The sequence below is a fragment of the Pseudomonadota bacterium genome (assembly GCA_026388315.1).
Lineage (GTDB): Bacteria > Desulfobacterota > Syntrophorhabdia > Syntrophorhabdales > Syntrophorhabdaceae > MWEV01.
Genome location: JAPLKA010000024.1, coordinates 1 through 57,671, shown reverse-complemented (window position 1 = coordinate 57,671; position 57,671 = coordinate 1). Strand labels below are relative to the sequence as shown.

Here is a 57,671-nt window from a genome sequence, read left to right as displayed (position 1 = left end):
CAAAAAGGAAAGATCGCCGTCGTCGAGCCATTCTATGAAGGAACGATGAGCCATGATATTGTGTCTTCCCTCCAAGGGAAATCAATAAATATGTTGTCAGTTGGCGTGCCCAGAAAATTTCTGATAAATTATGGATTGGCTTCTGAACAAGATGTTGCTTGCGGATTAGATGTTGCAGGCATCAAGACAAGGTTAGAGGGTTTTTTTAATGCTAAAATGTGACGTATTAGCATCGGACGGCAAAAACTGTTCGCTTGATGTTGCAATAGATCAATTAGAGAACAGGACAGTGCTTCTTACTGGTGCATCAGGTCTCATCGGGACGCATTTCCTTTACGCTTTGCACTATCTTCAGACAGTATTGTGCGTAAACGTAAAAGTAATTGCGATTGTGAACAGAGGTATCCCTGAACACCTTACCAGCCTATCAAATGCCAATGCGATCCAATTTATCCAGGGTAATTTGGCAAAGGAAGCCTTCGTTTGCAACCTTCCACCAGCCGACCTGATCGTTCATGCAGCAACCTATGGTCAACCCGGTATGTTCATGGATTATCCGGAGATAACCATAAAACTAAACACATACGTTACCTCCGTTTTATTGGAAAAAATGCTCAAAAAAAACGGGAATTTTTTATTCATCAGCAGCAGTGAAGTGTATAGCGGTTTAACGACTACGCCGTTTTCAGAAACGCAAATGGGATCGACAACGCCTGATCATCCGCGAGCATGCTATATAGAGGCAAAACGATGCGGAGAAGCTGTGGTTAATGTGTATCGCAATAAAGGTTGTTCTGCCACATCCGCAAGATTGAGTCTGGCGTACGGACCTGGGACAAGGCGTGGAGATAGGCGAGTCATCAATAATTTTGTAGAAAAAGCCCTTTTACAAAAAGAGATCGCATTATTGGACAATGGGGGAGCCAAGCGCACGTATTGCTACGTGTCGGATGCAGTTAATATGATGTTGCGCATACTTTTGGAGGGAAAAGAATCTGTGTACAATGTCGGAGGGGTTTCGAGTGTGACAATTGCTGATCTTGCCCGGCTTGTGGGAAAAATCGTCAATGTGAATGTGATTTTCCCTCATCACGGAGGCGGCGGTGACTCATGTGCTCCAGAAGTTGTGCAACTGGACATCGCCAGATATACTTCTGAATTTGGAGAGAGAGAATTTGTAGGATTAGAAACAGGTGTGAAAAACATTATCGAATGGCAAAAAAATCTATACAGTGTGGAGTGATTATCGTACATGATTAATGTCCATAATATCTTGCCGGAAGATGTTGAACAAATCATTGGTGAGCCGCTGCCGAACTTTTTGCAGAATCGCTGTCGGACGGCTCTCTTACAGTACCAATCTCTTACTCCTGAAGAGCGTGACGGTTACATTCTGAATGTCGTTCGAGATTTATTGCACCTTGACATGCCCTCAGCAGGGAAAGACCGGCTCAGCGACTGGGAGCGAGGTTGGCAGGAAAACCTTGATTTGGTCATGCGTGATCCTAAACGCTTGGCATTAATACCGAAATACTACGGCAAGCACACATTCTCGCGTTGGAAACAACAAATTATTCGTCCCATCTCGCAAAATTTTGATTATCACATCCTTGCGTTGTTTGTTGATTGGGCGTTGTATTCCTACGGAAGAAATGCGAAAGCTATCTATGAATTTGGATGCGGTCCAGCCTATCATCTGCTTCGCGCGCGCGTGATTAACTCCACGGCACGTTTGATCGGTCTTGATTGGACGAACACATCCCAGAATATTATTCAATGTGTTGCGGATGCTGGAATTGAAACGAACATCGAAGGACGACAGTTCAATTTCTTTGAGCCGGATGAATCTTTAGAGGTTCAATTGGGAAGCTGCATCTATACCGTCGCAGCACTTGAGCAGCTTGGTGATCAATTCGAACCATTTCTTCAATTCTTGATTCGAAAACGACCCGATATATGCTTACATTTTGAACCGATCGAAGAGCTCCTCGACATACATTCGCTGATAGATGGCCTGTCGATCCTCTATTTTCGGAAAAGGAACTATCTTTATGGATTTCTCACACGCTTACGCGAGCTTGAAGCGCAAGGAAGCATTACCATTATTCGACAACAACGAATCTACACGGGTTCATACTACATCGAAGGGCACTCGTTAGTGGTCTGGAAACCCAACAAATAGCCGTGCGAAGGACGATAGCTATGAAAACGAAAACGACAGTAAGTCACAACACAATAACATTCGGCGAGAACAAAGATGTGGACAACCGCAAAGAGTTGAATACGCTTCTTAGATCGTGTCCGATTCCGGAAAAAGAATTTCTATCGAATCTTGGTCTCTTTTTGACGCCTCAAACTCTGTCAAGAATTCTCTTCATGGATTTTTTATATCGACGGGCACTTGAAGTGCAAGGGATTTTGGTAGAGTTCGGATGCAGGTGGGGACAAAATCTTGTGCTATGGACTTCATTTCGTGGGATCTACGAACCATTCAATCGGTTGCGCAAGGTTGTTGGATTTGATACGTTTGAAGGTTTTCTTCCAGCTTCAGAAGCGGACGGAAAGCATCCGGCGGTAGTACCGCATAACTATGGAGTTACTCCAAACTACGCAAATTATTTGGATACAGTTCTCATACAACAAGAAATGGAAAGTCCACTTTCATATATGAAGAAATTTGAACTCGTAAAAGGTGATGTCCGTGCTACTGTGCCTGACTACTTCGTGCAAAACCCTGAGTCAATTATCTCACTCGCATATTTCGATATGGATCTTTATGAACCAACATTATCCTGCTTGCATGCAATCCGTGATCGTATCACCCGCGGAACAGTGCTTGGCTTCGACGAGCTGAATGAACATGCGTTTCCGGGTGAGACACTTGCGGTCAAGGAGGTGTTGGGACTTCGGAATTATGCAATTAAAAGATATCCGAATTATGTACGTGGTTCATATATAATTATTGATTAAGAATGACGAATAAACCTATACATAGGGGAGGTCATACATGAAACAATCACGCATACTTGTGACGGGCGGGGCAGGCTACAAAGGCATCGTACTTGTTACGAAGCTCTTGGAGCGTGGCCATAAGGTAACTATCCTTGATAATTTTATGTTCGGTTATGGCTCCATTTTGCATATTGTTTCTCATCCGAACCTAACGATTATGCCGATGGATATTCGAAATCTCAATCATGAGGCTGTCAAAGGGTACGATACGATCTATCATTTGGCTGGAATTAGTGGTATGCCTGCTTGTGCTGCCAACCCCAATTCTGCCGAGATGATTAACATTGATGCCTCGCGTCGCTTGGTAACATTGCTGTCTGATGAGCAGCTTCTAATATATGCCTCTACCACCTCATTTTATGGCGCTTCAGGGACAGAATGTGATGAAAATACTCCGGTGCAGCCAGTGAGCATTTATGGTCGTACGAAATATGAAGCAGAACGTAGCATCATGCAGAGAAAAAATTCAATTGCGCTTCGATTTGCGACTGTTTTTGGCCTTAGCCCCAAAATGCGGGACGACTTGATGGTCAATGACTTTTGCTACAAAGCAGTACATGATCGGTCTGTGGTGCTCTTTGCTGCACAATCAAAAAGAACTTTTGTGCATATCGAGGATGCAATCAACGGATATCTCTTTGCGTTGGATCATGCAGACAAAATGAAAGGGCAAGTTTTCAATGTAGGCGACGAACAATTGAACTTTTCCAAAGCGGACATTGCAAAAGCAATAAATCAATATATTGCTCATGAGATTATAGACTCTTCATTACCGGATATTGATGTACGCAATTTTCTCGTTTCATTCAAGAAAATCCGCGATCTCGGCTTTAAGGCTCAAAAAACACTTGACGAAGGGATTCGTGAATTAGTGAAGTTGTATAAATTCTATACGATCTATTCACCGTATCGAGTTATTTAAGTAGGCACCAGCAAAATATCGTCGACTGAAACGAATTGCTTCGTTATATGGCACATATCTGATAGGAGAAAAATGGATATTAATATCGTCTATGCACATTTGAGAGCTGATGACACCCAGTCTCTTCGCCGCGGTTCTGTGACGGTAATATGGTCGGCGAAACCAATTATTGGGTGCGATATCTACGTTTATTGGGACGCCTTTAGTTATACCGGCATAATTCCAGGTTTTAGCGTGCTTCTTTTAGGGGAACCCATCATTGTGTTACCTGGACAGTTTCATGAGGCCGTGTGGAAGGAGTTCGACCACATAGTAACCTATTATGAAGCACTCGCGTCTGAAGAGAAAAACATTTCTTACATCCTCACCCCCCGGTTGGGTTGGGCTCATTATCCGGCTGCCATCGAAAACAAGGATGAACGGGAGGTCGTATATCCATTGCGGGATAGGCAGCAAGCGATCTGTATGATTGCAGGGTATAAACAGTCGGCGGTTGAAGGAGAGCTTTATTCCAAGCGGTTGGAAATTGCACGCTGGTTTGGTGAACACTCTCAGCTTGCGTTCGATGTGTATGGATATCCTCCATTTCCCTTGCCCAACTATCGCGGAGCACTGATGGATGGATCAAGTTTTACCAAAGAATCAAAATATCGGACATTGGCAAAGTATAAATTTGCAGTTGCATTCGAAAATATTAATCATCCAGAATATTCGCGCGGGTATGTTTCTGAAAAAATGCTCGATTGCTTTGAGACCAGAACCGTACCTATCTATCTCGGTTGCACAAATATCGAAGACTACATTCCTTCTTCGTGTTTTATTGATATGCGATCGTTCTCGACTTACCAAGACCTTAGCAATTATTTAATGTTGATGAGTGAATCGGAGTATCTTCAATACATTGCAAACATAGATACATGGGTAGAAGCGGGAAACCTCAGCAAGTACTCTTGCCAGGGGCTTTATGATCATATAGTGGAAATCTTTGCACGACGCACACATTGCCCTGTACCCTCAGACTATATTAAAGCAAAGGAATGGATTTCTCTTCCCGTTGCCGAGGCCCGCGAAAAGCTTGGGATGGAAACACAAGCGCTTTCACGATGGACATGGGCTGACATGGCAACAAAATGTGTTGAGGCAACCCCGCTGTTATCCATTATGATCATCAGTTACAACGGGATCGATCATATTAAGGCCTGTGTAGAATCCATTAAAAGGAATACTCCCGAAAGTCACGAAATTGTGGTTGTCGATAATGCAAAAAATGATGGATCCTTGGATTATGTTAAAACGGTTCCCGGTACTGTCGTAATAGCAAACCCCACGAATATAGGCTACTCGCCTGCCCGGGCACAAGCGATGTCGCTGGTAAGGGGGAAATATATTGCTTCCTTGGACGATGATGCGATAGTCACAAAAGGCTGGGCGAGTAAATTTATAAAGCACGCGGAAAATCATCCTGAGGTGGGGATTATCGGGCCGAGATCGAATTATGTTTCCGGGCCTCAGATCGTTAACAATGCTTCTTACCATAATATCGTCGAATTGGAGACATTTGCCGAAGCGTGGTCCAGTCAGAATCATGACCACGTGACACAAACAATTCGCCTGATCGGTTTTTGTATGTTCATCTCCAGAAAAGTGATCGATAAAATTGGTTGCATAGACCCCAATTTTGGCAAGCTGTTTGGATTTGATGATGATGATTATTCACTCCGCACCCAGGTTGCGGGATTTAAGCTTTTGATTGCAGATGATATCTTTATTCATCATACCGGCGGCCCTCAGGGAAGAGGAGATAATCAATATAACGAATTAATGTTGGGTGCATGGGAGATGTTTAAGGAAAAGTGGGGTATTAAGAAAGATCTCCCCTACGGTTCTCCTTATGACATTGCAGAAATATTATCCCGGAAATTCGATAAGAGCAAACACTATTCGCCTCTGTATGAACGTTCAATCTTAGAAAAATATGTGCCCAGGTCTATATTGTCCCATGACGACAACCGCGAGTTATCACTTGCCAAACTGGCCGCAGTACCGCTCACTGCATCTGAGATCACGGTTCTCGGCGCCATCGAGCCCATCGGCGGCTGGTTCACAACGGCGGAAGTCCTCTCGCTCCATCGGCTGATCAAACTGTTGCCGAACTCGGCAAAGATTCTGGAAATCGGGTCGTATCGGGGGAGGTCGACCAACGCCATCGGCTACGCCATGCGCGATACCGGCATGGAGCTTTATTGCCTCGATGTCTGGCGGGATTTTATGGAGCAGGGTATCCGGCAACTGGATGCCACTGCAGACCTTCTGCCACACAGCGATTTCGCAATATTCGAAGACTTTCTGCGCAATGTGGAGCAATTTGGCGATAAAATCAGGATTCTGCGAGGCTCGACGGCACAGTTTGCCGGCATCCTGCCTGAGCTATTTTTCGATCTAATCTTTGTCGACGGAGCCCATGATTACGAGAATGTCCGGCGCGACATTACCGCTGCGCTAAAATGTATCAAGCCTGGCGGCATCATCTGCGGGCATGACTATCACACCGGTGGGGTGGACGTGATCCGGGCGGTCCACGAGTTGATATTTTCAGGCACGCCCCCGGTTGAGCATGGGGTAATCGGAGGTACCAGCATTTGGTTTGCCCGCTATGAGAGGCGGGAACCTGTCCGTCCAGCTCAGGTCGTGACCAACAAAATCGACAATGACTGCAGGGATGCCAATGTAGCGACGAAAAAAGGACAACTCGCTACGAATCATGAGCAGATCAAAACCAAAAAGATCAAAACCACAATGGTTCCAGGGCTGACATCAATAATCATCCCGGTATCTGAATTCAACGATAATACAAGGCGATGCCTTGAGTCAATCCGTGCTCATGTTACTGAACCACATGAAATTATCCTCGCCACAATCGGTTCGTTAAAAACGCCTGCGTGGCTGAACAAATTTATTGCCATAAATACTCATTGCAAGATAATAGGCACTGCAAAAAACGCCAACTATGCCGCCAGTTGCAACATGGCATTGGAAAAAGCCACCGGGCAATATGTCCTGATTCTCGACGGAAACACGGTCATGCTTAAAGGGTCCCTTAAGAAAATGCGTGAGTGCATGGATGCACGCCCGGAGTACGGGATAACCGTCCCCATGTCAAATCGTGCAATCGGCATCCAGCAGATTCCCAAGACTCAGCAAATGTCTTTCAAGGATTTTGAGGAATACGCGAGGGCTTTTGGCGACCGCAACCGGCATCGTTATATCGTAACCTCTGAAATTGACTGTATATATGCGCTTACCAAAAGAGAGCTAATTGATACCATTGGTCTTTTCAACGAACAAATAGAAGCCCCCTATTTTGTAATCAACGATTTTCGTATGCGGGCGCTTGTTGAAGGACAGCAGGCTGTGATTGCAGGCAATAGCTGCATGTATCTTGGCCGGGGCGATATAAGAAGGAAAGGGTCAAATGAAGTCTTTCATGAACAATGGGATATATTTAACCCTCATAGCGCAACAGGGAAAAAACTTTCACCTTTTGTCGCCATGAAAAACGCCCGTGATTTTAACAGCAAGGGCCTCCTCGATGAATCGGTGCAGGCCATTATGGAAGGGATAAAATACGCACCTGAAGAGGAGGAACTTTATTATTGTCTTGCTGAAATCTTGTTAGAGGAAAAACAATACGAAGAATCTATAGAAGCTATACGGTCGTTGCCGGAAGCAGGAAGGAGCAAGGCAAGGGCATTGGAGATACTCGGGTATTGTAGTTACTATACAGGCCGCATGGAAGAAGCTGAAAACTATGCTGATCGTGTACTTTCCTTTTCAAATGATTCAGCGAGGGCTCTTAATCTCAAGGGTTTAATGGCGCTTAAACGGGAAGATCGAAAGAAAGCCGAAGTTTTGTTTCGACAGGCAATAGCTGCGGATCCTTGTTTCGCAGGCTCCTATGTGAATATGGGAACAATAAAATGGCACAACAACGAACACAGGGAAGCATTGGACCTCATTGAAAAGGGCTTTATTCTTTCACCGGAAACCGGGGACTTCTCAACAACATACAATTCCGCCATCGCCTCTTTAAATGAGTTTTCAAGGGCGGAAAGGGTATTTATGGAAGCCTGTGGGCTCTTTCCTGAGAATAAAAGACTCTCGTTTCTTTTCATCGGTATTCTTTTGCAGCAGGAAAAATACACTGAGGCAATGGAAGAAATAGAAAATGCACTGGTAACCTTTGGTATTGATGATGAAATACTCTCTGCTGCACTCTCCGTGCGAGAAAACATCGGTTCTCTCATCATTAACGCTTCGAGCAGGAAAACCGGTACTCTTTCGGTGTGCATGATCGCAAGAAACGAAGAAAAGTACATAGCGCGCTGCCTTGTAAGCCTCATACCCGTCGCTGATGAGATCATCGTCGTTGATACGGGATCCACAGACAGAACAAAGGACATCGCGAGGGTTTTCGGGGCAAAGGTCTATGATCTTCCGTGGACTGATGATTTTTCCACATCAAGGAATCATTCATTATCATTTGCAAAGGGTCAATGGATCCTCGTCCATGACGCGGACGAAGTCATATCATCCCGTGATTACGATAAACTGAAGGATATTATCGGGCAGAAAACACCCCAACTCGTAGCGTATACACTAACGACCAGAAACTATACGAATAACTCGTCCGTTGAAGGCTGGAACCAGAACAGCGGTGAGTACCCTGACGAAGAAGAGGCTGCCGGCTGGCACCCCTCGATAAAAACCAGACTATTTCGCAATGATAGCAGAATACGATTCCAGAATCAGGTCCACGAATTCGTGGAGCCTTCATTAGCACAAGCCGGGATTGAAATCAGACACTGCACCATCCCCATACACCATTACGGTAAGCTTGATCAGGAAAGATCTTCGTCAAGGGCCGAGATGTACTTTGAATTGGGCAGAAAAAAGATGATGTCTTTTCAGGATACAAAGGCGCTACGGGAGCTTGCCATACAGGCAGGTGAGCTCGGAAAATATACGGCAGCCATTGGACTCTGGGAGATGTATATCAAGTTTAAACCTGATGACCATACTGCATATTTTAATATGACAACCCTTTATCTTGAGACAGGAGAATTCGAAAAGGCCCTTGCTGCGGCAAGGATTGCGAGGGACATAAATCCACAGTCAAAAGAGGCCCTGCTCGGTTTTGCGACATCCTCCATCTGTTGGGGAGATATTATGGAAGCAACTGACGTCCTGGAGAATCTACACAAAAAAGAACCCGGGTATCTGACGGCCATAGGGGCATTGGCTGCTGCATACTGCATTGGCGAAAAAACAGGTAAGGGCATTGCGCTGCTCAAAGAGATGCAGGCAAAGCGGTATGACTGCAGCATTGCACTCCATTCCCTTTCTAAAAAACTGATTAAGGCAGAGAGGAGCGAATATGCAAAACTCCTCCTGAAAAGCGTGGTTGCCTCCGGGTACAACACACTCAAGGATTCCGTTGTTCTTTTAGAGGAGCTGAATGCTCAAACTGAAAACGTGATATAGTTTCTAATCGAACGTCAGTTTTGGCCATGGTATTGTTTGGTTGAGGGGTACTTCTTTCGTGTTTATCTGACTATGCCGGCGAGCCTCGAAGACCTGCGGCAATATTGAGATTAATATTGATGATAAGATCAAGTTTCTCAGGTGACGGGTTACTCATCACTTCAATAATCCGTTTATCAATGATAAGACTAAGCTTCAAAATATCTGCCCTTAATTGTGCCGGCATGGGGTTATCTTTTCTTGCAAGCTCATCCTGGAAAATGGTCCAGATCTTCTGGTTGAATGTCAGGGCCTCATCGAACCTTTTAAAATGGCCTCCTCCGTTCCACTGCTCCTGGCATGACTTGAGCAGGAGGGCTGCCTTCGTGAGGACCGATGCCTCCAGATCCCGGCCCGACAGGGTTGCCTTCTGTGTTTCTTTGTAAGCGTTAAGCCCTGCCCCTGGCATGTTCCATGGCCTCCTCTTCGTACCTGATTAACTTCTTTGCCAATTTGAGCGCCGGATAGTATGCACCGTTTAAAATATGCCCGCTTATCTGCCCGAGCACTACTGCCGTGCTCGGCGCTGCTTCTGTGACATCCTTTACCAGTGCCCGGTAAGTTTCGTGTTTCCCGGCAAGATCGTTTTTGTCGATATACATAAGCTGGATCATAAAGTATATCCGCTTACAAGGGGTTACCGCATCCTTCTCGCGGAGTATGTCCCTTTCACGTAAAAGCGGTACATTGTTTTCAACAATCAATTCACACTTTGTATTACCGTTTGTTATGACTGCTCCATCGATAATTACACGTTCCTGCGGTTTTAAATATATTTTCAGCGCCATAGTAGTCCCGTTTATTCGTTAAATATGCTCCATGTATCTCCGATAGGAAAAAAGGGAGGGTCTTTGATCTTTGCCACGTTATTTACTTTCCCTGCTTTATCGGTAGGTATGTTTTCTGTCTTTTCCGGAACAGGGTGCTGCTTTTTTGGCACTGCCCTGGGATCAGTATACAAAGTTGTATTTATACTGCCTATTTTATCTATTGACATGATTACACCTCCTGATCATGCAATGGGAGGAGGGCCTTGCCCTCCTCCTTCTTTGTCTGTATTACCCGTTACTGGAACAATCTCAATACCGACTGCGCAGCCTGAGCTGACATGCTCAATGCCGATGTACTGATTGACTGTCTGGTCTGGAGCATGAGCATATTGGCTCCTTCTTCGTTGCTGTCTGCAAGGGTCAGTTTGTCTGCACCGGCCTGGAGGGTAGCCGCAATGCCCTTAATCCATTCATCCCTGGCGTTGACGATAGCCAGGTTACTGGACAGATCTGCAGATTGGATTCTCAATGTCACAAGGGCTGCATCCAGCTTGTCGGTATCTGTTTCGATATTGGCTTCCGTAGCCCAACTGCCAGTAGCGGTCTGGCTGAGAGACAAGCCCGATCTGGAACCATCAAAGGACGCCACAGTGAGTGAGTGGTTGTTGCCAAAATTAACAACCATATCGTTAGTACCACCGCCTGTACCTCCAAGGAGGTTTTTCCCTTTGTAAAATGCATCAGTCTTCAGATCATCGAGCTGGCTCATAAAGGTTGCATACTTTGCTACCTTTGCGTCAAGCTCGGCACCGCTGCCAATAGTTGATTCAGTCATCACGGCTGCGGCAGTCGCGCCGCCGAGGTCGATATCTGTGGCGACCATCGCAGCAACGGTGTCTTTCTTAATTGTGATAACGTTGCCGGATACCGTGGCGCTCATAGGATCAGTGCCTTCAGTTTTAGTGTTGATTGCAAAGGCAAGGTTGGTGGCCAATTCCGCCGCAGTGGTGCCGACATAAAACTTTGAATCGCCTACCGATTGTGAAGTGGAAGACAAAACTGCTGTAAATGTAGTACCACCGATCATTAAGGTGCTTGCTGCGGTTAGTCCGGTAATGCTACTGATTGTCAGAGTCTGGCTCATTGAAGACTGATTGATTGCGCCTTTTGCATCCTCAGCCAAAGCCTTTGCAGAGTTGATCAGCGTTGTTATGCCGCTAATCGCTGTGTCTGCCGCCTTAATGGTCTGGATTGACTCTGAAATAGCATCCTTAAAACCAAGAAGGTCGCTTGCACGGTTTGTATGAGAAAGGGCGGTAAAATAGTTTGTGGCGTTATCAAGCGCCGAGTTGACTTTCTTCCCTGTAGCCAGCCTGTTCTGTGTCATTTCCTGTAAAATGTTCGTTGACTGTAAGCTTAATAAGTTTTGTCTCATGCCTGTGGTTAAAGATACGTTACTCATGGTAGTTCTCCTTTTCTAGGAATTTTTTCTCCCGGCGATCTCGCCGGGGATTGTTACTTTTGTACCCACTCCTTTTATTCCTTTCACCTCCCTCGCAGGTACTGATTTAATACTTATCTTCATGAATGTATTATCGATTGATTGAGAAAAAACTTAAGGGGAAACATCTTTTATTTAGTATTTTTTTGGCATCGTGAAAGTTGTATTGCGCAAGCCTTAATCCTGCCGAAGGCGGAACATTGCGAAAGTATAAAAAGCATTTTTCCTGAAACTGTACGACTTACTTGTGAGGATGAGGCTATTTCAGATAATTGAGAATGCTTATTGACTGCATCTTGGCTAATACAGAGAGCATTGCCTGGTATGTATTGAGCAGCGCATTAAATTGTGTTGCAAGCTCCGTCATATCGGCATCCATAAGCTTTGACTGCGTTTCAGCAATTCTTGCATCCCTTAGTTTGTTATCTGCTATCAGATTATCTGCCTGAACACCGCTGAAGGCTACAACGGCGGCATTTTTTGTGGTAAGTTCCCGTGCTGATTGCAGGTTTTTCAGATTTTTTGAAACCCATTCCGTGTTGCCGGACTCAAAGGCATCTTTGTAATTCTTAAGTAATTCAAATGTGCTTAAGTCTTTAACTTCAAAGGTATCCGGCGTTCCGCCTGCCACAAGGTTTCCTGTTGTGCTGAAAAGCAATTTGATACGGTTGTTTGTTGTGTTTACAACACCTGCCCCGTCAATAAACATACCTGCATCATAGTCGCTGACATCGGCTGTCCCGTTGCTCAACGCAGAATCCACGTTATCAAAACCGAGGACGCCTGCAGCGGTTGCACCGGTATTTGACCAGTTGAAGTTGACAACATCTCCGGTGTTGTTGGTAATATTAAACTTTCTCGTTAATGCATCATAGGTGACAATATGCCCTGCCTGGACAGCGTTGAGTTTCGTTTGAATCTCCGTTGCAAGGGATGTCGCCGGGAATGTCTCCGAGTCGCCCGTGTATGTTCCGCTTGCGAGGGTTATGGCAACGCCATTTCTATAGAGCGTGTTGTTGGTTGCATCTATCGTGATGTCCGCCGTTGTTTCATCGGCACCGCCGGTATTAACTGTAACGCCTGCAGTCCAAGTAGCGCCTCCATCAAGGGAATAGCGGTAAACCGCCCTTGCGCCAAGGGCTCCGGTTGTAGCGCCTGCGGTTGTAGTCTCCACGAGAAATGATTTTCTACCCGTGTCGATATCGCTTGTCTCCGTCTTGCCCGAAGCAATAACAGAATCGATATTATCGAAACCAAGCACACTTCTCGCCGTAGCACCGGCGTCAGACCAGTTAAAGGTCACAGCAGCGTCCGTGTTATTGGTAATGACAAATTTACGGGTAGTCGAATCGAACCCTGCTGAGTAGGTGACACCAATTTTACTCTGAATCTCTTTTGCGAGACCTCCGCCTGTGTACACACCTGATGTGAGTGTAACTGCCGCCCCATTCAGGAATATCTTGTTATTCGTTGCATCGATAACATATGCAAATTTATCCGTATTGGAATAGATATCCCCTGTATAGGTATTTGCAACACGGCCAAAGGCAATCTTTGAGGTGTCGTAGAATGCCGTTCTCCCGGAAACACCATATTTTCCTGTCTGCGCCTTATCGATATATATCTTTGTTGCCTCCTCTGCCTGTTGAGAAACATTAAAACCAACTGAATAGTCATTATTCAACTGAAACGGGGGCACATCTGCCTGTTTCCCTCCAAAGATATAATTATTTCCAAGCTTCGTATTTCCTATAGTGATGAGGTGCTCTATGATACCCTCAACCTCAACACCGGCAGCCCTTTTCAGATCGTCATCCATCGTGCCGTATGCATTTGCTTCTTTGTAGAGAATGTCCAGTTGGTTCCCGATGCTTTCATATGAAGTGCCGTACATTGACCCAAGCGTCTTCGATTGCTCCATATTTTTGTTAAACTGACCGTAGATACTGACATTCGCATCCAATTCGATGTTTTTTGAAAAGCTCAGGGCATCATCTGAAGGTACATTAACCTTTTTTTGTGTGGAAATCTTTCTTTCTATATCGTCAAGCATTTTCTGGACATTACTAATGCTTGACTGAAACAGTTGGTATCTCAAACTGTCCGTAATTCTCATGTGCCAATCCCCAGTACGCTCTGGAAAAGCTCATCCGCAACATTGATAAGGCGGGCTGCTGCCTGATATGCATATTGAAATTTGATAAGGTTCGACATCTCCTCGTCAATGGAAACACCGGAAATGCTGTCCCGCTGCTTTTCTACCATAGTCATAACGTTTTGATGGTATGCAGAGAGGTCTTTTGCGTTTTTCGTCAGGTTACCGATCTCGCTTACTATGGATGAAGAAAATTCAACATACGTCCTATCCTGGCCGCCGATCGTAACCGTACTGTCGCCGAGTTCTGCGATAGCCAATGCAATATCGTTGCCGGACGGGTTGCCTGCCGACGAAGTTACGGCAATGTTTCTTACATCAGACTTTACTTCGTCACTGATATCCATATTTATTGCATAATCATCATCCACAGTCTTGAAAAATGAGATGCCGGTTGTACCGTTCATGTTATAGCCTGTCTCGTGGACACTATTGATTTCTGTCATGATAGATTTTGCCAGGTCGTCCGTATCTCCCAGGAAACCGTCGAGGTAGGTGTCTCTGAGATCAAAAAGACCTTTTAATGTGCCGCTCTTGATTTCATCTGTAATATCAAGGGATGTGCCAGAGCCTCCATTCCAGACAACTGTGGAAAATCCACCTTGTTTTTCTGCTGTAAGCTGGTAAGCCGTTATCCTATCCACAAGAACTTTGCCGCCTGTGGTCATCACTGTCAGTCCTCCGTTGCCGTCCCTGAAGGATGTAATGTCCAGTTTCGCCGAAAGCTCCCGGAATAGTTGTAATTGATTGTTTGCAAAACTCGAATTTTCGTTTGTACCGCTCTCATAAATTTTATTGTTCAGTTCTGCAATAGAATTGAGCATCTGGTTAATCTCTGTAACGTCCTGCCCGATATTTTGGTCGATTTCGATTTGCATATTTTTAAGTTCTTCGCTTATGTTGCTGATTGTCCTTCCGAGGTTTATAGCCTTTGTTGCCACATCCGTCCTTGCAATAACGCTCAACGGGTCGGCTGATAATTCGTGCCACCCGTTGAAAAATGCAACGATATTGGAGGTAAGCTTTGAATTGTTTTCATCAAGCACGCCTTCAATCCGCTCAAAATATTTTTCAAAGGTTTTCTGCTCTTCGAGGGCATTATTTTCCTTAGCAACAGACATCTCAAGGTACCTATTATAGTGCTGCATGATGGACTGCACCCTAACCCCTGTCCCGACAAGCCCGGCATCCGAGATTACTGCGCCGGCTTCATTAAACACCGCTTCCTGTCTGGCATATCCTGTTGTATTCACGTTTGAAATATTGTTAGACACGACCTGCATCGCCGTCTGCTGCGCATACATCGCATTTTTAGCAATATTCAGTATGGAAGATATGCTCATCTCTATATCTCTCGAGAAGGAAAGAGGGAAATCCGCCTTTTTTTGTTCATATAGGCGGCCTTGTTGATGAACCCAAGGATATTCTCAATGGAACCTCTTACGTGGTCCATCGAAAAAGATAAAAGCTTCATGTTTTTTTCAAGAGCCACATTGATTTCTTTCATTACCGGCCTTGTCTTCCGGGAGAGAAAAACCCATTTTTCATCGTTGAATATAGTCTCCGGATCCGTCATTTCCTGTATAAACCTTTCTTTTTCGCTTTCAAGATATTCTATTTTCCTGATAATCTCCTCTTTTCTGTTGTTTCCTCTTATGATACCTTCGAGCGAAAAAGAGATAATGGCATCCCTTTCATCACTGAGCGCCTTTATAAAATCTTTCAAGGCCTGTAACTCTTTAGTTGCTATTTCAATGACAACATGTTCCATTTTCATAGCCTATGTTTACAAAATCGCGTCAAGAATGCTACTTTTCAAAATGCTCCTTGCCACAAGTTCACCTTTCACGTTATAAGTTTCGGCTTTAATAGCCTCTTTTATCTGGTCTACCTTTTCCTGTCTTATTACCGGTATTGCTTTGACCTTCTCCGTGAGTTTTTCTATAGTCTGCTTTTTGCTTGAGAGTTCAACCCTGTCAGTGATATTCTTGTTGCCTCTCAGATCAGACACTGATTCCTTCAAGGGCTTATTATCAACTGATTTAAGAAGGGTATCGGGGACATTGTTTTGCTTGTTGCTTGTTATCTTCATGGAATACCTCCTTTTTACTTAGCAATATTATCGCATTATTTTTCTAAAACTTTAGTATTTTTTTCCATGTGCTTTGTAAGCATTTCCTTTATCCCTATCCCCTTCTTTGCAATATAGTCGCCTACCTTCTCATAGAGAAGAGACGTGTAGGTCTGTTCCGTGCTGCCCTTTTTAGAGCTGTTTGTAGTTTTTTCGAGTTCTTTCAGCATTGTAAATATTAAATATGATTCAAACTCCTGCGCTGCTTTTTCAATATTTGGTTCCTTGGCACGGGACTCCCCGTTTATACTACGCAAGCTGGATCTGCTAAACGAAGGGTCTTGCGCCACTGTCGGTAAATTCATTTTTATTCCGTCACTCATAAACAAACCCATTTTTGGTTTTGAATTTTAGATTTTAAACTGTGGACTGTGAGTTGCGCACCGTGAACTTTTTTCATATTATCTCCAGCTCTGCAAATAAAGCTCCTGCTGCTTTAATTGTCTGAAGTATCACTATCACATCCCTTGTTGAAACACCGACGGCATTCAGCACATTGACCAGCTCCTTTATGGTAACATCCCCCTGCATCAACTTAAAGCGGCCCTTCTCTTCTTCCACTTTAATCTGTGTGTCCGGCGTAACAACAGTCTGTGCACCTACTGGAGCAAAAGGCAGGGGCTGACTTACCTGCTGGTCCTCCTTGACCATAACACTGATATTGCCATGGGATATCACAACCGTAGAAATCCTTACATTCTCTCCAATCACAATAGTTCCAGTTTTTTCATCAACAACGATCTTTGCCAGCATATCCGGTTTTACTTCGATGTTTTCGATAGCTGAAAGGAATTTTACGGGATCAGCCTTCAGGTTGTCCGGGATTTGCACGTTGACCGTTCCGCCATCCTCCGCAGATGAGATACCTCCGTATATTGAATTGATTCGTTCCTCTATTCTCCTCGCAGTTGTAAAGTCGGGTACTTTAAGCGAAATCATGATTGATTGTGCCTTGACGTATTCATAACCGATCTCTTTTTCTATTGTAACGCCATTAGGGACCCTTCCCACAGTGGGATGATTTTTTTGCATAGTTGCGCCCGTACCTGCAACAGAAAACCCGCCCACAACCAGCGGTCCCTGTGCTACAGCATACACCTCTCCATCGGCACCCTTAAGAGGTGTCATAATAAGAACACCTCCTGTCAGACCATTTGAATCACCAATTGAGGACACCGTTGCGTCAATCTTACTTCCTATTTTACTGAACGGTGGCAGATCAGCCGTGACCATTACCGCCGCAACATTTTTAACCTTGATTGCAAGGGGATCAACCCTTAACCCCATTTTTTCAAGCATATTGGCAAGCGATTGAGTAGTAAAAATTGTATTTACTTTATCTCCGGTTCCATTTAAGCCGATGACAAGACCATAGCCTACAAGCTGGTTTGCTCTGACGCCATCTATATGGCATAGCTCCTTTATCCGCGTAGCGTCCGCATGAGGAGCGAAGAGCGGAGTGCAGAGAGCGATGAAGGCTAAGCAGTATGCGGCAGGCAGCAGGCGTTGATGAAACCGTTTTGAGTTTTGAGTTTTGAGTTTTGAGTTTTCTATGCTGTCTTCTGTCTTCTGTCTTCTGACTTCTTTCATTACTCTCTGCTCCATACTCATTGCTCTCTTAGAACGGCCAAACAATATCAAATATCCTGGCAAGCCAGCCAGGTGATTGTTTTTCGCCTACAACACCAATCCCTGTCATAATGACTTTTGCATCGGCCACCTGGGTTGAGAAAACAGAATTATCGGCTGCGATATCTTTGGGTCTTACTATTCCCTGGAACAGCATCTCTTTTCTCTCGTTATTGACTGAAATCTCCCTTTTTCCTTCAACAGCAAGATTCCCGTTCGGCATAACTTCGACAACCTTTGCCGCAAGTGTGGCAGCAAAAGTACCATTTCTCGTGGTTTCACCTTCGCCTTTGAAGTCGTTCTTGACCGTTGCGTTAACCATGCTTGCCGGGTTTATGCTTGAAGGATATTTGTTTGTTTCCAGGCCAAAAAAATTCGGTACGCCGAGGTTTACGTTAGCGCCCGTCCTCTTTAAATCGGTCGTTGCTGCTTCATTCGCCTTGGTTGCCTCTGCAACCTTTATCGTTATTACGTCGCCCACCCTGGCTGCCCTGTTGTCTGAAAAAAAGTTGTTTGTATTCCTTTCTCCGGGCCAGACTGTTCCTGTATTATTATTCTTACGTACCTGTTGTTGCGGGATATGCTTGAAGGTGTTATCTATGTTGAAGGGTTCGTTCCTGATCCGGCTTGTATACTCTGTTGTATTGCATCCGCACAATAGCGTCACAATCAATAAACAAGATGTTGAAAATAACCGTTTAACAATTCTGAAACGTGGATGCCGCAATCCGGTGACAAATGCCATCGTTCCGTGCTTAAGCGTTAAGTTTATCATAACCTTTTGCCTCCGTTACATGTCAACATTCACAACACCGCTTCCTGTCACTTTACCCAGAATCTCTTTTTGAGAAGTCATATTTTTGACTCTTATGGTATCGCCGATTCTTCCTTTCTCTTCGGCCCTACCTTTGGTTTGTACAGAAAGTCTTTTGCTTTGCGCCACAACGTTTATAATCTCATTTTTTTTGATAACATAATTGTCCTCGATCATGTCATTTGTAAAGACTGCACCTGCATTCACATCTTTTTTAATAACCTTTCCAATAACATCCTCTATCTCCGATGGATAGTTTCCTTTATTTTCGTTCAAGAATACTTCTTTTTTCGCAATATCTCTGGCGGTAACGATGTCGCCTTTCTTTAGATTTTGTTTTAAGGCATAGAGTCTTTTTTTGTTTAGAGCCTTGAAAGACACATAAACATTCCTCCTAAGCCCTCGTTTATCTTCAATTTCTACTGTGCAGAGCCCATCTCCATTCGAATCCGGCACCTTTGCAAAATTAATATGGCTTACCTTCGCCTTATCCTTCAGTACCTCAGGGTAATTATTAAACTTTATATAAACATCTCCCTTTTCACTATAGAACTGTTTTATAAAATTGGTTAATTTCACCTCGACTGTAGATTGGTCTGCTGCAAAAACAGCGAAAGCAGTGAATAGTGAATAGTGAATAGTGAATAGTAATATATATAGAACAAATCTTGTTCTCATGCTTTCCTGTTTTCCACTTTTCACATTTAGCTTTTCACTTTTCATGGTATTACCTTCTCACGTTATTTGCCATCTGAAGCATTTCGTCCGCCGCCTGGATTGCTTTTGAGTTCACTTCATAAGCCCTCTGACCGACAATCAGGTTTATCATTTCCTGCATTACATTCACATTTGACATTTCAAGAAAACCCTGAAGCAGCGTGCCAAGACCGTTTTCACCGGGCTTGCCAGTGTTAGGAGCGCCGCTCGCATCCGTTTCCATATAAAGATTTTTCCCCGTTGACTTCAACCCTGCCGGGTTTGGAAATGAGGCTAATTGCATTGTGCCAATCTGCTGCGGCGAAGACTGATTTGGCAGTTTTGCAGAAACTATCCCGTCGGTTCCTGTTGACACAGAAATCGCATTATTCGGTATGGTAATGGTTGGTTCAATCGAGTATCCTTCGGAGGTAACGATCTTTCCATCTGAATCCCTTTTTAGTGAACCTGACCTCGTATAAGCCTTTTCTCCTGAGGGCATAATAACCGTTAAGAATCCAGTCCCTTCAATTGCCAGATCGAGCTCATTCTGCGTTTCTTGAAAATCACCCTGCATAAATACCTTTTGAACGGCCGCCAACATTGCACCATGCCCGACTTGGATACCTGTCGGTATCTGGCCACCCCCTTCAGTCTTTGTGCCTTGCAACCTCAGCGTTTGATACATGAGGTCCTGAAAGTCTGCCCTACTTTTTTTGAAGCCGGTTGTATTAACATTCGCAATGTTGTTAGCGATAACATCAAGGTTTGCCTGTTGTACAACCATTCCTGTTCCAGCAGTCCACAGCGCTCTTATCATGACTTACCTCCTACCTTCCTATATTAATCAGTTTGCCAATCATGTCACTAAAAAACTGATCAACCTTGCTGTACGATTCATAGGTACGCAAGGTGGACATCATTTCTATCATTTCTCGCATTACATCAACATTTGAGGCTTCATAGTATCCTTGTTTTACGGAATATTTTTCCGGGATTGCTTCAGCATTATTCGGATTTGTGTTGACAAATAAGCTTCTCCCGTAGTTTTTCAAGCCCTTTTTTTCTTCAAAAGAAACGACCTTTATTTTGCCTGTAAGACTCTTGTCAACATAAATTGTACCGTCACTTTCTATTTTAACGTCTTTTCCGTCTAAGGTTATCTCTCCACCATCTCCCATAACAGAGTAGCCATCAAGCGTGACAAGTTTCTTTTCGCTGTTTAATGTAAATTGACCATTTATTGTGTACATATTCTGACCATTCACCGAAACAACAAAAAAACCATCCCCTTCGATGCCAAGATCCAGTCTGTTGCCGGTTTCTATGAGAGGGGCATCAGCAAAATTGATGTATGAATCAAGAGCGTTAATATGTGCAGCTGCTGCCGGATTGTCATTTCGCTGAGCAGTCTCGTCCCTTGACGTATTTAATAGTGGTCTGGATGACTTGTACCCCGGTGTTAACGCATTGGCGATATTATTCGTCACCATCTCCATTCGTCTTTCAGTTACATATTTTCCTGCCAGTGTTCTATATATCCCCTTCAACATAATGACCTCATATCTTATATACAAGCAATAAATGTGCCATTACGGGCTTTCTAATTGACCGACAGTATTATTTGTGTCCTGATTGAAACAGATGAACATAAGTAAAGGTTACTGATGGGAAAAATTTTCCAGGGTAGGTATTTTTTTCACACTACGATATCAACACTACGATGTTCGTTCATATCTTCTGATTTTTCATTTTTTGGCGGCGCTACAGGTTTCTTCGGCGTATGCTGATGACCCTCATGTTTTTGTTCTCCCGCGACTTGCCTTTTCAACTGGACCTGTTCTCTCGAAATAGATAACTTTTTATCTATTCCCTTGATTTGAGAAAGAAGGTTCACATCGAATAATTCATTCATATATAACTCCTGACAGCAACCGATATACCATAACCGTGCAAAACGTAAAGCACCCTAATTAAGGTTTATTTTTTCAATCCCTTTCCGTTCAGAATTGGTAAAAACCTTTTCCAGCTCAAGGAGGATTAAAAGTCTGTCTTCCAGTTTGCCAACACCTTCGATGTAATCAGACTCAACACCTCCAATAATCGATGGGGGTGGTTCAATAGTATTTCTGGGTATCCTTAGAACCTCTGATACGGAATCTACAACAAAACCAAGTACGATCCCATCCAGTTCTATCACAATAATCCTTGTCGCCTTGTCATATGCTTTACTCTCAAAGCCAAGCTTTTTTCTCAAATCAATAATGGGAATGATTTTTCCCCTCAGATTGATAACCCCTTCAGTAAAGCTGGGCGTATTCGGTATTTTTGTTATGTTCATCATCCTGTTGATTTCCTGAACTTTCAAAATATCAACACCAAACTCGTCATTTTCCAGCTTAAAGGTAACAAGTTGTAATATTGCATCGTCATTCATGTGGCACCTCCTCTTACTTTATATTTTCGGCAATTTTCTCTACAACTTAAATTTTTTCGTAAATAATACCAATTCGGATTCAAAGATAGCACCCAGAGGGTCCCCGGGCGACGAGGAGGAGGCGACGGAGGCGCGGGGCACCAGCTTGCGGGTCGCAGTACGTCGAGAGACACCCATTTCATGGGTACCCGGACGATGGCAACGAAGAGGGGTACCCGTGTCCAAACACGGGTCTATGAATGAAGGCGAATTGGTATAAACAAATAACGACACAACTTCACGCCCGTTTACTGTTGCAATGCTACGGGTTGGCCTTCATATTTTTCTTCCTTTTTCTTGTGGATTTTATTCATATAACTACTGTTTATCATTGCCGGTATATCGAGAATCAAAATAACCTTACCATCACCGCTTATCGTAGCGCCACATATCCCATTTATGTTTCCCATGAATTCACCAAGGGGCTTTATTACTATCTCCTCTTGTCCTATCACCGAACTAACCTTAACGCCTACGATTTTCTCGCCTATTTTGCAGATTACAAGGTATCCGCCGTCACTGCCATTGACACCAATCGACATAACCTTTGACACATCCACGATAGGAATAATGGTATCTCTCAACATCAATACCTCGTTTTTATTTACAGACTTGATGGATTCTTTCTTCAATTTTACCAGCTCTATAACATTGCTCAGGGGGATTGCATACAATTCTTTTCCTATCTCAACCATCAATGCCCCCATGATAGCAAGAGTTAGTGGAAGTTTAATCGTAAGTTTTGTCCATTTACCCTGTTTAGAATCAATGTAAGCCTGACCGTTCATCTTTTCTATGTTCGTCTTTACTACGTCCATTCCAACGCCTCTCCCCGAAACACTGCTCAACTTTTTGGCAGTACTGAGACCGGGAATAAACACCAAATTCATAATTTCTTTTTCTGTCAAATCCTTCAATTCAGATTCATTCATAAAACCTTTCTCGACAACCTTTTCTTTAAGCGCCTCGAGGTTGATACCTTTTCCATCATCCTTTATGTCTATAATAACGTGGTTACCTTCGTTATAAGCACTAATCGATAACAGCCCCTTTTCCGGTTTACCCTTTTTATTGCGTTCTTCCGGTGTTTCAATGCCGTGATCTACAGAGTTCCTGATGATATGCGTCAAAGGATCGTGCAGCAATTCTATCAAAGACCTATCAAGCTCTGTTTCTTCTCCGGTTATTTTTAAGTCGATCTCCTTTGTAAATGTATTACACAAATCCCTTACAAGTCGCGGAACTTTATTAAATAGTTTGCTCATGGGAACAAGCCGTGCCTTCATTATTGAGAGCTGGAGTTCGTTTGTAATAACTTCAAGGTAATTTGTTACATCTTCAAGATTATCAAGCGTGCTATTCGTGCTTGAGTCCCTTTTTGCCATATTATTGACCATTATGAGCCTGTTTCTTCCAAGCACAAGTTCACCTACGAGATTCATAAGCTCATCAAGCTTCTTAACATCTATCCTTACTGTTTGATCATCTTTGCGCACCTTCTGATTCGACAGGATATTGTCTAATTGCTTGTCGGTAATGAGTTTCTCTTCAACAACAATTTCACCTAATTTCTTGTTTTTATCTTCTTTCTGTTTATCAAGGACATTTTCGAGTTCCTTTTTTGTGATAATCTTCTCTTCAATAAGGATTTCTCCAAGCATCTTTTTTTCAACTTTGCTCAAGATTTCCAGTTTATTCAAGATTACACTGGTATCCTGTTTTTCTGCACCATGTTCCTTTATTTCTTCTATCATTGTCCTCATCAGGTCCATCGCTTCAAGCAGGGTATCAGCTATCTCCTTATCAATAATTATTTCTCCCTTTCTTATCATACCAAGCAAGTCTTCAGCCCTATGGGCAAGATTTGATAAAGCACTAAACCCCAGGAAGCTCGAAGTCCCTTTTATTGTATGGACCGCCCTGAAAATACTGTTGATAGTCTCCTCATTCTGGTTCTGTTCAATCTCGACAACATCCTGGATTGCATTTTCAACCAGCTCACCCGATTCAACGATAAAATCGTTGATTATCTCCTGCATTTCGTCGTCTTGCAAAAATTCATTTCCCATCGCTTATTCCACCCCCATCAAAAGACTTTGAACTTTATATAAAAGTATATTCGGCTGGATAGGTTTATTTAAGAATAGATTGACACCGGCTTCCAGTGCCTGTCTTTTCAACTCGTCATCTTTTGTCGTAGTCAGCATGATAATTGGCGTATCCATGTAATAGTAATTGCTCCTCAGGTTTTTCGCAAATTCTATACCGTCCATGTTCGGCATATTGAGGTCTACAATGATGATATCCGCTTGAACATGGCTCAATTTTTCCATAGCGTCTATTCCATCTTCTGCTTCTGCAATGATATAATCCTGTTTTTTTAACACATAGGTTAACAATTTTCGTATCGTCGGTGAGTCATCAATAATTAATATTGTTTTCATAATGTTATCCTTTTTGATAAGTAGTTGTCCCGGGAAAAACCAAGGGTTTAAATGCCCTTGAAAGGTTATGGAGAGACTCAGCGTGGCCGATGGTAAGGAATCCCGGCAATTTCAGACACTCATACATGTTATCAATGACCTTTTTCTTCATCTTGTCATCAAAATAGATAAGAACATTCCTGCAAAAGATGACGTCCATATGCTTGTACGTCCGGTATGCATTCGCATCCATCAGATTCATAAAATCGAATTTGACGTATTTCTTCACAATGTCTTTCAGCTTGAAAACCCCCCCCTCTTCGACAAAATATTTTTTGCGTATGGCTTCATCTATATTCCTCACGCTGTATGAACCAAATACCGCTTTCCTGGCAGATTCCAGGACTTTAGGGCTTATATCCGTCGCAACGACCGTAAATGAGATGTTCCTCTTCAGCTTTTCCATCATATCAAGGAGAATAATGACCAGCGTATAGGCCTCTTCTCCTGTAGAGGAGGCAGCGCTCCAAATCCTTAACTGGGTACCTGCGCCCTTACCGTTGAAGTAATGTTTCTGCATTATCATTTTGAACGCATCAAGCTGGGGAGGATTCCTGAAAAAGCTTGTTTCATTTGTGGTTACCGCATCGAAGAGACTGAGCATTTCCGACTTCGACTTTTCACCTCCGTATTTCAGGAAATAATAGTAATCTTCATAGGTGCTGAAACCGTGCTCACTCAGTCTGTTCGTCAGCCTGCTCTCCATCAGGTAGGTCTTATTCTCGGCAAAGAATATGCCTGTCTTTTCATATATAAAGTCTCTCAATAAGATGAAACTCTCTTTTGTCAGCATCTTACCTCTCTTTCTAAAATCCCTCGAGTCTGCCTATGACAAACTCTGCTGTAGATCTTACATCGTTGTCGTTGCTTTGAACAAAAGGATAGATATGTTCAAGCGCCCTCACATCATTCAAATCCGCTAAAGCCTTTATACAGGCAATTTTTATGATGCTGTTATCGTCTTTTAGCCCATTTACAAAAGTATCAAAGAGGGAACCATCTTCAAAGGTGCTTAAGGCTGATAAGGCATAGTACCTTGTCCACAATTCCTTGTCCGTATCGTGGAAAATCTCCTGTAAACGATCTCTGAATATGGTGAGTCTCTTTTCCCTTATCACCTTCAATGTTTCATGGGGAATATTTTCATCCGTTAACAACTTCACAAACATGGCCATATATCTCTCATCGTCAAGGAAATGCCCGATTACACTGATAACAGCCCTTCGAATCTTATCGTCCTTATCGGATAAGAGCTTTACAACAAAGGGAAAATTGTTATCGGCATCTCCAAATTTCGCCACCGCAAGATACAGTTTCTTATCATCATCGGAACCATTATTCACAAAGGTCCTGATGAGTTCCAATCCATTATCGAAATCGAGTCTCATGAGGGCTTTCAGTGCATGTATCCGTACATCAAGAAAGTCCTTCCGCACCGCTGTAATGACGTCATCTTTCATTACCTCCAATGACATTATTCCGATTACTGTAAGCGCATCAGCCCTTACATGGCCATCAGGATCCTTTATCGCCTCTTTGATTACGGAAAGACCACCCCCTTCTAAGAAAACGGGCAGATTTTTTATGATCTCCCGTTTCACGTCCATGGAAGTCGCAAGAAATATTTTCAACAGCAGAGCCTCGGCAATTTTCACCCCTGCAATTTTACAGCTCTCAATCACGGGCATTGCATAGCCCTCATTCTGTTCCACATAGTATGCAATACGGTCTTTCCATACATCGCTCAAATGGGCAAAAACATTTAAGACTTCAGTGTATTCTTCGTCGTCAGGGTTCATGGAACTCAAAACATAAAGAATCGCGTCGCAGGCTTCTGTCCGCCTGAAATGCGCCAAAAGCCGTATGAGACTTACCGGTTTCCCCGTGTCATTCCTAACACTGTTGAAGAGGTGTTCGAATACTTCTTCGCCCATCCTTTCTTTCATGTTCTCGAATGTCTCATCATCGACCTTATCCAGAATAATATCAACAAAAGCACCTCTCTTTTCAGGCTCCCATCTTTTCAGAATATCGAATATTTCATTTTTTATTTTTTTGTCGTTAAACCCCATAAGCTCCTCGCAGGCTGCCAATGAGACCTCTTCGCTCCCGTCTTTAAATATGGCAAGCAATGGCTTAATCGCCCTTTCATTGCCGGTTTTCCCCAAGGCTTCTGTAGCAGAAAATGCTATCCAGTCATCATCATGTAATGCCTCCAGAAGTGCATCTACTGCAATTTCGTCATTAAAACTCCCGAGAGCAATACATACGGTGTTTCTTACATTAGGGCTTTCATCGTGAATCTTTTTTATTAATTGAGGTAATGTACTTTTCTCCTTGAGTGTCCCGAGGATTTCCGCTGCATATACCCTTACATCTTCGCTCTCATGATCAAGGAGGGCAGCTACTGCTTCAATGTTGTGATGTCCAACCTTTTTCAAAACCTCCCATGCGGACATCCGTGCCTGGGTAACGTTGCCATCCAGGAGAGGGATAACCTGTTCGATGACTGTTTTGTCAGGGAAAGCAACCAGGGTTTCTATGGCCTTTTCTTTGTCAAAGCTGTCCCCCTCCTTCAATGCCTTGATAAGGCGTGCCATCTTCCCTTTACTTATCTGTCCGTTTTCTTGTTTTTTCATAGGCCCGTTCCTCACAAGTTTTTGATTATTGCCTCAGATATCTTATCAAGGGGCAGTACGGCATCCGCCATATTTGCGTTTACCACCGCCCTGGGCATCCCATATACAACGCATGTATCTTCGTCCTGCGCAATAACGTAGCCATTTTTTGATTTTATTTCCTTTATTCCGACCAGCCCGTCATTCCCCATGCCTGTTAATATGACACAAAACGACTCTGCACCATATACCTGTGCAGTAGAACTAAAAAGAAGGTCCACAGAAGGTCTATAAATATATTTTGCATCATTAACAAACTCTACAACTACTTCATTATTTCTTCTCTTGATACTCATGTGAGAATCACCAGGCGCAATCAAGGCAGCTCCAATCTTTAGGACTTCCCCATTTTCTGCCTCTTTTACTTCAATTTGAGAGATATTGTTTAACCTCTGTGCAAAGGATTTTGTAAATAGCTTGGGCATGTGTTGTGCAATCACTATGGGTACTGGAAAATCACTTGGAATACTTGAGAGAATATGCTCTATTGCAGGTGGACCACCTGTTGACGCGCCAATAGCGAGAACGCTATGCTTAATCCTATTTGGACTATTCATTGTGACTGGTTTTCTAAGAAGAGTGATCCTTCTCAGCAAATACATTGTTTTTTTCTTTGCCACTGTTTTTACTTTATTAATTAATTCGTTTTCATTTCTTGATATCCTTATAGAAAAATTTGAAAAATCCTTTGCTATAAAGTCCGAAGCACCAATATTCAGGGCTTCAAGGGTAACCTCGGCACCTTCCTTGGTAAGTGAGCTAAACATGATCACAGGAAGCGGGTTATTATTCATTATATGCCTTAGCGCTTCAATGCCGTTCATTACAGGCATTTCAATATCGAGCGTTACAACGTCTGGTTTCAATACTTCAATCCTCTCGATAGCCTCCTGTCCATTCTTTGCCGTGCCAATCACCTCAATTTCGCTATCGCTTTCGAGCATTTTCGTGATCATACTCCTCATGAAAGCCGAGTCGTCCACCACAAGAACTTTAATCTTCGCTGCCATTTTCAGTTCCTTTTAATAAATTGTTTGTACTTTTTAAGGCATTGTATATCATCTGGAATAACTCAATTTCTTCACTCGACGAGAATGCACGTCTGAATTGAGTTATCTTCTCTACAAAGTCCCTATGGGACATCATAAAATTGATAAAACTATCTATGTCATTTTTAAAATCAATCTGCCGTGACAGAAGGTTCCCGAGATACGTAGCTGCCACATTTCCCTTGTTTTCTTCAGCCATTTCGGGACAATGATGATACCTGACCCCGTCTGTTACGGATTTCGGTATATGCCAGATATCCAAAAGCATGGCACCTATAAAACCATGATCAAAAGAAAAAACCTCCCGCTCCGCATCGAGCCTTGACTTGTTCTCATTTTCCATTAAGGAGATTATTTCTCTCCATTCATCTTGAAAAAAGCGATAGATGACAATGATTCCAACATCATGCATTATCCCACTGATATAGACCTCGTTAGGATTTCCAAGAAAGGCTGATGAGCTTATAGTTTTTGACAGCACTCCGCATAACGTCGAATGGTTGAAAAATCCCTTTGCATCAAATATTTTGTCATCTTTATTTGCCAACGTGAGAAAAGGCATCTGTAGAACTATATGGGAAAGCTGTTCGCAACCTATCATTGCTATGGCATGTTCGATAGAAGAAATTTTTCTTAAACCACCTGTGTTGAAATAGGCGCTACCGGCTATCCTTAAAACCTCCCCGACCATAGATGGATCCATATGTTTTGCAATATCCGAAGCAGAGCTCATGGGGTCATCGATAATATTCAATATCTCCCCAACTATATTTGAAAAGGTAGGCAAAAGTTCAACCTTTTTTAATCTTTCCATTATTTTGCTGTCATAATCCATAGATTACCATCCAAAATATTATCGAATTATTCCGGTAGAACTTTAGCGTGAGAGTTGTTTTTTTGTGATCGATCTCAAATTTAGTATTGCCTGCGAGTGAATCTGGCTGACCCTTGCTTCAGTAATACCAATAGCTGCTGCAATTTCCTTCATATTCATATCTTCGTAATAGTAAAGGCTCAAAACCATTTTTTGCTTTTCTGGAAGTTTATCAATTTCTTTCGCAAGTATCCCCTCTATTTCATGAAATTCCGCATATACGCTCGGATCATTGGTTTCATCCACAACATATCCGATGATCTTTTCTCTGCCTTCGCCAACACTCTCGTATATTTCTTCAAGACTCAGAACTGAGAGATTCTTAAAATCTTTTATTAATGATAGGTAGTCTTCCAGACTGATGTTCAATTCTTGAGCTATTTCTTCTTCTTCAGGGTGCCTTCCAAGTCTGATTACGAGTTTCCTGATTACCTCCTCTATCTTTTTTGACTTAGACCGTGCATTTCTCGAAAACCAGTCCTTTGCCCTTAATTCATCTATCATTGCACCTCTTATCCTGAGATATGCAAATGTTTTAAGTTTTACCCCCCTGCTCGCATCATATTTTTCTATAGCCTCGAGCAGTCCCGTTATTCCCGAAGCAATAAGGTCGTCGGTGGTGGTATTATCTTCAAAGCCTCTAGATATTTTATAGGCAAGATGCTTTATTACAGGGAGAAATTCCTCGATTGTCTTTTCTCTTTCGTTTTCTCCTCTATTAGAGTATGCCCACTTTACCATTCAGGATACCAGCTTGTTACAAATTTTTATGAGTGCCTTTGTAGCTTGTGTATCTGGATAATGTTCCACCCATAATTTCTGTTTTTTAGTTGCGAGGCGTACATTTGCATCAATCGGAATATAGCCCATATAATCCAGGTAAACATTTAAAAATTGATCCGAAACTGTTAGCAGTTTCTTATAAATACTCAAGGCCTCTGCCTCGTCTTTTACCATATTGGCAATAATATTGAAATCCCTTCTCCCCGTTTTGTTGTGCAAGACTTTAATTACCGCATAGGAATCAGTAATGCTTGCAGGGTCAGGCGTTACTACAATAAAGATATTTTCGCTGATTGAGTTAAAATAGATGACGTTGGATGATATCCCCGCCGGGGTATCAACCAGCAGAAAATCATACTCTGCTAATTCCTGCAAGGAAGATAACAAAATATTCCTTTGTTCATCGGTAAGGCTTGAAAGTTCGGCTATTCCTGATGTTGCAGGAATAATTTTGATACCATGGGGGCCTTCAACAATGATTTCATTAATGGTTTTTCTGCCCTCTATCAAATCTTTAATATTGAATTTAGGAGACATACCAAAAAAGATGTCGATATTACCAAGGGATAAATCAGCGTCAACTATGTACGTTGACTCCTTGTTGGCCCCTAAAATATATGCCATATTCGTAACTATGGATGATTTGCCAACCCCGCCCTTTCCACTTGTTATTGTAATGGTTTTTCCTCTTCTCTTTTCCATTTATTACCCTCAAAAAGAATTTTATAAAACAGCTCTTTACTTGGCATAACAATATCTCTAATATTTGCACCGGTAGTAAAGCAGCAAACAGGCTGTCTTAACATAATAAGGTTATGGCAGACATGGCCCAGCGTCTCTTCCTCATCGAGCTTGGTGAATATAAGCTCTGCAGTATTTAAATCGTTGAATTGATTGAAATAGTTTCTTATCTTTTCATCTCTTGCCCCTGCAGGCAGGAGTATGATTCGCTTCACGTCCTTTAATTTTTCAACAATACCTTTTTGAAGAGTTATGTGACCGGGAATATCAATAATCTTTTTTCTACTGTCTTTTTCGAGAATAGAGCATAGTTCGTCAACTTGAACGGTGAATGAAAATGGTATTCCAGCATTTTCCGAAAAGGTTTTCAATTCATCACAACCTTCACTGTTCACAGGATCATATGCAACTATTGAGACCGATTTTCCCAGCGCAGAGCGCATCATAGCGAGTTTTTTTGCGGTTTGCGTTTTTCCTGCACCGGCTGGACCCAGCAAAATAGCAGAATCGTCTGTACCCGTAATGTCGCTTATTTTAATTTTCTCTCCTAAGAGGTCTTTCAGAAAATAGTTGGCTATAATTGTTTCTTTTGCCAATTCGCCTATATTACTGTATACTTCCGAGACAATGGTCATAGCGAGCTGTGCATTAAAACCGTTTTCAACCATCTTGCCGTAAATGAACCTCAGCGGTAAGGGGTAAGATTTCAACCTGTCCATGATAATCTCTGACTCGAGTAGAGAGATTTTATCCAGAAGTAATTTTGTCGTACAGTTCCATATATCTTCAGTCTTTTCCCTTGTCCTGACGGGGTCGTATTTACCGGGTTGGAAACCGTTTTCAACAGCCACTGAGATTTTACAGGTCTTATGAGAACCGCTTTTGATGTTTTCCTTAACATCTACAATAATGGTGTCAGGACCATGCTCGCTCTTTAAAATTTCAATACCCTTTTTTACATCATCAAAGATATAGGTCTTAACTTTCATGATATCTTTACAACCCCTAACGTTTGAATTCTGATTTGCGGGGGGATTCCGTTATGTGAAATCACTGTAATCCCTTGGATATATCTCTCAAGGAACCTTCTTAATTTTAATCTAATCAACGGATGAACGAGTAAAACCGGCTGCATATTCTGTAGGATCGCCCTTTTTACCTCGTTACCCAAGCTTTCAATAAAACGCTGACTGAATGCAAGGTCAAAGGAGAATAGACCCCCCTGGTCCTGGGGTTGCAAGCTGTTAATAATGGTTTCTTCAACTGTTTTATCAATAATAAGGATATTCAAAACCCCATCAACAATATATGGTTTTATGATACTTCTTGACATGCGCTGCCTGATATATTCTGTTATGACATCAGGATCCCTCGTTGTGAATGCTACATCGGCAATAGCTTCAAGTATCGACACGAGGTCCCGGATCGATACCTGCTCCCTGAGCAAATTTTGCAGGACCTTCTGTATAATGCCGGTATTTACCTGAGCCTGTGCGAGTTCTTCTATAACCTTTTGATGTGTGGAAGATACCATTTCCACAAGTTTCTGCGTCTCCTGTCTTGTCGTAAGCTCGTGGGCATTGTTGCGAACGATTTCTGTTAAGTGGGTAGCAATGATTGTGGGATGGTCTACAACTGTGAAGCCCTCTGCAACATACTTTTCCCTGTCTTTTTCTTTTATCCAGATCGCATCAAGATTAAAGACAGGTTCTTTTACAGGGATACCTTCCATCGTTTTCTGTTTTTCCTCGGGCCCCATGGCCATGACATGTCCGAGAAACAGTTCTCCCCTCCCCATCTCAATGCCTTTAAGGAGAATAAGGTACTCGCTTGCCTTTAACTGGAGATTGTCCCGTAATTTCATCGGCGGGACTACAATACCGAGCTCCATTGCAATCTGTTTGCGCATTGCCTTTAATTTATCGAGGAGCTCCCCGCTCTGTTCTGCATCCACAATGGGAATCAGCCCATACCCGATCTCCAATTCGATAACTTCCAGAGGTTGTATAACTTCCCGCTCCTCTGCCTCAACGGGAGCAATATCGGGAAGAGTTGTAATCTCTTCCTCTTTGTTCTTGTTCATCAAATAGCTCGTGCCGAAGGTAAAAGAAGAAAGGATCAGAAAAGGCATGAGAGGGATACCGGGAATCATTCCGATGGATAAAATGATGACTGAAGCCAGCACCATGGCCTTGGGCTGCTTGTATAACTGGTTAATGACATCTGTTCCGAGATTCGCGTTGCTAGCCGCCCTTGTGACGATGATGCCTGCAGCGGTTGATGTCAGGAGGGCGGGAATCTGACTGACGAGACCATCACCGATGGTAAGGATGGTATATATGGTGATAGCATCATCGACAGGCATTCCTTTCTGGACTATTCCAATAATCAACCCGCCTATGATATTGACAAATATTATGATGATACCCGCAATGGCATCGCCCCTCACAAACTTGCTTGCACCATCCATGGCGCCATAAAAATCGGCCTCCATCTCAACCTGTTCTCTCCTCTTCCGCGCATCCGTATCGCTGATAAGCCCTGTGTTCAGGTCGGCATCTATACTCATCTGCTTGCCGGGCATGGCATCGAGGGTAAACCGTGCGGCCACTTCTGCAACCCTGCCTGCGCCTTTTGTAATGACAACAAAATTGATAATGACAAGGATCAGGAAAACCACCCCGCCGACAACATAATTGCCGCCGATGATAAATGTTCCAAAGGCCTTGATAATCTTTCCTGCAGCATGGGCACCCTCATCACCGTGAACCAGTATCAGCCGTGTGGATGCAACGTTCAGAGAAAGCCTGAAGAGGGTGGTGATGAGCAGGACAGAAGGGAAAACCGAAAAATCGAGGGGTTTCTGAATATACATACCGATAAAGAGGATGATGAGTGAAATGGATATGCTCAGGGTAAGAAAGATGTCGATAAAGAAACTGTTGAGGGGGACGATCATGATAAGTATGACAAAAACAACACTTATCGCGACGAAGATGTCGCTTTTCTCTTTTATGGCCTTAACGATACCGTTCATTTACAACCTCACTCTGTTCTTCTTGTATACCTCTGCAAGAAGTTCAGCAACGATGATGTAAAACTGTTCAGGAATATAGCTTCCAATTTTTACAGAGTAAAAAAGTCCCCGTGCAAGGGGTTTATTCTCCATTAAAGGAATCCCGTGCCGGTTTGCCACTTCTCTTATCTTCTCTGCCACAAAACCGGCACCCTTTGCCACGACCATAGGTGCAGACATTTCACCTATTTTATATGAGAGGGCAACGGCAAATGTTGTCGGGTTGGTAACTATTACATCTGCTTTTTTTACGTCCTCGATCATCCTTCTCCTTGACATATCCCTCTGGAGGCTCCGTATCCTCGATTTTATCTGAGGGTTGCCTTCTCTCTCTTTGGACTCCTCTTTGACTTCCTGCTGGGTCATCATGAGGTCCTTTTTGTGCTGCCATTTCTGGTAGAAGAAATCCAGTCCAGCAATGAAGAGCAGGATAACGCTCACCTTTACGGCAAGAGAAAATGCGGTCTTCCCGCAATATTCAATGATCGATTTAATGTCCTGTGAAGACAGGGAAAGCATGGCCGGGAGTTCCTTAATAATGAGGGTATAGGCAATATAGATTAAGATAACAATCTTGATGATGGATTTTAAGACTTCAACGGCCGATTTTTTTGAAAAGAGTTTTTTGATGCCTTCAAAGGGGTTGAGGGATTCCAGCTTGACCTGCATTGCTTCAGAACTCCACATGAACCCTGTCTGGACAACATTCCCGAATATGGAAAGTGCAAAAATGAGTCCGAAAACCGGCAAAACAAGTTTGAGCCACTTAAAGAGGCCGAAGGACAGGATACCCTGGATATTGGAGATGTTCACATCAAGATCAACGCTCTTTACATAACTTATGTATACCTTGAACATCTCGCTGAACCCCTGAGACATGGAAAAATAGAGAAATATCGATGTGAACAGGATGATAAGACAGGCGGATAACTCCTTTGACTGGGCTACCTGACCCTTTTTCCTGGCCTCTTCAAGCCGCTTATCGGTAGGCTGTTCTGTCTTTTCCTGAAATGAGTCCCCCGCCATACCTACACCATAAACCTCATGATCCTTAAAATCTCCGTATCCATGCCCCTGAAGATTGCGGCAATGTTGGGCACAATGGCGCTGAGAGAAAAGGCAAGGATCATCATCGTTATAAGGATTTTTATCGGCATCCCCTCAATAAAAACATTAACCTGCGGGATCAGTTTGGAGAGCAGGCCAAGGGCAATCTCAATAACAAAAAGGGTCACAATGATCGGGGCGCCAATTTTGAGCCCTATGGAAAATATCTTGCTCGTCAGCCCAACGATATGGTTCATCAAGGCCTCATTGAGCGTCAGTGTGCCCACGGGCAATTCCCTGAAACTTAATAAAATCCCTTTAATGAGAATGTGGTGGGCATCTATTGCGAAGAAGACCATGACGGCAAGCAGATTCAGGAATTGTTCCAGAACAGATGACTGGGACATAGTGAAGGGGTCCATAACGCGGGCAAAGGAAAAGCCGGTCTGTATGGCGGCAACCTCACCGGCCACATAGACGATAGCAAAGAGTGTCATCACGAAAAAGCTTATGGTCAGCCCGATAAAGACCTCTTTCAGAATCAGTAATGCCATGAAATAGGGGTCACTGTTTAAGGCGGCGTTTATCGTGACCACGTCGAAGAGCAGAAGGGAGATGCTGAGGGAAAACCCGATTTTGAAAGGTAATGGAACAGATCTCAACGAAAAAATGGGCAAAAACCAGAGGACTGAGGCTACCCTGAAAAATATTATAATAAACTTCAATCCGTCGGCGCCAAGGCTGGTAAGCATTTATCTCACATACATGGGGATATTGGTCAGGAGATTGGTCGTATATGAAACGAGGATATTCAGCATCCACGGGAACAGGACTATCATACATGCGGCAATGGCAAGTATCTTGGGAACAAATACCAGTGTCATTTCATGTATCTGTGTTGCCGCCTGAAAAATGCTGACCAGTAGCCCCACAACGATCGATACCAGTAATGCCGGGGCCATTACAAGAAGTGTTGTTTTAATAACCTCCCGAAAAATCTGAACAATTAAATCCTGACTCATAAAAACCTCCGCATTAAGATTTCGGACTTGGAATTTGAAATCCCTTGAATCTGCTTTAGCTCTCTGCTCTCTGCTCTCTGCTTTTTTACGCTATACGCTATACGCTGAACGCTGAACGCTGAATCATTCATTAATAAAACCCCTTCATCAATGAACCTATGAGCAGGTTCCACCCGTCCACAAGGACAAAGAGCATGAGCTTGAACGGTAAAGAGACAAAAATAGGCGGGAGCATCATCATGCCGGCCGCTAAAAGCACGCTGGCCACTACCATATCGATGACAAGAAAGGGAATGTAAAGGAGAAACCCTATCTGGAACGCCCGTTTTAATTCACCAATCGCAAATGCCGGTACCAGTATGCGAAGAGGGATTTCGGTGTCGCCCTTCGGTCTTTTCAGTCCCGCTATATTCATGAACAGTGCCAAATCCTTCTCTTTTGTATACCTCAGCATAAAGGTGCTTATCTCTTTAGATGACTTTGAGAGAAATTCCTCATATCCTATTTTATTGTCCATATACGGAGAAAGCGCATTGGCATGGATCTTTTCATATGTGGGCGCCATAACAAAAAAGGTCAGAAACAGCGAAAGTCCGATGACAATCTGATTGGGAGGGAGTTGCGGAATCCCGATGGCCTGACGCATCATTGATAACACGATGACAATCCTTGTAAAAGAACTCATGAGGAGGAGTATTGCCGGGGCGAAGGCCAGTATGGTAAGCAATATGACAATGCTTATAAAGTTTTTTCCGCCTTCAGCGCCCGCAAAGGAGCCAAAAATATCGAGCTTTGCCTGTGATTTTTCCTTTGGTGCAGCATGTGCACCAGGCACGAGAGCCACAAAAAATATCGATGCAACAACCATAAGGACGATAATAACTTTCATATGCGACTGTCCTCTTTTTTCCATTGGGTCAACAATGACATCTCTTTCTCACTGACACCGACGACAAGGACATAATCCTTTACTTCAAGGACAGAAACAAATTTTTTATATCCAAGATGTATTGTATCCACTTTCCTGAGACCATATGTCGTATCCTTTGGCTTCAGATTCAATTTCAGTTTGCCGGCATACCTGTACAACAGGATCATGACAGCGATCATCCCCAGAAGGATAAAAAACACTTTTATGATACTTGTATACATGTCAATCATGCTAATGTCTGAACCCTTTCTTTCGGTGTAACGATTTCGATGATTCTTACACCCAGCCTTTCATTCACCACAACAATGTCTCCCCTGCCAAGGAGTTTCTCGTTCACATAAATATCAACAGATTCTCCGGCAATTTTGTCCAACTCTATCGTTGACCCCTTCGACAGCGACAGGAGTTCGCCTATAGCCATCTTTGTCCTTCCTATCTCGACAGAGATCTCAATTGGTATATCCAGAAGACTTTCAAAATTTAACTCAAATTTTTTTGAAGTTTCTGGTTGTTGATTTTTTATTAAGGGTTCTTCCATGGTACCTCCTCCTCTTAAGCCGTCTTTAATGAACCGGCCCTTCAATTTGTATCGCTTTGTTCCCTTTCAAAATCCCAAGTTTACCTTTAAACTTTGTTTTACTGCCGACCACTATATCAACCGGGTCATTCACATATCTGTCCACAATGATTATGCTGTCTTCAGTGATACCTAAAAAATCCTGTAGAGACATTTTCTTCTTTCCGAGTATTGCCCTTATTTCAAGCGGCACATGCAAGATACCTTCTTTCATTTTTTCAATCCATTTTTGTCTCATTTCCATACCCTCTCTTGAAGGGGTTGAAATCAGATAATCTTTGATGGTTTCAAGGATTCCGTAAGGTACACACATTTTTATCCAGCTATTAATATTGTCAATCTCAAGTGAAAATTGACAAAGGCTTACGGTCTCATCCTGGGAAATCATGGTGACATAATTGGGATTCATTTCAGACCTGGAATATTTGCACTTTATCTCGTAAACTGGTGCCCATGCTTTTTCCATCTCAACCGAAACGATGTCCGCCAGCTTTTTGATTACATTTAATTCAATCTTTGTAAACTCCCTTCCCTCAATCCTCGGAAGGGATACACCTGTACTTCCGAAAAGGGCCTCTAATACACAAAAAACCATCTTTGCATCGAATATTATAATGAAAAATCCATTTAAGTTTTCTGTAGTAATGATGTTCATATTTGTAGGCAATGCCAATGTCTTAATAAATTCTCTATATTCTAAGTGCTGAACGGGATTTTGCTCAACCTCAACATCTCTCCCGAGAAAAAGTGAGAGGGCAGATCGAAAGGATTTTGAAAACCTTTCGTATATGAATTGCAACGCCGGCAGACTATCTTTTTTGCCTCTCGTGTATTGGACAAGATCGAATGGCTTGACTTCTTGTTTTTGTTCAGGCTCCGCTTCCTGCTCTGTCTCGATTATACCTTCCGACAGCCCACCCAACAATGCATCGATTTCTTCTTGCGATAATACCTGTTCCATCTGTTATCCTCATTGAATAATAATATCAGTTATATATATCGCATTAATATCTGTAGGTTTTTTGAAGAGACCCTTGAGTGTATTATGTACTTCCTGTCTAATGACATCCCTGCTGTTTACGCCCATAAGCACTTCTGTACTCTTGGACCCAAGTATGGAAAGGATGTTGTCTCTTATTAAGGGAGTCATTTTTTTTGCTTCTTCTAAGGCCTTGATATCTTTCAGTTCTATACCTATCGATATTTTTGCAAATTTTGAACTATTTCCGGCGATGTTAAAAAGGAAAGGTTCAAGAGACAGCATTGGCCCTATTGTTCTTTCCATCTTCTTTTCATGCTCTTTTGGCTTTTCCCCATTTTTATCTGGAGGCTTTTTGAAAAATATTCCCAGTATTGTATCGCCGTAAAAGAAATATGTGCCCCCGATACCCAGACAAAATACAACACATACAATAAGTAGAATAAACTTAAACTTGCCCTTCTTCTTTTCTTCTTCTTGTGGTTCCTGACTCTCGCTTGTTACTTCTTCCTCTGGCATACACTCCTCCTGCAAGATAACTGATGAGCAATATATATGCCATGGGCATAACACCACAGTAGAACCAATAATATTAATTAGTTATGGACTGCAGGTTCGAGGTTTTCTCTTCTGAGTTTATAGAATTAAAGCGTGAGTGTCGGGAAACAAGACAAAATAGTCACATCTTTGACAGGTATGGTATCAACATAATTTTAAGAATAAATCGAAAGAGAAGGGTGGCTATTACGCCACCCTTCAATTAAAACCTATCTCTTCAGGTTCATAAGCTCCTGCAGTATCTCATCCGATGTGGTAATAACCCTGGAATTAGCCTGGAATCCTCTCTGGGCTACGATCATCTTCACGAATTCCGTTGCAAGATCAACGTTTGATTGTTCAAGGGAATTGGGGTTTATCTTTCCGGTCCCGGAAACACCCGGTGCATACTTATATGCATCGCCTGTTTTGTTGTTTGCAGAAAAAAGGTTATTCCCTTCCTTTGTGAGTCCCACAGGGTCGCCGAAATTTGCAAGGGTTATCTGGTACTGGTCAATAATCTGCCCGTTAGAATAATGGCCTGAAATGATGCCCTCAGCATCTACGGAAACACTGGTGAGGGTTCCAGGAGGGAACCCGTCCTGGGCCTGGTAGTTGGTTGCTGAGTCTATGGGGTATTGTGTCAGGGGGTCTTTCGTGGTGCCGCCGGAAATAGCCGAAAGTGTTCCGAAGGACAGATTAATGGGCTGGTTCTGTTGGGCAGGTGTAGTAAAATTAAAAAAGACCTGATGGTTGGAACCCTCGCCCTGCAGTACGCCCGCATCATCGAATGTAAGGTCACCGGATAAAGCCAGGGTATTTTCGCCCGCTGCCGCATCGCCCGCTCCCACAACGGCCATCCATTCCCATATGCTGTTCGATGATGCATCTATATTAGACTTCCTGAAATATGCTGTAACGACATGTGACTGGCCATTGGAATCATACACGGTTATGGCGGAAGAATAATTCGCAGTGGCTGTGGGGCTATCCACGTTAAAGCCCGAAACGTTGAATGTCTGGGTACCGGCGGCAACGACTGAGCCGGGAGTGATATCAACGCCTAAATCCTCAAAGTTGGCTATGCTGGTTCCTGCCGTTATCACTTTGCTTTCAGAGACCGTATCTCCAAGGGTCACTCCATCGGCCTTGAGCCGTGTGACCGCAACGGTCAATGTATTGACATCGTCCGTCCCGCCTGTAAGCGCTGCACCGCTTGCTGTTAGAGTAGCCGCACCCTCCGCCAAAGCAACATTACCATCCGTTCCTGCCGTGATAGCTTCTAAAGTTTGTACCGTGGCGGTGTTGGTTGTTGCTGTGACAGTTGGATGCGCAGCAGCACAAAAGTAATCTGTGCCTGGAGTTCCAGTATGATTGATTGCAGACTTTAGATTGTCCAATGTCGTTGCCGCATCCGCACCGATGAGAACATTGCCTTCGATCGCCGGGACAGCAACAAACGTGTATATCTTCCCTGCGATAGTGACGGTGTCACCGGCGGTGACATTGACTCCGGACGACGTAACGGTGCCCGTTGCTTTCACGGCTGGAGTAGTTAATACTGTGGTGGCTGTATAATCACCGGCAATCGGCCACTTTCCGAGCGTATTGGTTACCGAGGCAATGCTTCCCGTTCCAGCGGTGGTAGCGAGACTGCCTACGGACCCCTTCCATACAGCGTTCGACTGGAGGTTTACCGTCATATCGATTGCCGTTGTTATCTGTGGATCGCTTGGTTTTTGTGAAATGATTACATTTGTATCAACACCTACTGCCTTCTGGGTTGTCGTGTCTATCGCTTTACCCTGTAAAATAAGCCCTGTAGGATTAGCAAGGTTGCCATCCTTGTCGAATCTGAATTGTCCTGCCCTTGTATAATATTCTGTCATATCGCCTTCAGGCCTTTTTACAACAAAAAAACCCTTCCCGCCAATGGCAAGATCCGTAGGCTCGGTTGTGCTTTCAAAAGAACCCTGGGCAAACTGGGTATCAACCGCAGTCAGCGTGGAACCGCGGCCAACCTGGCTTGCACCCGCCGTTCCATTTATGGACTGATACAAAAGGTCCGAAAAGGTTGCCCTGCTTCCCTTAAATCCGATAGTATTCACATTGGCAATATTATTTCCAACCACATTTATCGCCTGACTGTTTGACATCAAACCGCTGATCCCTGAGAACATAGAGCCTAACATAGTGTACCTCCTATTCTTTTATTTGTTTAATATATTTGTTTAATCTTGTCTGTTGAATAACTTTCCCCGCTGCCCATTACAAGAAGAGGTATGCCGCTGCTCATGTCTATTCCTGCTACAACCCTGCCCACATTTGTTGTGCACCCTACAGACGTATTGTTTTTCGTGGCCGCCGCAGTCATCGTCACAATATCAGTGCCGTCATATGTGTAAACAAGGGCCTCGCCTTTATTAAACGTCACTTTATTGATGGAACCATCTGTTTGACTCGTTAAAGTAAGTACCACTTGATCATAATCGCCACCCGGCGTTAAATAAACTTGATCTCCCTTTGAAAGCGTTGTACTGTCTACATTCACTTTTCTCCCTATTGTGTTTATCCACTGCATCATATTTCCCGTCTCAGATGCCTTTTTCATACCGGCAAGCGAGTCTGCGATAGTCTGCAACTGTTCAACCTGGGTAAGCTGCGAGAGTTGGGTTAAGAACTGGTCAGGCTTCATGGGCTCTAACGGGTTCTGATACTTGAGTTGTGCTACGAGGATCTTCAAAAAAGCGTCTTTGCTCACAAAATTGGCCGGCGTAGTACTGCCGGTTGCGGTCGTGGTATTGCCGGTGCTGTTTATCGCTGAAATGCTCATAGTACCTCCTTATGCCTGTGTTTCCAGCAACTCAAAAAAATTATTCTGCGCTTTGCCATTTGCGGCGCCCCTCCTGTTTTCCCTCCTGTTTTCTCTTCTTTCAAAGCCGCCATCACTGTCGGGATTTACAAAAATATTTGCATTTACGTTCTTCATTTCCAGATTCCGGATAATAACTTCCTTGTTGGCCTGCAGCAGGTTCATAATCGATGAGCTTCCCGTTTTGATTTCGACAAAAATCTGTTGACCTTCACGCTTGAGTCCGATGAGTAGACTCTCCTTCTCATTTATATTCATCCTCATCACCATATCCATAGGTGTATTCCTTACCTGATTCTGCCCGATAATCTTTTCAATTCTGTCTGTAATCATGGATGCGAAAGACCCTTTTTCAACAGTCTGCGTCCCTTTTGCCTCAGGGGATTGATCTGCTTCAAAATGGCCGGATTTTGCAAAGGGCATGTAATCGTTTTCTTTGAATGAAAATTTTGTATCCTTCTGCGGCGCTTCGATGGTCTCGTTTTGCAATCCTGCTATAATATTCTTCAAGATACTGCCATTCTTTTCGCTCGCAGCATTGAAGCCTTCGGCGAGCTTCATTTCATCTACAACCTGTTCTGGAATCCGGAAATTCATGTTCGCATGAATATTCTTTATCTCCGGGTTCTTGTTTATCATCCCGTCTGTTTTTAGCCTCACATCCATGTCCGCCGGCATATCTTTATCTCCGGCAAAGGGTGGCATGGTGCTGGCTTCAACGGAAACACCGGTTTCAATACGGTCTGTCTTTGTGGAGGCCATATGGTAAAGTCTGGAACCTTGTGTGTCTCTAAAAGAGAAAGCGCCGTCACCCTGTATCCTTTGCTCTGTCATGTCCGGCGTGTTTTCCTGAACACCTTCACTGCCGGCAACGGCTTTCTGCTGCTGAGCCGCCATGTTCATGGCCCTGTACAGCAATACAGGGATATCCATAGAGGGATCCGGTTGAATGGGTATTCCATGGGATTGAAGCATGGCAATTATGTCCGGTCTCTCTAACAGTTTTTTAATTTCACCCGATAATGTTTCCCGCCCCGGTTCATCGGAAGAGGAAGCGGACAGGCTGTTTCCGGCCCCGATAGATACCGGAATCACGCCTTCAATTGGATTAAATATTTTGCATAATTCATTACATAATATAGCCATTGCTTCTTTATATGGAGCATCTTCCTTATCACCCTGCGTAGCGTTTGTGCTGCCCGACTTCGGGGCCTCGATACCGCTCTCCGGTATACAGGACATGGCTTCGGGCGCGATGTTTAACCCGAACGCGGACAGGATTGACATCAGAACGGCCGATACATCTTCCCCTGCTTCATCCGGCAACTGAAGGGCAGTAACAACCTGCAGGGCCAATACAGGGAGAGAAGTGCCTTTATCGATATTCAGCGGGATACCGGACTGCATTTGAAGGTTTGCCGTGAAATCCTTTCCGATGATATCCTTCAGAACATTGAGAAATTCATCGGGTCCCGTTTTTCCGTCAGAAACGTTTTCACCTGTAAATGGAATTTTTTCAGAACCCGAGAAACATCCAGATAAACCATTGATAAGAAGATTTTCCATACCCAATATATATAACAAAATGCGTGCCAAACTTATTTATTGTTTATTTTCAATATGTTGTTGTTTTTGGCAGGTGTTTAATCAGCGCTGCGAAGGAAAATTGTTCCACGGGTGGGAAAACTTTTCCTAAATATTCTGTTTTTTCAGGGCAATTTCATCGAGAGATTTTTGTTCTTTTCTGTTTCGAGCCTTTTTGATGACCTGGAGGGTCTTCGATTCTAACGTTTCAAGTTTTTTTACTTCTCTTGCCTGTTCAATCAGTTCCATCCTGAGTATACTCACCTTTTTGTTATATGCCTCTTTCTGTTCCATGAGTTCGCTTTTCCTGTTTTCAAGGTATGTCAGGTTATCTTTTATTACGCAAAAATCGTTTCCACTTATGCTTGTTATAGTCATACGCTCATAATTTGAATTAATATTGTTATCTATACCAATAATGCCATTTGTTATTTTATTCATTAAACCGAGAGTATTTTCAATTTCCCTCTGTTTGTCCTCCATGAGCTTTTCTTTGAGGTCTATGATTCTCTCTATGCGCTGTGTTGACATATTAGCTAACCATGCCCACGAATGGTTTTATCTGGGCGGACGGACGGGCATCTATCATACCAAGTTGCATTCAAAGGCGCATCGAGGCAGCGACAACGAGCCGACGCAGGCGTACACAGAACGTACGTCGAGGAGTGCGAGGAGGAGATAACAAAGATGAGCGAATGAAGGCGACTTGGTATTACACATAGAATAGTATCTTCATACTGTTCCGGGAATCCTCAAGGGTTACCTTTTCGTCCACACCCTGGGTCAGAAATGTCCTCACTTTATCCATCATGGATATGGAATAATCGATTTTTTCATTACTCCCGGGGTTGTAGGCGCCTATATTGATCAAATCCTCAGCCCTCTCATATTCTGAGAGGATTCCGATTATCCTGCCTGCATACTCTGTCTGTTCTCCCGGCACAATATCCTTCATGGTTCTGCTGATGCTTTTTAAAACATCGATGGGGGGATATTGATTCATGTCTGCCAGCTTCCTCGAGAGAACAACGTGCCCATCGAGAATTGATCTGGCTGCATCTGCAATGGGGTCATCGAGGTCATCGCCTTCTACTAACACTGTATATATTGCTGTCATAGTACCATCTTTTTCGCCGTTCCCTGTCCTTTCCAGGAGTTTTGCGAGAAGAGAAAACACGCTTGGCGTATACCCCTTTGATGTCGGGGGTTCGCCGATTGCAAGCCCCACTTCCCGCTGTGCCATGCTGAATCTCGTAAGTGAATCCATCATCAGAAGCACATTGTTACCCACATCCCTGAAGTATTCGGCAATAGCAACGGTTAAAAATGCCCCCCTTACCCTGATAAGAGGCGGCTGGTCCGAGGTAGCAACGATAACGACAGAGCGACCCAAACCATCCCCGAGGTCCTTTTCAATAAACTCCCGCACCTCTCTTCCTCGTTCGCCGATGAGCCCTATGACATTAATGTCTGCTTCTGTATGTCTTGCAATCATGCCAAGGAGCACACTTTTTCCGACACCTGAGCCTGCAAATATCCCTATTCTCTGTCCCTTCCCGCAGGTAAGAAGGCCGTTCATACTCCGTATGCCAAGGTCGAGAGGGTCAAGAATCCTCTTTTTTTTCATAGGGTTTACCGTCTCTCTGTAAACAGGCACAAAATCAGAACAATTAATGGGCCCCTTGCCATCCATGGGATTTCCAAGTCCGTCTATAACCCTTCCGAGGAGGCCTTCACCCACGGCAACATTTACCGTCTGTTTTCTTGAAAGTATCTTTGATCCTACCCCGATCCCCCTTAAGTCGCCAAGAGGCATAAGTAGGGTCTTCCCGTCTTTGAAACCAACAACTTCAGCATTAATCGGCGAAGTTCCGTCCACCGGATGAATCAGCGCTGCATCGCCAACCGATGATATGGGACCTTTCCCTTCAATGACAAGCCCTACCACCTGATTTACTTTGCCGTATACCTTGTAGGGGTAAAAACCTTTTAGTGCTTCTCGAATAACAAGCAACTTTTCATCTGTCTGCATATTCCTTGCAAAACTCTTTTTTCAGTTCCTCTATCTGTGTGGCAATAGTTCCGTCTATAGCACCAAAATTTGACTCAATGATAAAACCTGGGTCCTTCAATGTATCATCCGGTATAACTTTTAATGAACTTATGGCGTCTTCCGAAATATATCTGATATCATCTCTTCTGATTCTGATGGTTATTTCGTGTTTTTCTTCACAAATTTCAAGTGCCTTTTTTGCCATATTAAGAACAATATCCCTGTTTTTTGTACACTCTTGCAAGACAATAGCCTCTGCAAACACCAACGCCAGTTCAACCGACATTTCTTCTGCTTTTTTATAAAGCTCTTCTTTAAATGCAGACAACGCAGCTATATCTCCATTTAGTCTTCTAATAAGAGGCTCAACCTTTTTCATGCCTACTTCGAATCCTGCTTTTTCGCCCTCCTTATATGCATCTTCGAATACCTTTCTTGTCTCGGTTTCGATATCTGCCTCGTTCTTTAATTGCCTTCCAACTTCCTGCCAATGTCCTTTTTTTTCAGGGGAACTACCGAAAAAAGAGATAAATTTGACATTTTCATCATTTGGGAGAATATCGGCAAAGGAATTTAAGGTAAGCGGGTGAACCTCTTTTTTATTATACGAATTTTTCATTTTCACCTGTAATGATGATCTTTCCTTCAGCCTCAAGTCTTTTTGCCGTTAACGCAATCCTTTTCTGTGCCTGATCAACCTCTGATAACCTTACCGGGCCCATTGCCTCGAGATCTTCTTTAAGCATGGCAGCTGCCCTTTCTGACATATTGGTAAAGATCTTTGCTTTTATGGTATCTGATGCGCCTTTTAAGGCTATGGCAAGATCCTCTGTGGAAATCTCTTTGAGAAGGCTCTGGATACTCTTATTGTCAAGTTTGATAAGATCTTCGAAGGTAAACATAAATTGTTTTATTCTTTCTGCAAGTTCAGGATTCATTTCTTCGATAATTCCAAGGATTTCGCCCTCTCGAGTTTTATCCATCTGGTTAAGAATGTTTGCTACGGCGCTTACTCCGCCCATCTGTTTTTCTTCACCAACCCCTAAATCTTGCAGTTGTTCGCGCATAATACCTTCAATCTCTGACAAAACATTCTTGTCTACTCTACCGAGATTTGCCATTCTTGTTATTACATCTCCCTGCATATTTCCCGGGAGCATACCGATTACCTCGCAGGCCTTCTTTGAAGGCAAGAGTGATACAATAAGTGAAATAGTCTGGGAATGTTCCCCTTTAATGGTAGCCGCAAGCAATCTTGAGTCGCAGGTCCTCAGGAAGTCACCTGGTGCGCCTTCTTTGCCCCCCATTGAGTCAAAAATAGCGTCTGCCGTTTCATTGCCCAGGCTCTTCTTCATGAGTGCTTTAAACTTGTTTTGCCCATCTACAACAGCTAAACCGCTTTTTTCAAGGCTTTTCAAGAATTCGCCATGAACCAGCCTTACTGTATTTTCAGGGATATACTTTAAATTTGCTATTTCCCTCCCGATCGTTTCTATCTCATCTTTTTCAAACTCCTTCAGGATCTCCTTGGATAATTCTTCATCCATTGTTAAAAGCAGTATTGCTGCCTTTCTTGCGCCTGTAATATCAGAGACATCCATTAGCTTCTCTCCCTGACCCATTCTTTAATAATAGATTTTACAAGGGCTTTATCCTGGAGTGCGCTCGCAAAGGCTGGCTGTGCTTTGCTTAAGACAGGCGTGGAATCGGCGCCTCCTTTGGCACTGGCATCGTTTATAGCGCCTTTGCTTCCTGCATACGTATCCTTTATGCCGCTGACTTGTCTCATAGCTATTGATCCAGCTCTATCTTTGAACAAGCCTATTACAGGCTTTACGACAAAGGTAAAGATCGAAAGAAGTATTGCCAAATAAAAGACATATTTCCCTATATTGTATATCATCTCTTTTTTATTCGAACTTTCCAATAAACTTTTATCCTCGGCTACATTTTCAATCTCAAACGGCGCACTTTGCACTTCCAATTTATCGCCGCGTTGCTCATTATATCCAACCGCCCTGGCAATCAAATTCTTTATGTCTTGCAATTCTTTCTGGGATCTTGGGGCATATCTCGATTCCTCCCCTTTTTGTCCTTTAACTTTCTCGTATTTGCCATCAACCACTACTGCAAGGGAGAGCTTTTTGATATCTCCATAAGGTTCTACAATTTTTCTAATGGTTTTAGTGAGTTCATACGTTTTATGTTCCTCTTCTCTTTCGGATTCTTTGGCTTTGTCCGGGTTCTCCTGATTTCCCTTATTCTTATTCCCCTCTTTTTTTGGTGCATTAGGAGTATTGGATGCTACGCCCGGAACACCTCCAGCTTTTGCTGCTCTGCTTGCAACCATTTCCCTGCTCTTTTTTGAGGTTGCTACAACGGCCTTTTCGGGATTATACTCTTCTTCAACTGTTTCTACCTTTCTCAGGTTAAGCTCAACACTTGCCCTCACTATAGACCTGCTCGCCGGTAGAAAAGTATTAAGCAGTGATTGGATGGATTCCTCGAATTTTCGTTCTACGTTCTTCTGAAGTTCATATTGTTGTCCGGAGAGGACAATCGGCGAACTTGCATCCCCACTTTTGTAAAGTATTTTCCCTGAGGAATCTATTACTGTTATGTTTTCTGCCTTGAGACCTTCGATGCTGCTTGCCACAAACTGGACAATTCCTGCAACCTGCTCTTTTGGGAGGGCCTTCCCTGGTTTAAGTTTTAAAAAAATAGATGCAGTTACTTGTTTTTCTCTATCGTAAAAAAGTGTCCTTTCCGGAAGAGCAATATGGACACGGGATGTTTTTACTTCAGGCATCTGGTTAATTGTCCTTGCCAATTCTCCTTGGATTGCCCGTTTATAGTTAATGTTCTGCATAAATTCAGTCATGCCATAGTTGGTTTTATCAAAAAGTTCAAAGCCTACCCCGCTATTCCCTGGCAATGCATTCTGTGAAGCGAGCAAAAGCCTTACATCATAAACCTTTTCTTTTGGTACATATACGGTTGTCCCGCCCAACCCTAACTTATAAGGGACTTTTTGCTCCTTCAGCTTTGCAACAATCATTGAAGCATCCTCAACAGCCAGACCGGAGAAAAGGGTTTGATAGTCCTCTTTCTGGAGAAAAGATAAACCAAGAACAGAGCCCCCTACGATAGATACAAAAAGAAACAAATATAGATAGAGCTTGTTTTTCGGGACATTCGTGATATAGCTTTTCGCGTTGTTCAAAAGCAACTCTGTTGCCGCCATGATTACACCTGCATCCTCATAATTTCTCCATAAGCCTCTATTATCTTATTCCGTACCTGCATCATGGTCTGGAATGTCAGGCTTGCCTTTTCAGCGGCAATCATAGCAGTATGTATATCCACGCTTTCCATTTTTGCAATCTTTTGGGTTTCCTGGTCTGCTTCTTTCTGCAGTTCATTCGCCTTGTTCATAGAATCTTTTAAAATTTCTGTGAACGAAGCAGATCCCTTCACCTCCGTGGCACCCTTTTTTTCAGCAAAGTTGGGTAGCTGTAATGCTTCAATCTTCATTTATCCCTCCTACTTACCTATTTCAAGCGTTTTTAGGAACATCTCTTTTGTCGTGTTAACAACATTTATATTTGCTTCATACGCCCTGGTAGCCGATATCATGTCTGCCATTTCTTCCATAAGATTGACATTTGGACTGGTCACGTATCCCTCTTGGTCTGCATCGGGATGGCCAGGATCATATGCCTTTTCAAAATGTTTTTTGCTATTGGCAATTTCCTCAACCTTCACTCCCTCAATCTTCTCGGAAAACATTTTGCCGAATCCGCCTGCTTCAGAAACATCCGCCGTTGTGAAAACAACCTCTTTTTTCGCGTAGGGACCGCCTTCGTCAGTCCTTGTGGTTTGTATATTGGCGAGGTTTGTTGCTATCACTTCCATCCTTATCCGCTGGGCTTTCAACCCTGACGCACTTATTCTTAAAATGTCAAGAATGCTCATATTCTCCCTCCTGAGCTATGAACTTGAGACCTTCTTTGTTTGCTCTGTTCCCATCTCTTTCTCATTAGGTTATCGCCTTCCTTCAGAAATCATATAACGCATCATAGAGAATTTCTTTGAAATAATCTGAATAAGGGCATTATACATCATGCTGTTTTCGTTCATCTTAACCATCTGAACCTCCATGTTTACCGTATTGCCATCCACACTGCCCATGCCGTCGCTTTCAGTTTTTTCCTGTATCTCGATATTTTTCAGACCTGCCATCTGTCTTTCAAGCGCTTGCTTAAAATCAACCTCTTTTTCCTTATAGTTCGGAGTCTCAACATGTGTTATGTTCCCTGCAAGGACTTTATGATTAAAGGCCCTGACATTTAGTGCTTTTTCTACAAAACTCAAGACATCCATTGTTTGTCCTCTGTTGCGGGCAGGATACCCGTGTCTTTGTATTCCTTAATTTTGTTTCTCAGGGTTCTTGTTGTTTTACCAAGCATCGATGCAGCCCTTGTTCTATTTCCATTACAGGTTTTAAGTGCATCCAGGATGAGCTTCATCTCCATTTCCCTGATCGACCCCCGTGAACTATCCTGGGCAAATGTCATTTCCTGTAAATGTGTCAATTTTATAACAGAGTAATTAGATAAGATGCACGCCCTTGCAATGACGTTCTCAAGCTCTCGTGCATTACCTTTCCAATTGTTTTCCATTAAAAAATTCATTGCTTCTTCGTTTATACTCACGTCCATACCTTTTGAATGCTTACGCAAAAAATATGCCACAAGCTCCGGGATATCCTCTTTCCTTTCCCTTAGCGGGGGAACATATATCGGAAAGACATTGAGCCGATAATAAAGATCTTCGCGGAATTTGCCTTCCTCCACCAGTTTCACAATATTTCTGTTCGTCGTTGCAATAACCCTTGCATCGATCTTCTTAGGATACTTCGAGCCAACTACCTCTATTTCCTTTTCCTGCAATACCCTTAGCAACTTGGCCTGGAGCCTGAAATCCATCTCTGTTATTTCGTCAAGGAGTATCGTTCCTCTGTCGGCTATCTCAAATTTACCCATTTTCCTTGAATAAGCACCGGTGAATGCACCTTTTTCATAACCAAAAAGTTCACTTTCAAGGAGATTTTCGGGTAAGGACGCACAGTTTACCGGTACAAAAGGACTCTTAGGCCTGTCGCTGTTTTCATGAATAAAGCGTGAAATAAGTTCTTTACCAACACCGCTTTCACCAAGAACGAGCACAGTGACATCCGACTTTGCAACCTTTTCCGCTTTCATAAGAACATCCTTGATAGCCTTTGAAGCATAGATAATCTTTCCGTTGTTCACGCCGATGGCACGTTTTATTGTACTGTAGAGTGTATCGGCGGTAAAAGGCTTTTGAATATAATCAAACGCGCCCTCTTTTATTACACTCACTGCATCCTGAATTGTCCCGTAGGCAGTAACAAGAATTACCGGCAGCAAGGGATGTTCTTTCCGTATATGTTTTAAGAGTTCGATGCCATTTAAATGTGGCATTTTAACATCCGTTATAACAAGATCAAAAATACGTTTGCTTATTTCATTAATTGCCTTCATACCGTTCTCAGCAAGGAAAACTGTATATCCTGTTTTTGTCAGGGATTCCTTCAGGGCAACCCTCATATGATAATCATCATCAATAACAAGCACGTTGGTCTTCATTGGCTGTCCTTTGGAATATAAACAAAAAATGTTGTACCAACACCTTCGGTTGACTCTACCTCTATGTATCCCTTATGGGCTTGCACGATGTTGTGCACGATAAAAAGCCCAAGTCCAACACCTTTGTCTTTTGTTGTAAAAAACGGATTAAATATGTTCTTTCTTACATCCTCGCTCATTCCAGCACCGTTATCGTTAACGACGATTACTACATATTTTCCTTCTTCCTTTATTTCAATTCGTATCGAGCCCTTGCCGGTCACTGCATCAATGGCATTGCTGATGAAGTTCATTATTACAAGCTTCATCATATCGGGATCAAAAAAAGAAACCCCGTCATAATGAACATCATAATGAACATTTATATTCCTGCTCATAATCGACAGTTTCATAAAATCCAGTGTCTCTTCAACCACCTTGTCTATCTTTTCTTCATTCATTACAAGGCTTCTTGGCCTCGTATAAGAAAGAATGTTATTAATAATCCTGTCGATCGTCTGCACACCGAAATGTATATAGTCGACATATTTTTTCTCTTTGGGTTTCAGCTTTCTATCCGACAGCATTGAAAGAAAAAGCTCCATACTGCCGAGAGGGTTCTTTATTTCATGGGCGATCCTGGCAGCCATTTCGCCCATAGCCCGTAATCTCTCATCCCTTTCAAACCTCTCTTTCATCTTTTCAAACTCAGTTACATCTTCAATGACTATTACTTCTTTGCCTGTAAAGCCGTTCCTCAATACATCCTTTTTCCATCTGTATTGACCTTTACCATTTTTGATCTCACCAGCCTTCTGGCTGCTGTTATTCAGGTCATCAATAAATTTCTCTGAACTCAGCCTTTCTGCTGTTTTATTTAAAAACGATATGGATTTCTGATCAACAACAACAATGCCTACCGGAATAGAATCAAGTATATTATACAGGTACTCCTTAGCCTTTTCTAACTCCCTGTTTTTACTTTCTACCTCTTCTTTTAAGAGTCTTATCTGGCTCTCAAGAACATTATAATAATTAACTATGGAATCAGAGGCCCTTGAAAACCCGTTAAACGCATCTTTCAGCAATTCTGCTTCTGAAATGGACATAACCTTAACCTCTGCAAGATATATACCAATCCCAACTCTCACACTGCCAGCCCGTTTCAGTTTTTAAGAGAAGTTGATCTTTGTAAGGATTTTGTTGTTTCCAGGCGTATCTAATGATTGTCAAATTATTGACAGAGAAAAAATTAGTCCATCCCGAAACGTTTCATCTTTTCGATTAAGGTAGTCCTGTTTAGATTAAGTATGTTGGCTGCCTTGCTTTTTACCCCTTTTGTTTCCTGGAGGGCTTTTGCAATAATTGATTTTTCAAATTCCGTTACAAGGGTCTCGTATCCCTTCTGAATATCAAGTTGTTGTTCTTTATCTTTTACATTCCACAACTTTTCCGGCAGGTCTTCCACCGCTATACAGCCCTTCTTTTTCAAAACAACATTTCTTTCAACAATATTCTGTAATTCTCTCACATTTCCTGGATATTCGTAACTAATTAAAATATCCATGGCCTCTTCCGAGAATCCTTCAACAGCGGCATCATTTAAACGATTGGACTGCTCAAGAAAATGATTTAGAAGTAAGGGTATATCCTGTCTCCTTTCCCGGAGCGGAGGGATATGAATCGGAACCACATTCAATCTGTAATAAAGGTCTTCTCTGAAGGCACCTTCCTTTACCAGTTTTTCTAAAATTCTGTTCGTTGCAGCGATAACCCTTATATCGACTTTAATTGTTTTAGAGCCGCCAATTCGTTCAAGGGTTCTTTCCTGCAAGACCCTTAAGATTTTCACCTGAAGGTTAAGACTCATATCCCCGATTTCATCGAGAAAGATTGTGCCTGTATTGGCAATTTCGAACTTGCCGTACCGGGTGTTGAACGCACCGGTAAAGGCGCCCTTTTCATAACCAAAAAGTTCACTTTCTAACAGATTTTCCGGAATTGCACCACAATTTACTACGACAAGAGGGTTGTCTTTCCTCGAGGAATTATAGTGGATAGCCCTGGCAACCAGTTCTTTTCCAACCCCGCTCTCGCCTGTAATAAGGGCTGTCGCGCTTGTGTCGGCTACTTTTTCAATAAGTTCGAAGATCTTTTGCATCCCAAAGCTTATCCCTAAGATATTTTCAAACTTGTATTTATCCTTGAGACGAGTCCTCAAGATTGTATTTTCCAAAAGCAACTTGCTCTGAGAAAACCTTTTCAAAAGATTTGCCTTTGATACTAACCCCTTAGGGATATTTTCGTTTTTCAGCATTTTATAATAGTACAATGCTGAATCAACAGATGCGAGTATCTCTTCGAACTTAAAGGGTTTCAGGATATAATCAAAAGCACCGAGTCTCATGGCGCTTATAGCGGTTTCAAGGCTTCCGTACCCGGTCATGACGATGCCTATAGTATCGAGATATTCTTTTTGAATATAATTTATTAACTGCAGACCATCTACCTTGGGCATGGTGAGATCTGTAATCAAAACTTGGTAATTATTGTTCTTCAGTGCAGATAATGCCTCTTTACTTTCCAGAAAAGGATCTACCGTGTAATCGTTGTTTCGTAAAAACTCGGTTAGCATCATCAAGATGCTCTCTTCGTCCTCGACAACAATGATCTTGCCTTTCTCCATTTGCTTCCTTTTAAGATTCCAAAGTATAATTTTTTTCAATAGTAAGATAAAAGGTTATCTGTGATTTTATCCTCAACCCCAACCCGACAGAATAACTCTATAATATAATTGCTTAAATGTCTAACATTTTATGGAAATCCAGGTTTAGCTCTAATATACTAACCTCAATCGTTAGCGCCGTTCAGAAGGATACCAAAAACGCCGGTCTTGTTCCCATCCCGATGCTGTAGGGAACAATCAATTCGCCCTCATTTCTGACAATAGGTATGCTCGCAATATTGACAAAAAAATGAACACAACCTATTTGCAGGAATCAGTCCGAGATCACGGAAAGAGCCTGTGGACCCTCAATCACTGTTTTAAAGCTTTTCGTGATCCTCGTGTCGTCCTATAGGACCTCCTTTCAAGGCGAATAATGTTCAGCTACCCGCCAAAGACATTTCCAACCTTAAATACTTCCTATTTCGGTGTGATACATGCTACATCTTGCCTGAATGAAAGAATTGCTGCAACAAAACTGCACAACCACGGTGCACTCTCCTTCCAGTTGCCGACCCTGAGCATGATGACGGCTCTGGCCGGACGTGCACCGGAAACCCCAAAATCAAAGAAATGGTTCCAGACTGCCAAACCCTCTAAGTGAAGGCATTAAACTGTTATATGTACGGTAAGAAGATTAAAGCCAACAATTTTTTCGGGCATAAAGGGGCAGATAATACAAGCGTTACGATAGCATTATCGAGTATAGGAGATAAATGGAAAGTTGTATGGGGATGGGATAATGGCACCTGGAGCGCAAAACACGCAACATTTTATAATGGAGTCAATGACCTGGAAGATATCTTTATTATGCAAGGTTTCAACCCTGACTCTGTTAACCCTACCCTCCAATACATAACAGTTCATCTTGTTAATAATTATTGACACGGTTTAAACCCTCTTTTATACTGTTCCCTTAGGCATGTCTGTTGGATCACATACTTATTTTACCAACAGGCATACAATTTTTGGAGGCTGTCCGATGACACTGAACACAACCTCATAAGGTAGATTGGCAGAAAAATACCCTTAAAAAGTCAAGGGGAAGCATCTCATGATCCGGCATATGAACAGATATATCCGCTTATTGTTTATTTTCTTGCTGGTCGCGGTCGGATGTTTGTATGCCGATGCAGCCTCACCGTCAGACCCGAAAAATCCTCCCAAAACAATTAAAGTCGTCATGGACAACAACTACCCGCCCTACGTCTTCCTTGACGGTAAAGGAAACCTGCAGGGCATCCTGATAGACCAGTGGCGATTATGGGAACTGAAAACAGGCATTAAAGCAGACATTTCCGGTATGGATTGGGGTAAGGCTCTGAGCCGTATGGGGGCGGGAGAGTTCGACGTGATCGACACCATTTTCTTCAATGAACGTCGCGCACAAATATACGACTTCACAAAACCCTACGCAAAATTAGATGTCTCGATATTTTTCCATAAGAACATCTCCGGTATTTCCGATGCAGATTCACTTCAGGGCTTTGTCGTCGCTGTCAAGAGCGGCGACAATGCGATTGATCATCTAAGGGGAAAAGGGATCAGCCTCTTTCAGGAGTACCCTTCCTATGAGGCTATCATCAGGGCCGCAAAAGAGCAAAAAGTAATGGTAACCGTTATTGACAACCCTCCAGCCCTCTACTTTCTTTACAAAATGGGTATTCTGGATCAGTTCCGTTACTCGGCACCCTTATATACAGGGGAGTTCCATCGGGCTGTTAAGAAGGGCAATACGGCTATTTTGAAATCAGTAGAAGAAGGGTTTTCGCAGATTTCCGAAAGCGAGTACCAGGCCATTAACCGCAAGTGGTTCGGTACCGAAACGAGTGTATTTCATCCCTACCTTCGCCATATTGGAACAGGCCTGGGGGCCCTCATTGTTATTGTATTGTTCCTGATTGTATGGAACCGTACCCTCCGCAAGAAGGTCCGTGAGAGGACCATGAGATTGGAGGAGGAGATAGCTCTGAATATCAAAAAGACCGAGGCACTGCAGGAAAGCGAAGAGAAATATCGGGAACTGGTGGAAAATGCAAACAGCATTATCCTGCGAATGGACAAGGAAGGTCGGATAACTTTCTTCAACGAATTCGCACAGCGATTTTTCGGATTCCTGAAAGAAGACATCATCGGGCGGAACGTTGTCGGTACGATTGTACCGGAACAAGAGACCACCGGTCGTGATCTTGTTGCCATGATAGCCGATATCGGCCGCAACCCCGATATGTATGTCACCAATGAAAATGAGAACATGCGTAGCAACGGGGAACGCGTCTGGATTGCCTGGACCAATAAACCGATCTTTGACCAGAACGGTGATGTCAGCGAGATTCTGTGCGTCGGTAACGATATCACCGAGCGTAAACGTCTTGAGGCCCAGCTTATCCAGTCCCAGAAGATGGAAGCAATCGGCACCCTTGCCGGAGGCATTGCCCATGACTTCAACAACCTCCTCATGGGGATTCAGGGGTACGCTTCCATTATGATGTTGGAACTCGATACATCCCACCCCAACTATGAGCGGCTCAAACGGATCGAGGAACAGGTCCAGAGTGCTGCGGATCTCACAAAGCAGCTCCTGGGCTTTGCCCGAGGCGGCAGGTACGAGATGCCGTCTCTAAACATAAACAATATCCTCAGGAAGAGCTCTTCCATGTTCGGCAGAACAAAGAAAGAGCTTACCATCCACGGAAAATACGAGAAGGATCTCGCGGCGGTTGAAGCGGATCAGGGCCAAATCGAGCAGGTCCTCCTCAACCTCTATGTGAATGCCTGGCATGCCATGCCCACGGGGGGAGAACTCTACCTTGAGACCAAAAACGTTACTCTTGATGAGAACTATACAGCGCTCCATGGTGTGCCTTCCGGGAATTACGTCAAGATCTCCGTCACTGATACCGGCGTAGGCATGGACGAAAAGACAAGAAAGCGAATCTTTGACCCTTTCTTTACTACAAAGGAAATGGGGCGAGGAACGGGATTGGGGCTTGCCATGGCCTACGGAATCATGAAGGGGCATAAGGGCTTCATCAATGTCTACGGTGAACCCGGCCACGGTACCACCTTTACCCTCTACCTTCCTGCATCAGAGAAAAAGGCCCTTGAAGAGAAACCCGCCGCCCCGGATGTACTCAGGGGTACCGAAACCATTCTCCTTGTGGATGATGAGCCGAGTGTCCTTGCAGTGAGCAAAGAGATCCTTGAATCTTTCGGGTATACCGTACATGGCATGAGAAGTGGACAGGAGGCAATCGCTTTTTATAAAGAAAAGAAAGACGATATCTCCCTTATAATCCTTGACATGATCATGCCGGGACTTTCGGGGAATGAAACCTTTGACCGTATCAGGGAACTGAACCCTTCAGCGAGGATAATCCTCAGCAGCGGCTACAGCCTGAACGGTCAGGCACAGCAGATTATGAATAAAGGATGCCACGGATTTATCCAGAAGCCTTTCAGTATAGCCCATATTTCCAGGAAGATCCGGGAGGTATTGGAAAAGTAGGTGGTAAAAGAAACAATGCTGCCCGGGCTCCAAATACTTATCTTCACATTGTGTTCCTGCTTGGATTTATCCATTACCATTTGACACCTCAATGGATATCCTGTAATATCCTTAATATCCTGTGATATATCTCGCACTATTTATCACCACAGGAGAGCCAGATGAAAGATACATCAAAGACAAATCCGGAATTGATCGAAGAGATATCCTTCTTAAAACAGAGAATCAAAGAGCTGGAACAATCGGAATCAGGCCGCAAGCAGGTGGAGGAGGCACTGCGGGAGAGCGAAGAAAAGTACCGCTCCCTCTTTGATAATGCTGTAGAAGGCATCTTCCAGACCACATCGGAGGGAAGATTCATCTCCGCAAATCCTGCCCTGGCAAAGCTCTTCAAATATGACTCCCCGCAGGAATACATGGAGCAGATCACTGATATCGGCAGACAGCATTATGTGAATCCGGAAGATCGCGAAACATACAAAAACACCCTTGAAGCGGAAGGGGTCATCAAAGGGCTTGAGGTACAACTCCTCAACAAAGACGGAAACACTGTATGGGCATCCATAAGTGCCCATGCGGTAAGGGATAATAAAGGCACGGTCATGTACTATGCAGGAACCGTGGAGGACATAACCACCCGCAGGCAGGCCGAGGAAGAGATCATCGGGGGGAGAGAGAAACTAAAAACCCTCTCGGACAATGCCCCCTTCGGGATGGCTCTCGTCGATAAGGAGGGTCGTTTTACCTATATCAACGCCAGGTTCACAAAGCTGTTCGGGTATGATCTGTCTGATATCCCCGACGGCAGGGCATGG

The 57,671-nt window shown here is 43.3% G+C and carries 58 protein-coding genes (1 of these 58 running past the window's edge); 10 read left to right on the top strand and 48 right to left on the bottom strand.

From position 1 onward, the window contains the following. The 6 genes from NTX75_02415 to NTX75_02390 form a co-directional block, all read left to right on the top strand. Positions 1–222: the final stretch of a hypothetical protein gene (locus NTX75_02415; GenBank protein MCX5815083.1), read on the top strand. 672 nt of this gene lie to the left of the window's left edge; the window shows 222 of its 894 coding nt (coding positions 673–894); its start codon lies beyond the left edge, outside the window; its stop codon occupies positions 220–222. Then, positions 209–1,243, top strand: coding sequence for an NAD-dependent epimerase/dehydratase family protein (locus NTX75_02410; protein ID MCX5815082.1), 1,035 nt, complete (start codon positions 209–211; stop codon positions 1,241–1,243). Before NTX75_02415 ends, NTX75_02410 begins: the two co-directional genes overlap by 14 nt. Before the next feature lie 9 nt (positions 1,244–1,252). Continuing rightward, positions 1,253–2,182 (top strand): hypothetical protein, encoded by a 930-nt coding sequence (locus NTX75_02405; GenBank protein MCX5815081.1) that lies wholly within the window; start codon positions 1,253–1,255, stop codon positions 2,180–2,182. A gap of 20 nt (positions 2,183–2,202) precedes the next feature. Further along, entirely contained in the window at positions 2,203–2,970 is a 768-nt protein-coding gene (locus NTX75_02400) for a crotonobetainyl-CoA--carnitine CoA-transferase (protein ID MCX5815080.1), read from the top strand. A 37-nt stretch (positions 2,971–3,007) separates the two neighbouring features. Further along, a complete protein-coding gene (locus NTX75_02395) occupies positions 3,008–3,934 on the top strand; it encodes an NAD(P)-dependent oxidoreductase (GenBank protein ID MCX5815079.1) in 927 nt (308 codons plus the stop codon). Positions 3,935–4,006: 72 nt separating this feature from the next. Next, on the top strand, positions 4,007–9,475 hold the full coding sequence (locus NTX75_02390) for a glycosyltransferase (protein MCX5815078.1): 5,469 nt from the start codon (positions 4,007–4,009) through the stop codon (positions 9,473–9,475). 70 nt (positions 9,476–9,545) lie between these two features. On the opposite strand, the gene flaF is transcribed toward NTX75_02390, so the two are convergent. From flaF to NTX75_02150, 48 genes are all read right to left on the bottom strand, one after another. Further along, the gene (gene flaF / locus NTX75_02385) at positions 9,546–9,923 is read right to left on the bottom strand and encodes a flagellar biosynthesis regulator FlaF (GenBank protein MCX5815077.1); all 378 of its coding nucleotides are present in this window, start codon (positions 9,921–9,923) and stop codon (positions 9,546–9,548) included. Then, positions 9,904–10,302, bottom strand: coding sequence for a flagellar biosynthesis repressor FlbT (locus NTX75_02380; GenBank protein ID MCX5815076.1), 399 nt, complete (start codon positions 10,300–10,302; stop codon positions 9,904–9,906). The genes flaF and NTX75_02380 overlap by 20 nt, the downstream gene beginning before the upstream one ends. An 11-nt stretch (positions 10,303–10,313) precedes the next feature. Beyond that, complete coding sequence (locus tag NTX75_02375) at positions 10,314–10,511, bottom strand: hypothetical protein (GenBank protein ID MCX5815075.1); 198 nt, start codon at positions 10,509–10,511, stop codon at positions 10,314–10,316. 68 nt (positions 10,512–10,579) lie between these two features. Next, positions 10,580–11,746, bottom strand: coding sequence for a hypothetical protein (locus NTX75_02370; GenBank protein MCX5815074.1), 1,167 nt, complete (start codon positions 11,744–11,746; stop codon positions 10,580–10,582). Positions 11,747–12,044: 298 nt separating this feature from the next. After that, positions 12,045–13,901 carry a hypothetical protein gene (locus NTX75_02365; protein ID MCX5815073.1) on the bottom strand — a complete coding sequence of 619 codons (1,857 nt, stop codon included), beginning with the start codon at positions 13,899–13,901 and terminating at the stop codon, positions 12,045–12,047. Beyond that, on the bottom strand, positions 13,898–15,283 hold the full coding sequence (flgK, locus tag NTX75_02360) for a flagellar hook-associated protein FlgK (GenBank protein ID MCX5815072.1): 1,386 nt from the start codon (positions 15,281–15,283) through the stop codon (positions 13,898–13,900). The genes NTX75_02365 and flgK overlap by 4 nt, the downstream gene beginning before the upstream one ends. Positions 15,284–15,285: 2 nt before the next feature. Next, positions 15,286–15,711, bottom strand: coding sequence for a flagellar export chaperone FlgN (flgN, locus tag NTX75_02355; protein MCX5815071.1), 426 nt, complete (start codon positions 15,709–15,711; stop codon positions 15,286–15,288). Between the two features lie 15 nt (positions 15,712–15,726). Further along, complete coding sequence (gene flgM, locus NTX75_02350; GenBank protein MCX5815070.1) at positions 15,727–16,032, bottom strand: flagellar biosynthesis anti-sigma factor FlgM; 306 nt, start codon at positions 16,030–16,032, stop codon at positions 15,727–15,729. Between the two features lie 35 nt (positions 16,033–16,067). Continuing rightward, entirely contained in the window at positions 16,068–16,394 is a 327-nt protein-coding gene (locus NTX75_02345) for a rod-binding protein (GenBank protein MCX5815069.1), read from the bottom strand. A 73-nt stretch (positions 16,395–16,467) separates the two neighbouring features. Continuing rightward, positions 16,468–17,661, bottom strand: a complete 1,194-nt coding sequence (locus NTX75_02340; GenBank protein MCX5815068.1) for a flagellar basal body P-ring protein FlgI — start codon at positions 17,659–17,661, stop codon at positions 16,468–16,470. A gap of 28 nt (positions 17,662–17,689) precedes the next feature. Continuing rightward, positions 17,690–18,475 (bottom strand): flagellar basal body L-ring protein FlgH, encoded by a 786-nt coding sequence (locus tag NTX75_02335; protein MCX5815067.1) that lies wholly within the window; start codon positions 18,473–18,475, stop codon positions 17,690–17,692. A 15-nt stretch (positions 18,476–18,490) separates the two neighbouring features. Continuing rightward, positions 18,491–19,237 carry a flagellar basal body P-ring formation chaperone FlgA gene (gene flgA, locus NTX75_02330; protein MCX5815066.1) on the bottom strand — a complete coding sequence of 249 codons (747 nt, stop codon included), beginning with the start codon at positions 19,235–19,237 and terminating at the stop codon, positions 18,491–18,493. Between the two features lie 4 nt (positions 19,238–19,241). Then, positions 19,242–20,030 (bottom strand): flagellar basal-body rod protein FlgG, encoded by a 789-nt coding sequence (gene flgG / locus NTX75_02325; GenBank protein MCX5815065.1) that lies wholly within the window; start codon positions 20,028–20,030, stop codon positions 19,242–19,244. Between the two features lie 10 nt (positions 20,031–20,040). Continuing rightward, positions 20,041–20,763 (bottom strand): flagellar hook-basal body protein, encoded by a 723-nt coding sequence (locus NTX75_02320; protein MCX5815064.1) that lies wholly within the window; start codon positions 20,761–20,763, stop codon positions 20,041–20,043. 146 nt (positions 20,764–20,909) lie between these two features. Continuing rightward, complete coding sequence (locus NTX75_02315) at positions 20,910–21,125, bottom strand: hypothetical protein (GenBank protein MCX5815063.1); 216 nt, start codon at positions 21,123–21,125, stop codon at positions 20,910–20,912. Between the two features lie 54 nt (positions 21,126–21,179). Further along, a complete protein-coding gene (locus NTX75_02310) occupies positions 21,180–21,647 on the bottom strand; it encodes a chemotaxis protein CheW (protein ID MCX5815062.1) in 468 nt (155 codons plus the stop codon). A 287-nt stretch (positions 21,648–21,934) separates the two neighbouring features. Further along, positions 21,935–23,755 carry a chemotaxis protein CheA gene (locus NTX75_02305; protein MCX5815061.1) on the bottom strand — a complete coding sequence of 607 codons (1,821 nt, stop codon included), beginning with the start codon at positions 23,753–23,755 and terminating at the stop codon, positions 21,935–21,937. A gap of 3 nt (positions 23,756–23,758) precedes the next feature. Continuing rightward, complete coding sequence (locus tag NTX75_02300; GenBank protein MCX5815060.1) at positions 23,759–24,130, bottom strand: response regulator; 372 nt, start codon at positions 24,128–24,130, stop codon at positions 23,759–23,761. A 4-nt stretch (positions 24,131–24,134) separates the two neighbouring features. Then, positions 24,135–24,962 carry a protein-glutamate O-methyltransferase CheR gene (locus tag NTX75_02295; GenBank protein MCX5815059.1) on the bottom strand — a complete coding sequence of 276 codons (828 nt, stop codon included), beginning with the start codon at positions 24,960–24,962 and terminating at the stop codon, positions 24,135–24,137. Between the two features lie 13 nt (positions 24,963–24,975). Beyond that, positions 24,976–26,808, bottom strand: a complete 1,833-nt coding sequence (locus tag NTX75_02290) for a HEAT repeat domain-containing protein (protein ID MCX5815058.1) — start codon at positions 26,806–26,808, stop codon at positions 24,976–24,978. A gap of 11 nt (positions 26,809–26,819) precedes the next feature. After that, positions 26,820–27,857 (bottom strand): chemotaxis response regulator protein-glutamate methylesterase, encoded by a 1,038-nt coding sequence (locus NTX75_02285; GenBank protein MCX5815057.1) that lies wholly within the window; start codon positions 27,855–27,857, stop codon positions 26,820–26,822. After that, complete coding sequence (locus NTX75_02280; GenBank protein MCX5815056.1) at positions 27,841–28,731, bottom strand: HDOD domain-containing protein; 891 nt, start codon at positions 28,729–28,731, stop codon at positions 27,841–27,843. The genes NTX75_02285 and NTX75_02280 overlap by 17 nt, the downstream gene beginning before the upstream one ends. 42 nt (positions 28,732–28,773) lie before the next feature. Further along, positions 28,774–29,511, bottom strand: a complete 738-nt coding sequence (locus NTX75_02275) for a FliA/WhiG family RNA polymerase sigma factor (GenBank protein ID MCX5815055.1) — start codon at positions 29,509–29,511, stop codon at positions 28,774–28,776. After that, a complete protein-coding gene (locus tag NTX75_02270; protein MCX5815054.1) occupies positions 29,512–30,255 on the bottom strand; it encodes a MinD/ParA family protein in 744 nt (247 codons plus the stop codon). Continuing rightward, entirely contained in the window at positions 30,222–31,283 is a 1,062-nt protein-coding gene (locus NTX75_02265) for a hypothetical protein (protein MCX5815053.1), read from the bottom strand. The genes NTX75_02270 and NTX75_02265 overlap by 34 nt, the downstream gene beginning before the upstream one ends. Continuing rightward, positions 31,280–33,331 (bottom strand): flagellar biosynthesis protein FlhA, encoded by a 2,052-nt coding sequence (gene flhA / locus NTX75_02260; protein ID MCX5815052.1) that lies wholly within the window; start codon positions 33,329–33,331, stop codon positions 31,280–31,282. Before flhA ends, NTX75_02265 begins: the two co-directional genes overlap by 4 nt. Beyond that, positions 33,332–34,396 (bottom strand): flagellar biosynthesis protein FlhB, encoded by a 1,065-nt coding sequence (flhB, locus tag NTX75_02255; protein MCX5815051.1) that lies wholly within the window; start codon positions 34,394–34,396, stop codon positions 33,332–33,334. It lies immediately after the preceding gene. 2 nt (positions 34,397–34,398) lie between these two features. Then, on the bottom strand, positions 34,399–35,169 hold the full coding sequence (gene fliR / locus NTX75_02250) for a flagellar biosynthetic protein FliR (protein MCX5815050.1): 771 nt from the start codon (positions 35,167–35,169) through the stop codon (positions 34,399–34,401). Then, positions 35,170–35,439: a flagellar biosynthesis protein FliQ gene (gene fliQ / locus NTX75_02245; protein ID MCX5815049.1), complete on the bottom strand. Its 270-nt coding sequence runs from the start codon at positions 35,437–35,439 to the stop codon at positions 35,170–35,172. A 130-nt stretch (positions 35,440–35,569) separates the two neighbouring features. Then, on the bottom strand, positions 35,570–36,328 hold the full coding sequence (fliP, locus tag NTX75_02240; GenBank protein ID MCX5815048.1) for a flagellar type III secretion system pore protein FliP: 759 nt from the start codon (positions 36,326–36,328) through the stop codon (positions 35,570–35,572). Further along, positions 36,325–36,591, bottom strand: a complete 267-nt coding sequence (locus NTX75_02235) for a flagellar biosynthetic protein FliO (protein ID MCX5815047.1) — start codon at positions 36,589–36,591, stop codon at positions 36,325–36,327. Before NTX75_02235 ends, fliP begins: the two co-directional genes overlap by 4 nt. Before the next feature lie 5 nt (positions 36,592–36,596). After that, positions 36,597–36,908: a flagellar motor switch protein FliN gene (gene fliN, locus NTX75_02230; GenBank protein MCX5815046.1), complete on the bottom strand. Its 312-nt coding sequence runs from the start codon at positions 36,906–36,908 to the stop codon at positions 36,597–36,599. Positions 36,909–36,933: 25 nt separating this feature from the next. Beyond that, on the bottom strand, positions 36,934–37,908 hold the full coding sequence (fliM, locus tag NTX75_02225; protein MCX5815045.1) for a flagellar motor switch protein FliM: 975 nt from the start codon (positions 37,906–37,908) through the stop codon (positions 36,934–36,936). A gap of 9 nt (positions 37,909–37,917) precedes the next feature. Continuing rightward, a complete protein-coding gene (locus NTX75_02220) occupies positions 37,918–38,445 on the bottom strand; it encodes a flagellar basal body-associated FliL family protein (protein MCX5815044.1) in 528 nt (175 codons plus the stop codon). A gap of 248 nt (positions 38,446–38,693) precedes the next feature. Further along, on the bottom strand, positions 38,694–40,655 hold the full coding sequence (locus NTX75_02215; protein MCX5815043.1) for a flagellar hook-basal body complex protein: 1,962 nt from the start codon (positions 40,653–40,655) through the stop codon (positions 38,694–38,696). Between the two features lie 26 nt (positions 40,656–40,681). Beyond that, positions 40,682–41,296: a hypothetical protein gene (locus NTX75_02210; protein MCX5815042.1), complete on the bottom strand. Its 615-nt coding sequence runs from the start codon at positions 41,294–41,296 to the stop codon at positions 40,682–40,684. Between the two features lie 9 nt (positions 41,297–41,305). Continuing rightward, positions 41,306–42,901, bottom strand: coding sequence for a hypothetical protein (locus NTX75_02205; GenBank protein MCX5815041.1), 1,596 nt, complete (start codon positions 42,899–42,901; stop codon positions 41,306–41,308). A gap of 126 nt (positions 42,902–43,027) precedes the next feature. Then, positions 43,028–43,450, bottom strand: coding sequence for a flagellar export protein FliJ (locus tag NTX75_02200; GenBank protein ID MCX5815040.1), 423 nt, complete (start codon positions 43,448–43,450; stop codon positions 43,028–43,030). Positions 43,451–43,631: 181 nt separating this feature from the next. Further along, entirely contained in the window at positions 43,632–44,951 is a 1,320-nt protein-coding gene (locus NTX75_02195; protein MCX5815039.1) for a FliI/YscN family ATPase, read from the bottom strand. Further along, positions 44,938–45,591, bottom strand: a complete 654-nt coding sequence (locus NTX75_02190; protein ID MCX5815038.1) for a FliH/SctL family protein — start codon at positions 45,589–45,591, stop codon at positions 44,938–44,940. Before NTX75_02190 ends, NTX75_02195 begins: the two co-directional genes overlap by 14 nt. Next, positions 45,575–46,573 (bottom strand): flagellar motor switch protein FliG, encoded by a 999-nt coding sequence (gene fliG / locus NTX75_02185; GenBank protein ID MCX5815037.1) that lies wholly within the window; start codon positions 46,571–46,573, stop codon positions 45,575–45,577. Before fliG ends, NTX75_02190 begins: the two co-directional genes overlap by 17 nt. Then, positions 46,573–48,216 carry a flagellar basal-body MS-ring/collar protein FliF gene (fliF, locus tag NTX75_02180; protein MCX5815036.1) on the bottom strand — a complete coding sequence of 548 codons (1,644 nt, stop codon included), beginning with the start codon at positions 48,214–48,216 and terminating at the stop codon, positions 46,573–46,575. The genes fliG and fliF overlap by 1 nt, the downstream gene beginning before the upstream one ends. 2 nt (positions 48,217–48,218) lie before the next feature. Further along, positions 48,219–48,506: a flagellar hook-basal body complex protein FliE gene (fliE, locus tag NTX75_02175; protein MCX5815035.1), complete on the bottom strand. Its 288-nt coding sequence runs from the start codon at positions 48,504–48,506 to the stop codon at positions 48,219–48,221. 9 nt (positions 48,507–48,515) lie between these two features. Then, complete coding sequence (flgC, locus tag NTX75_02170; GenBank protein MCX5815034.1) at positions 48,516–48,947, bottom strand: flagellar basal body rod protein FlgC; 432 nt, start codon at positions 48,945–48,947, stop codon at positions 48,516–48,518. A 69-nt stretch (positions 48,948–49,016) separates the two neighbouring features. Continuing rightward, positions 49,017–49,355, bottom strand: a complete 339-nt coding sequence (locus NTX75_02165; GenBank protein MCX5815033.1) for a hypothetical protein — start codon at positions 49,353–49,355, stop codon at positions 49,017–49,019. Next, on the bottom strand, positions 49,343–50,644 hold the full coding sequence (locus NTX75_02160; GenBank protein ID MCX5815032.1) for a sigma-54 dependent transcriptional regulator: 1,302 nt from the start codon (positions 50,642–50,644) through the stop codon (positions 49,343–49,345). The genes NTX75_02165 and NTX75_02160 overlap by 13 nt, the downstream gene beginning before the upstream one ends. Further along, complete coding sequence (locus NTX75_02155) at positions 50,641–51,732, bottom strand: ATP-binding protein (GenBank protein MCX5815031.1); 1,092 nt, start codon at positions 51,730–51,732, stop codon at positions 50,641–50,643. The genes NTX75_02160 and NTX75_02155 overlap by 4 nt, the downstream gene beginning before the upstream one ends. Before the next feature lie 143 nt (positions 51,733–51,875). After that, positions 51,876–53,309: a sigma-54 dependent transcriptional regulator gene (locus NTX75_02150; protein MCX5815030.1), complete on the bottom strand. Its 1,434-nt coding sequence runs from the start codon at positions 53,307–53,309 to the stop codon at positions 51,876–51,878. 415 nt (positions 53,310–53,724) lie between these two features. On the opposite strand from NTX75_02150, the gene NTX75_02145 reads away from it, so the two are divergent. The 4 genes from NTX75_02145 to NTX75_02130 form a co-directional block, all read left to right on the top strand. Further along, entirely contained in the window at positions 53,725–53,952 is a 228-nt protein-coding gene (locus tag NTX75_02145) for a hypothetical protein (protein ID MCX5815029.1), read from the top strand. Positions 53,953–53,969: 17 nt separating this feature from the next. After that, complete coding sequence (locus NTX75_02140) at positions 53,970–54,233, top strand: hypothetical protein (GenBank protein ID MCX5815028.1); 264 nt, start codon at positions 53,970–53,972, stop codon at positions 54,231–54,233. Positions 54,234–54,414: 181 nt separating this feature from the next. Continuing rightward, positions 54,415–56,856: a transporter substrate-binding domain-containing protein gene (locus NTX75_02135; GenBank protein MCX5815027.1), complete on the top strand. Its 2,442-nt coding sequence runs from the start codon at positions 54,415–54,417 to the stop codon at positions 56,854–56,856. 161 nt (positions 56,857–57,017) lie between these two features. Further along, on the top strand, positions 57,018–57,671 hold a 654-nt coding region (locus tag NTX75_02130), incomplete at its 3' end, for a PAS domain S-box protein (GenBank protein MCX5815026.1).

Coding starts and splice junctions, on each gene's coding strand:
- NTX75_02305 (MCX5815061.1), bottom strand. CDS start 23,755: ATGGGAAATGAATTTTTGCAAGACGACGAAATGCAGGAGATAATCAAC.
- NTX75_02400 (MCX5815080.1), top strand. CDS start 2,203: ATGAAAACGAAAACGACAGTAAGTCACAACACAATAACATTCGGCGAG.
- flhA (MCX5815052.1), bottom strand. CDS start 33,331: ATGAACGGTATCGTTAAGGCCATAAAAGAGAAAAGCGACATCTTCGTC.
- NTX75_02405 (MCX5815081.1), top strand. CDS start 1,253: ATGATTAATGTCCATAATATCTTGCCGGAAGATGTTGAACAAATCATT.
- NTX75_02335 (MCX5815067.1), bottom strand. CDS start 18,475: ATGATAAACTTAACGCTTAAGCACGGAACGATGGCATTTGTCACCGGA.
- NTX75_02390 (MCX5815078.1), top strand. CDS start 4,007: ATGGATATTAATATCGTCTATGCACATTTGAGAGCTGATGACACCCAG.
- NTX75_02370 (MCX5815074.1), bottom strand. CDS start 11,746: ATGAGTAACGTATCTTTAACCACAGGCATGAGACAAAACTTATTAAGC.
- NTX75_02155 (MCX5815031.1), bottom strand. CDS start 51,732: ATGTCCATTTCAGAAGCAGAATTGCTGAAAGATGCGTTTAACGGGTTT.
- NTX75_02395 (MCX5815079.1), top strand. CDS start 3,008: ATGAAACAATCACGCATACTTGTGACGGGCGGGGCAGGCTACAAAGGC.
- fliF (MCX5815036.1), bottom strand. CDS start 48,216: ATGGCGGCAACAGAGTTGCTTTTGAACAACGCGAAAAGCTATATCACG.
- NTX75_02300 (MCX5815060.1), bottom strand. CDS start 24,130: ATGAAAACAATATTAATTATTGATGACTCACCGACGATACGAAAATTG.
- NTX75_02140 (MCX5815028.1), top strand. CDS start 53,970: ATGTACGGTAAGAAGATTAAAGCCAACAATTTTTTCGGGCATAAAGGG.
- flgA (MCX5815066.1), bottom strand. CDS start 19,237: ATGAAAAGTGAAAAGCTAAATGTGAAAAGTGGAAAACAGGAAAGCATG.
- NTX75_02210 (MCX5815042.1), bottom strand. CDS start 41,296: ATGAGCATTTCAGCGATAAACAGCACCGGCAATACCACGACCGCAACC.
- flgM (MCX5815070.1), bottom strand. CDS start 16,032: ATGAAGATAACAAGCAACAAGCAAAACAATGTCCCCGATACCCTTCTT.
- NTX75_02220 (MCX5815044.1), bottom strand. CDS start 38,445: ATGCCAGAGGAAGAAGTAACAAGCGAGAGTCAGGAACCACAAGAAGAA.
- NTX75_02215 (MCX5815043.1), bottom strand. CDS start 40,655: ATGTTAGGCTCTATGTTCTCAGGGATCAGCGGTTTGATGTCAAACAGT.
- flaF (MCX5815077.1), bottom strand. CDS start 9,923: ATGCCAGGGGCAGGGCTTAACGCTTACAAAGAAACACAGAAGGCAACC.
- NTX75_02275 (MCX5815055.1), bottom strand. CDS start 29,511: ATGGTAAAGTGGGCATACTCTAATAGAGGAGAAAACGAAAGAGAAAAG.
- NTX75_02345 (MCX5815069.1), bottom strand. CDS start 16,394: ATGAGTGACGGAATAAAAATGAATTTACCGACAGTGGCGCAAGACCCT.
- NTX75_02205 (MCX5815041.1), bottom strand. CDS start 42,901: ATGGAAAATCTTCTTATCAATGGTTTATCTGGATGTTTCTCGGGTTCT.
- NTX75_02290 (MCX5815058.1), bottom strand. CDS start 26,808: ATGAAAAAACAAGAAAACGGACAGATAAGTAAAGGGAAGATGGCACGC.
- NTX75_02280 (MCX5815056.1), bottom strand. CDS start 28,731: ATGGATTATGACAGCAAAATAATGGAAAGATTAAAAAAGGTTGAACTT.
- flhB (MCX5815051.1), bottom strand. CDS start 34,396: ATGGCGGGGGACTCATTTCAGGAAAAGACAGAACAGCCTACCGATAAG.
- NTX75_02310 (MCX5815062.1), bottom strand. CDS start 21,647: ATGAATGACGATGCAATATTACAACTTGTTACCTTTAAGCTGGAAAAT.
- fliQ (MCX5815049.1), bottom strand. CDS start 35,439: ATGAGTCAGGATTTAATTGTTCAGATTTTTCGGGAGGTTATTAAAACA.
- NTX75_02340 (MCX5815068.1), bottom strand. CDS start 17,661: ATGAAAGAAGTCAGAAGACAGAAGACAGAAGACAGCATAGAAAACTCA.
- NTX75_02135 (MCX5815027.1), top strand. CDS start 54,415: ATGAACAGATATATCCGCTTATTGTTTATTTTCTTGCTGGTCGCGGTC.
- NTX75_02150 (MCX5815030.1), bottom strand. CDS start 53,309: ATGGAGAAAGGCAAGATCATTGTTGTCGAGGACGAAGAGAGCATCTTG.
- NTX75_02200 (MCX5815040.1), bottom strand. CDS start 43,450: ATGTCAACACAGCGCATAGAGAGAATCATAGACCTCAAAGAAAAGCTC.
- NTX75_02165 (MCX5815033.1), bottom strand. CDS start 49,355: ATGGATGTCTTGAGTTTTGTAGAAAAAGCACTAAATGTCAGGGCCTTT.
- NTX75_02145 (MCX5815029.1), top strand. CDS start 53,725: ATGTTCAGCTACCCGCCAAAGACATTTCCAACCTTAAATACTTCCTAT.
- fliM (MCX5815045.1), bottom strand. CDS start 37,908: ATGGAACAGGTATTATCGCAAGAAGAAATCGATGCATTGTTGGGTGGG.
- fliP (MCX5815048.1), bottom strand. CDS start 36,328: ATGAAAGTTATTATCGTCCTTATGGTTGTTGCATCGATATTTTTTGTG.
- NTX75_02160 (MCX5815032.1), bottom strand. CDS start 50,644: ATGAAGACCAACGTGCTTGTTATTGATGATGATTATCATATGAGGGTT.
- NTX75_02375 (MCX5815075.1), bottom strand. CDS start 10,511: ATGTCAATAGATAAAATAGGCAGTATAAATACAACTTTGTATACTGAT.
- NTX75_02265 (MCX5815053.1), bottom strand. CDS start 31,283: ATGAAAGTTAAGACCTATATCTTTGATGATGTAAAAAAGGGTATTGAA.
- fliG (MCX5815037.1), bottom strand. CDS start 46,573: ATGGATGTCTCTGATATTACAGGCGCAAGAAAGGCAGCAATACTGCTT.
- fliE (MCX5815035.1), bottom strand. CDS start 48,506: ATGAAGATTGAAGCATTACAGCTACCCAACTTTGCTGAAAAAAAGGGT.
- flgN (MCX5815071.1), bottom strand. CDS start 15,711: ATGGAACATGTTGTCATTGAAATAGCAACTAAAGAGTTACAGGCCTTG.
- flgK (MCX5815072.1), bottom strand. CDS start 15,283: ATGAGCATATCTTCCATACTGAATATTGCTAAAAATGCGATGTATGCG.
- fliR (MCX5815050.1), bottom strand. CDS start 35,169: ATGCTTACCAGCCTTGGCGCCGACGGATTGAAGTTTATTATAATATTT.
- NTX75_02380 (MCX5815076.1), bottom strand. CDS start 10,302: ATGGCGCTGAAAATATATTTAAAACCGCAGGAACGTGTAATTATCGAT.
- NTX75_02285 (MCX5815057.1), bottom strand. CDS start 27,857: ATGGCAGCGAAGATTAAAGTTCTTGTGGTGGACGACTCGGCTTTCATG.
- NTX75_02235 (MCX5815047.1), bottom strand. CDS start 36,591: ATGTATACAAGTATCATAAAAGTGTTTTTTATCCTTCTGGGGATGATC.
- NTX75_02295 (MCX5815059.1), bottom strand. CDS start 24,962: ATGCTGACAAAAGAGAGTTTCATCTTATTGAGAGACTTTATATATGAA.
- flgC (MCX5815034.1), bottom strand. CDS start 48,947: ATGAGCATTCTTGACATTTTAAGAATAAGTGCGTCAGGGTTGAAAGCC.
- NTX75_02315 (MCX5815063.1), bottom strand. CDS start 21,125: ATGAATGAATTATTCGATGTGAACCTTCTTTCTCAAATCAAGGGAATA.
- fliN (MCX5815046.1), bottom strand. CDS start 36,908: ATGGAAGAACCCTTAATAAAAAATCAACAACCAGAAACTTCAAAAAAA.
- flgG (MCX5815065.1), bottom strand. CDS start 20,030: ATGATAAGAGCGCTGTGGACTGCTGGAACAGGAATGGTTGTACAACAG.
- NTX75_02410 (MCX5815082.1), top strand. CDS start 209: ATGCTAAAATGTGACGTATTAGCATCGGACGGCAAAAACTGTTCGCTT.
- NTX75_02320 (MCX5815064.1), bottom strand. CDS start 20,763: ATGTTGAAGGGGATATATAGAACACTGGCAGGAAAATATGTAACTGAA.
- NTX75_02365 (MCX5815073.1), bottom strand. CDS start 13,901: ATGAGAATTACGGACAGTTTGAGATACCAACTGTTTCAGTCAAGCATT.
- NTX75_02195 (MCX5815039.1), bottom strand. CDS start 44,951: ATGCAGACAGATGAAAAGTTGCTTGTTATTCGAGAAGCACTAAAAGGT.
- NTX75_02190 (MCX5815038.1), bottom strand. CDS start 45,591: ATGAAAAATTCGTATAATAAAAAAGAGGTTCACCCGCTTACCTTAAAT.
- NTX75_02270 (MCX5815054.1), bottom strand. CDS start 30,255: ATGGAAAAGAGAAGAGGAAAAACCATTACAATAACAAGTGGAAAGGGC.